The 54,564-nt window shown below is 74.0% G+C and carries 54 protein-coding genes and 1 pseudogene (2 of these 55 only partly in view); 24 read left to right on the top strand and 31 right to left on the bottom strand.

All coding sequences use genetic code 11. The features are described from left to right. Positions 1-45, bottom strand: the 5' portion of a protein-coding gene (locus IE287_RS28995; RefSeq protein ID WP_189852184.1) for a hypothetical protein. The gene continues 780 nt to the left of window position 1, outside the view; 45 of the gene's 825 nt are visible here — the first part of the coding sequence; its start codon is at positions 43-45; its stop codon lies off the left edge, out of view. Positions 46-127: 82 nt separating this feature from the next. Between IE287_RS28995 and IE287_RS28990 the strand changes: the two genes are divergently transcribed. Next, the gene (locus IE287_RS28990) at positions 128-913 is read left to right on the top strand and encodes an SDR family oxidoreductase (protein WP_189852183.1); all 786 of its coding nucleotides are present in this window, start codon (positions 128-130) and stop codon (positions 911-913) included. 102 nt (positions 914-1,015) lie between these two features. Here IE287_RS28990 and IE287_RS28985 read toward each other — a convergent pair whose 3' ends face one another. Beyond that, positions 1,016-2,110 (bottom strand): ADP-ribosylglycohydrolase family protein, encoded by a 1,095-nt coding sequence (locus IE287_RS28985; protein ID WP_189852182.1) that lies wholly within the window; start codon positions 2,108-2,110, stop codon positions 1,016-1,018. A 169-nt stretch (positions 2,111-2,279) separates the two neighbouring features. Here IE287_RS28985 and IE287_RS28980 point away from each other — a divergent pair, with 169 nt between their 5' ends. Beyond that, a complete protein-coding gene (locus tag IE287_RS28980) occupies positions 2,280-3,353 on the top strand; it encodes a tyrosine-protein phosphatase (RefSeq protein WP_189852181.1) in 1,074 nt (357 codons plus the stop codon). A gap of 22 nt (positions 3,354-3,375) precedes the next feature. Here the strand turns inward: IE287_RS28980 and IE287_RS28975 are convergent, their stop codons facing one another. Further along, entirely contained in the window at positions 3,376-6,054 is a 2,679-nt protein-coding gene (locus IE287_RS28975; protein ID WP_268255001.1) for a bifunctional FO biosynthesis protein CofGH, read from the bottom strand. 63 nt (positions 6,055-6,117) lie between these two features. Next, positions 6,118-6,951 (bottom strand): TIGR03619 family F420-dependent LLM class oxidoreductase, encoded by an 834-nt coding sequence (locus IE287_RS28970; RefSeq protein ID WP_189852180.1) that lies wholly within the window; start codon positions 6,949-6,951, stop codon positions 6,118-6,120. Between the two features lie 317 nt (positions 6,952-7,268). On the opposite strand from IE287_RS28970, the gene IE287_RS28965 reads away from it, so the two are divergent. After that, positions 7,269-8,042, top strand: coding sequence for a GNAT family N-acetyltransferase (locus IE287_RS28965; RefSeq protein WP_373307918.1), 774 nt, complete (start codon positions 7,269-7,271; stop codon positions 8,040-8,042). Here the strand turns inward: IE287_RS28965 and IE287_RS28960 are convergent. Continuing rightward, complete coding sequence (locus IE287_RS28960; RefSeq protein ID WP_189852178.1) at positions 8,017-8,478, bottom strand: GNAT family N-acetyltransferase; 462 nt, start codon at positions 8,476-8,478, stop codon at positions 8,017-8,019. The genes IE287_RS28965 and IE287_RS28960 overlap by 26 nt on opposite strands. A 59-nt stretch (positions 8,479-8,537) precedes the next feature. Between IE287_RS28960 and IE287_RS28955 the strand changes: the two genes are divergently transcribed. Continuing rightward, positions 8,538-8,753 carry a hypothetical protein gene (locus IE287_RS28955; protein WP_189852177.1) on the top strand — a complete coding sequence of 72 codons (216 nt, stop codon included), beginning with the start codon at positions 8,538-8,540 and terminating at the stop codon, positions 8,751-8,753. Positions 8,754-8,874: 121 nt separating this feature from the next. Here the strand turns inward: IE287_RS28955 and IE287_RS28950 are convergent, their stop codons facing one another. The 6 genes from IE287_RS28950 to IE287_RS28925 form a co-directional block, all read right to left on the bottom strand. Then, entirely contained in the window at positions 8,875-10,440 is a 1,566-nt protein-coding gene (locus tag IE287_RS28950; protein ID WP_189852176.1) for an APC family permease, read from the bottom strand. A gap of 292 nt (positions 10,441-10,732) precedes the next feature. Continuing rightward, the gene (locus tag IE287_RS28945; RefSeq protein WP_189852175.1) at positions 10,733-12,190 is read right to left on the bottom strand and encodes an aldehyde dehydrogenase family protein; all 1,458 of its coding nucleotides are present in this window, start codon (positions 12,188-12,190) and stop codon (positions 10,733-10,735) included. Then, on the bottom strand, positions 12,187-13,926 hold the full coding sequence (locus tag IE287_RS28940) for an N-acyl-D-amino-acid deacylase family protein (RefSeq protein WP_189852174.1): 1,740 nt from the start codon (positions 13,924-13,926) through the stop codon (positions 12,187-12,189). Before IE287_RS28940 ends, IE287_RS28945 begins: the two co-directional genes overlap by 4 nt. Before the next feature lie 180 nt (positions 13,927-14,106). Beyond that, a complete protein-coding gene (locus IE287_RS28935) occupies positions 14,107-15,231 on the bottom strand; it encodes an LLM class flavin-dependent oxidoreductase (protein WP_189852173.1) in 1,125 nt (374 codons plus the stop codon). Between the two features lie 80 nt (positions 15,232-15,311). Beyond that, entirely contained in the window at positions 15,312-16,094 is a 783-nt protein-coding gene (locus tag IE287_RS28930) for an SDR family NAD(P)-dependent oxidoreductase (RefSeq protein ID WP_189852172.1), read from the bottom strand. Between the two features lie 11 nt (positions 16,095-16,105). Further along, positions 16,106-17,023, bottom strand: a complete 918-nt coding sequence (locus IE287_RS28925; protein WP_189852171.1) for a TIGR03619 family F420-dependent LLM class oxidoreductase — start codon at positions 17,021-17,023, stop codon at positions 16,106-16,108. Positions 17,024-17,069: 46 nt separating this feature from the next. Here IE287_RS28925 and IE287_RS28920 point away from each other — a divergent pair, with 46 nt between their 5' ends. After that, positions 17,070-17,231, top strand: coding sequence for a hypothetical protein (locus IE287_RS28920; protein WP_189852170.1), 162 nt, complete (start codon positions 17,070-17,072; stop codon positions 17,229-17,231). Then, a pseudogene (locus tag IE287_RS38805) lies at positions 17,228-17,617 on the top strand (DNA-binding protein); the annotation flags it as partial. The gene IE287_RS28920 and the pseudogene IE287_RS38805, both read left to right, overlap by 4 nt. A 27-nt stretch (positions 17,618-17,644) precedes the next feature. Here the strand turns inward: IE287_RS38805 and IE287_RS28915 are convergent. Further along, complete coding sequence (locus IE287_RS28915) at positions 17,645-18,871, bottom strand: amidohydrolase family protein (RefSeq protein ID WP_189852169.1); 1,227 nt, start codon at positions 18,869-18,871, stop codon at positions 17,645-17,647. A 155-nt stretch (positions 18,872-19,026) separates the two neighbouring features. On the opposite strand from IE287_RS28915, the gene afsR reads away from it, so the two are divergent. The 3 genes from afsR to IE287_RS39195 all read left to right on the top strand — a co-directional run bounded on the left by afsR (position 19,027) and on the right by IE287_RS39195 (position 23,088). Then, complete coding sequence (gene afsR, locus IE287_RS28910) at positions 19,027-22,212, top strand: SARP-family global regulator AfsR (RefSeq protein WP_229883796.1); 3,186 nt, start codon at positions 19,027-19,029, stop codon at positions 22,210-22,212. A gap of 229 nt (positions 22,213-22,441) precedes the next feature. Continuing rightward, entirely contained in the window at positions 22,442-22,651 is a 210-nt protein-coding gene (locus tag IE287_RS28905; protein WP_189852168.1) for a hypothetical protein, read from the top strand. A 305-nt stretch (positions 22,652-22,956) separates the two neighbouring features. Continuing rightward, the gene (locus IE287_RS39195; protein WP_268255000.1) at positions 22,957-23,088 is read left to right on the top strand and encodes a hypothetical protein; all 132 of its coding nucleotides are present in this window, start codon (positions 22,957-22,959) and stop codon (positions 23,086-23,088) included. Between the two features lie 42 nt (positions 23,089-23,130). Here the strand turns inward: IE287_RS39195 and IE287_RS28900 are convergent, their stop codons facing one another. Beyond that, positions 23,131-23,805: an LppU/SCO3897 family protein gene (locus tag IE287_RS28900; protein ID WP_189852167.1), complete on the bottom strand. Its 675-nt coding sequence runs from the start codon at positions 23,803-23,805 to the stop codon at positions 23,131-23,133. A gap of 126 nt (positions 23,806-23,931) precedes the next feature. Further along, positions 23,932-25,482, bottom strand: a complete 1,551-nt coding sequence (locus tag IE287_RS28895; RefSeq protein WP_189852166.1) for a FadD3 family acyl-CoA ligase — start codon at positions 25,480-25,482, stop codon at positions 23,932-23,934. 101 nt (positions 25,483-25,583) lie between these two features. Here IE287_RS28895 and IE287_RS28890 point away from each other — a divergent pair, with 101 nt between their 5' ends. The 3 genes from IE287_RS28890 to IE287_RS28880 are packed head-to-tail and all read left to right on the top strand — an operon-like array spanning position 25,584 to position 27,953. Further along, the gene (locus IE287_RS28890; protein WP_189852165.1) at positions 25,584-26,726 is read left to right on the top strand and encodes a lipid-transfer protein; all 1,143 of its coding nucleotides are present in this window, start codon (positions 25,584-25,586) and stop codon (positions 26,724-26,726) included. Between the two features lie 13 nt (positions 26,727-26,739). Next, complete coding sequence (locus IE287_RS28885; protein ID WP_189852164.1) at positions 26,740-27,171, top strand: Zn-ribbon domain-containing OB-fold protein; 432 nt, start codon at positions 26,740-26,742, stop codon at positions 27,169-27,171. Then, positions 27,168-27,953 (top strand): enoyl-CoA hydratase/isomerase family protein, encoded by a 786-nt coding sequence (locus IE287_RS28880; RefSeq protein WP_189852163.1) that lies wholly within the window; start codon positions 27,168-27,170, stop codon positions 27,951-27,953. The genes IE287_RS28885 and IE287_RS28880 overlap by 4 nt, the downstream gene beginning before the upstream one ends. 27 nt (positions 27,954-27,980) lie before the next feature. Here the strand turns inward: IE287_RS28880 and IE287_RS28875 are convergent, their stop codons facing one another. Then, positions 27,981-28,541 carry a hypothetical protein gene (locus tag IE287_RS28875; RefSeq protein WP_308436891.1) on the bottom strand — a complete coding sequence of 187 codons (561 nt, stop codon included), beginning with the start codon at positions 28,539-28,541 and terminating at the stop codon, positions 27,981-27,983. Between the two features lie 135 nt (positions 28,542-28,676). On the opposite strand from IE287_RS28875, the gene IE287_RS28870 reads away from it, so the two are divergent. Then, positions 28,677-29,306, top strand: a complete 630-nt coding sequence (locus IE287_RS28870; RefSeq protein WP_229883795.1) for a hypothetical protein — start codon at positions 28,677-28,679, stop codon at positions 29,304-29,306. A 54-nt stretch (positions 29,307-29,360) separates the two neighbouring features. On the opposite strand, the gene afsK is transcribed toward IE287_RS28870, so the two are convergent. Then, positions 29,361-31,724, bottom strand: coding sequence for a protein serine/threonine kinase AfsK (gene afsK, locus IE287_RS28865; protein WP_189852162.1), 2,364 nt, complete (start codon positions 31,722-31,724; stop codon positions 29,361-29,363). A 124-nt stretch (positions 31,725-31,848) separates the two neighbouring features. Beyond that, entirely contained in the window at positions 31,849-32,739 is an 891-nt protein-coding gene (locus tag IE287_RS28860) for a VOC family protein (RefSeq protein ID WP_189852161.1), read from the bottom strand. Between the two features lie 381 nt (positions 32,740-33,120). Between IE287_RS28860 and IE287_RS28855 the strand changes: the two genes are divergently transcribed. After that, complete coding sequence (locus IE287_RS28855) at positions 33,121-33,768, top strand: TetR family transcriptional regulator (RefSeq protein ID WP_189852160.1); 648 nt, start codon at positions 33,121-33,123, stop codon at positions 33,766-33,768. Between the two features lie 195 nt (positions 33,769-33,963). Here IE287_RS28855 and IE287_RS28850 read toward each other — a convergent pair whose 3' ends face one another. Together IE287_RS28850 and IE287_RS28845 are read right to left on the bottom strand one after the other, a co-directional pair. Next, on the bottom strand, positions 33,964-34,437 hold the full coding sequence (locus tag IE287_RS28850; protein WP_189852159.1) for a nitroreductase/quinone reductase family protein: 474 nt from the start codon (positions 34,435-34,437) through the stop codon (positions 33,964-33,966). Next, a complete protein-coding gene (locus IE287_RS28845) occupies positions 34,437-35,654 on the bottom strand; it encodes an acyl-CoA dehydrogenase family protein (protein ID WP_189852158.1) in 1,218 nt (405 codons plus the stop codon). The genes IE287_RS28850 and IE287_RS28845 overlap by 1 nt, the downstream gene beginning before the upstream one ends. A gap of 106 nt (positions 35,655-35,760) precedes the next feature. On the opposite strand from IE287_RS28845, the gene IE287_RS28840 reads away from it, so the two are divergent. Both IE287_RS28840 and IE287_RS28835 read left to right on the top strand, forming a co-directional pair. Further along, positions 35,761-36,942 (top strand): thiolase C-terminal domain-containing protein, encoded by a 1,182-nt coding sequence (locus IE287_RS28840; protein WP_189852157.1) that lies wholly within the window; start codon positions 35,761-35,763, stop codon positions 36,940-36,942. Between the two features lie 62 nt (positions 36,943-37,004). Continuing rightward, positions 37,005-37,658, top strand: a complete 654-nt coding sequence (locus IE287_RS28835; protein ID WP_189852156.1) for a pyridoxine/pyridoxamine 5'-phosphate oxidase — start codon at positions 37,005-37,007, stop codon at positions 37,656-37,658. Positions 37,659-37,730: 72 nt separating this feature from the next. On the opposite strand, the gene IE287_RS28830 is transcribed toward IE287_RS28835, so the two are convergent. The 5 genes from IE287_RS28830 to IE287_RS28810 all read right to left on the bottom strand — a co-directional run bounded on the left by IE287_RS28830 (position 37,731) and on the right by IE287_RS28810 (position 43,659). After that, positions 37,731-39,590: an AMP-dependent synthetase/ligase gene (locus tag IE287_RS28830; RefSeq protein ID WP_189852155.1), complete on the bottom strand. Its 1,860-nt coding sequence runs from the start codon at positions 39,588-39,590 to the stop codon at positions 37,731-37,733. A gap of 239 nt (positions 39,591-39,829) precedes the next feature. Continuing rightward, a complete protein-coding gene (locus IE287_RS28825; protein ID WP_189852154.1) occupies positions 39,830-40,495 on the bottom strand; it encodes a TetR/AcrR family transcriptional regulator in 666 nt (221 codons plus the stop codon). A 90-nt stretch (positions 40,496-40,585) separates the two neighbouring features. Beyond that, complete coding sequence (locus IE287_RS28820; RefSeq protein ID WP_229883794.1) at positions 40,586-41,926, bottom strand: dicarboxylate/amino acid:cation symporter; 1,341 nt, start codon at positions 41,924-41,926, stop codon at positions 40,586-40,588. Positions 41,927-42,346: 420 nt separating this feature from the next. Then, a complete protein-coding gene (locus tag IE287_RS28815; RefSeq protein ID WP_189852152.1) occupies positions 42,347-43,114 on the bottom strand; it encodes a GntR family transcriptional regulator in 768 nt (255 codons plus the stop codon). Beyond that, entirely contained in the window at positions 43,114-43,659 is a 546-nt protein-coding gene (locus IE287_RS28810; RefSeq protein ID WP_189852151.1) for a GntR family transcriptional regulator, read from the bottom strand. The genes IE287_RS28815 and IE287_RS28810 overlap by 1 nt, the downstream gene beginning before the upstream one ends. A 119-nt stretch (positions 43,660-43,778) precedes the next feature. Between IE287_RS28810 and IE287_RS28805 the strand changes: the two genes are divergently transcribed. Then, positions 43,779-43,925: a hypothetical protein gene (locus IE287_RS28805; protein WP_189852150.1), complete on the top strand. Its 147-nt coding sequence runs from the start codon at positions 43,779-43,781 to the stop codon at positions 43,923-43,925. Positions 43,926-44,174: 249 nt separating this feature from the next. On the opposite strand, the gene IE287_RS28800 is transcribed toward IE287_RS28805, so the two are convergent. Beyond that, positions 44,175-44,441, bottom strand: coding sequence for a DUF4229 domain-containing protein (locus IE287_RS28800; protein ID WP_189852149.1), 267 nt, complete (start codon positions 44,439-44,441; stop codon positions 44,175-44,177). 213 nt (positions 44,442-44,654) lie between these two features. Between IE287_RS28800 and IE287_RS28795 the strand changes: the two genes are divergently transcribed. Beyond that, the gene (locus IE287_RS28795) at positions 44,655-45,188 is read left to right on the top strand and encodes a GNAT family N-acetyltransferase (RefSeq protein WP_189852148.1); all 534 of its coding nucleotides are present in this window, start codon (positions 44,655-44,657) and stop codon (positions 45,186-45,188) included. A 110-nt stretch (positions 45,189-45,298) separates the two neighbouring features. Next, entirely contained in the window at positions 45,299-46,174 is an 876-nt protein-coding gene (locus IE287_RS28790; protein WP_189852147.1) for an AraC family transcriptional regulator, read from the top strand. 49 nt (positions 46,175-46,223) lie between these two features. On the opposite strand, the gene mqnE is transcribed toward IE287_RS28790, so the two are convergent. Then, entirely contained in the window at positions 46,224-47,387 is a 1,164-nt protein-coding gene (gene mqnE, locus IE287_RS28785; protein WP_189852146.1) for an aminofutalosine synthase MqnE, read from the bottom strand. 90 nt (positions 47,388-47,477) lie between these two features. Then, complete coding sequence (locus tag IE287_RS28780; protein WP_030495192.1) at positions 47,478-47,933, bottom strand: Lrp/AsnC family transcriptional regulator; 456 nt, start codon at positions 47,931-47,933, stop codon at positions 47,478-47,480. Positions 47,934-48,057: 124 nt separating this feature from the next. Between IE287_RS28780 and IE287_RS39190 the strand changes: the two genes are divergently transcribed. After that, positions 48,058-48,183: a hypothetical protein gene (locus tag IE287_RS39190; protein WP_268255003.1), complete on the top strand. Its 126-nt coding sequence runs from the start codon at positions 48,058-48,060 to the stop codon at positions 48,181-48,183. Here IE287_RS39190 and IE287_RS28775 read toward each other — a convergent pair. From IE287_RS28775 to IE287_RS28765, 3 genes are all read right to left on the bottom strand, one after another. Further along, positions 48,180-48,872 (bottom strand): UbiX family flavin prenyltransferase, encoded by a 693-nt coding sequence (locus IE287_RS28775; RefSeq protein ID WP_189852145.1) that lies wholly within the window; start codon positions 48,870-48,872, stop codon positions 48,180-48,182. The two genes, IE287_RS39190 and IE287_RS28775, sit on opposite strands and share 4 nt — an antisense overlap. 267 nt (positions 48,873-49,139) lie before the next feature. Beyond that, positions 49,140-50,042: a menaquinone biosynthesis prenyltransferase MqnP gene (mqnP, locus tag IE287_RS28770; RefSeq protein ID WP_189852144.1), complete on the bottom strand. Its 903-nt coding sequence runs from the start codon at positions 50,040-50,042 to the stop codon at positions 49,140-49,142. Further along, entirely contained in the window at positions 50,039-51,490 is a 1,452-nt protein-coding gene (locus IE287_RS28765; RefSeq protein WP_189852143.1) for a menaquinone biosynthesis decarboxylase, read from the bottom strand. The genes mqnP and IE287_RS28765 overlap by 4 nt, the downstream gene beginning before the upstream one ends. Before the next feature lie 90 nt (positions 51,491-51,580). Between IE287_RS28765 and IE287_RS28760 the strand changes: the two genes are divergently transcribed. From IE287_RS28760 to IE287_RS28750, 3 genes are read left to right on the top strand one after another with little or no spacing between them, the layout of a single operon-like run. Beyond that, positions 51,581-51,967: a PLD nuclease N-terminal domain-containing protein gene (locus IE287_RS28760; RefSeq protein ID WP_189852142.1), complete on the top strand. Its 387-nt coding sequence runs from the start codon at positions 51,581-51,583 to the stop codon at positions 51,965-51,967. After that, positions 51,964-52,137, top strand: a complete 174-nt coding sequence (locus IE287_RS28755) for a hypothetical protein (protein ID WP_189852141.1) — start codon at positions 51,964-51,966, stop codon at positions 52,135-52,137. The genes IE287_RS28760 and IE287_RS28755 overlap by 4 nt, the downstream gene beginning before the upstream one ends. Continuing rightward, positions 52,137-53,009, top strand: a complete 873-nt coding sequence (locus IE287_RS28750; RefSeq protein WP_189852140.1) for a LysR family transcriptional regulator — start codon at positions 52,137-52,139, stop codon at positions 53,007-53,009. Before IE287_RS28755 ends, IE287_RS28750 begins: the two co-directional genes overlap by 1 nt. Here IE287_RS28750 and IE287_RS28745 read toward each other — a convergent pair. Continuing rightward, positions 52,921-53,841, bottom strand: coding sequence for a DMT family transporter (locus IE287_RS28745; protein WP_189852139.1), 921 nt, complete (start codon positions 53,839-53,841; stop codon positions 52,921-52,923). The genes IE287_RS28750 and IE287_RS28745 overlap by 89 nt on opposite strands. Positions 53,842-54,009: 168 nt before the next feature. Between IE287_RS28745 and IE287_RS28740 the strand changes: the two genes are divergently transcribed. Beyond that, positions 54,010-54,564, top strand: partial view of a flavodoxin family protein gene (locus IE287_RS28740; RefSeq protein WP_189852138.1) — the 5' portion only. It continues 66 nt past the right edge of the window; the window shows 555 of its 621 coding nt (coding positions 1-555); the start codon lies at positions 54,010-54,012; the stop codon falls past the right edge of the window.

The raw sequence follows: 54,564 nt of genomic DNA, 5'->3' as shown, positions 1-54,564 counted from the left end.
CGGCCCGGTGGCGGCCAGTTCCCCGTACGCGTCGGCGTCGCTCATCGCCGTCTCCCTTCCCTGTGCGGCTCGGGGCACCTACTCTGACGGACCGTCAGATCAGTGACCAGAGGCGGGAGACACCCGGATGCTGCTCCAGGGGAAGACGGTCGTCGTGTCGGGCGTCGGGACCGGACTCGGTCACCGGGTCGCGGAGGCGGTGGTGCGCGACGGGGGCAACGCGGTCCTCGGCGCCCGCACCGGGGCCAGCCTCGCCAGGACCGCCGCCGCGATCGACCCGGCGGGCGGGCGCACCGCCCTCCTCGCCACCGACATCACCGACGAGACGCAGTGCGAGGCGCTCGCCGCGCTCGCCGTCGCGCGCTTCGGCGGCATCGACGCGGTCGTGCACGTCGCCGCCTGGGACGCGTACTTCGGCGGGCTCGCCGACGCCGACTTCGCGACCTGGCAGGCCGTCTTCGACGTCAACCTCTTCGGCACGCTGCGGATGACGCGGGCGTGCCTGCCGGCGCTGCGGGCGGGCGGGGGCGGGTCCGTCGTCCTCATCGGCACGCAGTCGGCCGTCGCCGCGCCGACGCAGGTCCAGCAGGCCGCGTACGCCGCGTCCAAGGGGGCGCTGACCTCGGCGATGTACTCGCTGGCGCGGGAGCTCGGACCCGACCGGATCCGGGTCAACACGGTGCTGCCGGGGTGGATGTGGGGGCCGCCGGTCGAGGCGTTCGTGCACTTCACGGCCCAGACGGAGGGCGTGGAGGAGGCGGAGGTCCTCGCCCGCCTCACCTCGCGCATGGCGCTGCCGGAGCTGGCCACGGACGGCGACGTCGCCGACGCGGTCGCCTTCCTCGCGTCGCCCCGCGCGCGGGCGATCACGGGGCAGTCGCTGCTGGTGAACGCGGGCGAGCTGATGCGGTGACACCGCGCCCGCCGGGACGGGGCACCGGGCGGAACGGGGCGCCCGGCGCGGCCCGGGCCCGGGTGGGGCCGGGGGCGCGGCGGGGTCGGGGACCCGGCGGGGTCAGGGCGTGGGGTAGCGGGCGTGCCAGGTGGGGGTGTGGAGGGCGGTGGCCTGGGTGAGTTCCATCGCGAAGTCGTCGGAGAGTTCGAGGATCGCGCCGCGGCCCTCCAGCGCCGCCAGCCAGGCCGGCGGCAGGGCCGTCTCGCCGTGCTGGGCGCCGAGGAGCGCGCCGGCGACGGCGGCGGTGACGGCGGACGGGCCGTCGTGGTTGGCGGCGAGGCGCAGCCCGTGGCGGACGTCCTCGCCGACGAGGGCGCAGTAGACGGCGGCGGCCAGCTGTCCCTCCGCGCGGTCCTCGTCCGCCCCGAGGGCGGTGACGCGGTCCGCGTCCGGGACGCCCTCGCGTACGGCTCCGAGGGCGCGGGTGAGCGCCTCGGTGACCGGCTCGTGGCCGGGGCGGGCGGCCAGCAGCCCCAGGGCCGTGCCGACGGCGGCCTCGACGGAGGCGCCGCGGGCCGCGCCGTGGACGGTGACGGCGAGGGCGCCGGCGGCGAGCGTGGCGGACGGGGCGCCGTGCGTCTGCGCGGCGCACTCGACGGCCAGCTGGCAGACGAGCGCCGGCTCCCAGCCGACGAGGAGGCCGAGCGGCGCGGAGCGGGCGAGCGCGCCGGAGTCGGCGGCGTCGGGGTTCTTGGGCCGGTCCGGGGTGCCGAGCCGCTCGTCGCCGAGGCCGGTGAGGCAGGCGCGGGGCGGCCGGCGGCGGGCGTAGAGCCACTCCTGGCGGCCGAGCCAGCCGTTGTCGCGGCGCCGTTCGTCGGGGCCCCAGTCGCGCTGGGTGGCGGCCCACCGCAGATGGGCGCGGTGGATCTCGGTGGGCGGGTGCCAGACGCCGCCGTCGCGGCGCACGTGGGCGCGGATGAGGCCGTCGACGGTGAAGAGGCCCATCTGGGTGGCGGCGGTGACGGGAAGGGTTCCGTCGGGGGGTTCCGCGAGGCCCGCCGCGCCGTGCTCCGCGCGGATCTCCTCCAGCGTCCGCTCGTGCACGCCCGCGCCGAAAGCGTCGCCGACGGCCGCGCCGAGCAGGCAGCCGCGGACGCGCGAGCGGAAGTCCTGTTGTTCGGTGCGGCCCCACACGGCCGCGGCAGTGGTGGTCACGACGTGCCCTCCCCCGTCCGAGGTCCCGCTCTCTCACCGGTCTCCGCAGCACTGTAATCGACCGGGTGCGGTCGTTCGGGGGGCGGAGTCTTATGTGATCGGACGCCCTTCAGGCCGCTTTTGACCGTAGTTCACCCGAGGTTCGCCGTTGGCCTGAACCATCCGCCGCATGACCCCCGTGACACGAGTCAAGTGCTCCTCCGCCGCGCTCGCCGCCGCCCTCCTCCTGGGCCTCGCCGCGCCGGCCGCCTCCGCGCACGCCCCCGGCCGCTCCCCCGCGCGCGACGGGCACCGGATCCCCTTCACCGCCGCGACCGTCACCGACCACGCCGACGGCACCTCCACCGTCGCCTGGACCGCGCCCGGCGCCCGTACCGTCACCGTCCGCTCCGAGGGACGCACGGTCGCGCGCGGCGGCGCGTCGGGATCGGTCACCGTCCCGACCGGGGCGGCCGCCGACCGCCACTGGTTCGACCTGGTCCCCGACCGCGGCACCCCGCTCCGCCTGGCCGACCGGCTGATCCGGCTCCAGGGCACGGTCAACTTCCGCGACGCGGGCGGCTACCGCACCCGCGACGGGCAGTGGGTGCGGATGGGCGAGGTCTACCGCTCCGACGCGCTCGACCGGCTGACCGACGCGGACCTCGCCAAGCTGAGGCGCCTCGGCGTCCGGACCGTCCTCGACCTGCGCATGGAGTCCGAGCGCGCGGCCGCCCCCGACCGCGTCCCGGCCGGCGCGACCCACGTCGTCGCCGACGTCCTGGCCGGCAGCGGCACCTTCACCGCGATGCCGGAATCCCCGGCGGAGGCCGAGGCGATGATGGTGGAGGGCAACCGCTTCATGGTGGGCGGTGCCACGGCGAAGGCCGCGTACGCCACCGTCCTCGACGAGATCGCGGACGGCGACGGCGTCCTCTTCCACTGCACCGCCGGCAAGGACCGCACCGGCTGGGCCGAGGCAGCGCTCCTCACCGCCCTCGGCGTCCCCGAGGAGACGGTCATGGCCGACTACCTCGCCAGCGGCACCTACCGCGCCGCCGCCGACGAGGCCGTCCTGTCCCACCTCCCGCCCGACCGGGCCGCCGTCTACAAGCCGCTCCTGGACGTCCGCCCGCAGTACCTCAACGCCTCCTTCGACCGGGTCGGGGAGGAGTTCGGCTCCTTCCGCGCCTACCTGCGCAAGGGCGTCGACCTCGACGCCCACGAGCTGAGGACGCTCCAGCGCCGCCTGCTCGTGGGCTGAGGCCCGCGCCGGCAGGCGCCCGTCAGCCCTCGATCACCGGCAGCAGTTCCGGCAGGTGGCCGTCCGAGGCGCGGGCGGCGGCCTGGCGCTCGGCCGGGACCTCGCCGTAGAGGGTGGTGCGGGGGCGGGAGGGCCGGCCGGCCGCCTCGGCGATCGCCTCCAGGTCGCGGATGGAGCGGTACGAGCCGTAACTGGACCCCGCCATGCGGGAGATGGTCTCCTCCATCAGCGTGCCGCCGAGGTCGTTCGCCCCGGAGCGCAGCATCTGCGCCGCGCCCTCCGCGCCCAGCTTCACCCAGCTGGTCTGGATGTTGGGGATGTGCGGGTGGAGGAGGAGCCGGGCCATCGCCGTCACCGCGCGGTTGTCGCGGACCGTCGGGCCGGGCCGGGCGATGCCGGCGAGGTAGACGGGCGCGTTGGTGTGGATGAAGGGGAGCGTGACGAACTCCGTGAAGCCGCCGGTCCGCTGCTGGATCGAGGCGAGCGTGCGGAGGTGGCCCAGCCAGTGCCGGGGCTGGTCCACGTGCCCGTACATCATGGTCGAGCTCGACCGGATGCCCAGCTCGTGCGCGGTGGTGATCACCTCGATCCAGGTGGCGGCGGGCAGCTTGCCCTTGGTCAGCACCCAGCGCACCTCGTCGTCGAGGATCTCGGCGGCCGTGCCGGGGATCGAGTCGAGCCCGGCCTCCTTCGCGGCGGTCAGCCACTCGCGGATCGACAGGCCGGTGCGGGTGGCGCCGTTGACGACCTCCATCGGCGAGAAGGCGTGCACGTGCATGCCGGGGACGCGCTCCTTCACCGCCCGGGCGATGTCGAAGTAGGCGGTGCCGGGCAGGTCGGGGTGGATGCCGCCCTGCATGCAGACCTCCACCGCGCCGACGTCCCACGCCTGCCGGGCGCGGTCGGCGACCTGGTCGAGGGAGAGGGTGTAGGCGTCGGCGTCGGTGCGCCGCTGGGCGAAGGCGCAGAAGCGGCAGCCGGTGTAGCAGACGTTGGTGAAATTGATGTTCCGGGTGACGATGTACGTCACCTCGTCGCCGGAGACGGACCGGCGCACGTCGTCCGCGACCGCGCAGAGCGCGTCGAGCGCGGGGCCGTCCGCGTGCAGGAGGGCCAGGGCCTGCGGGTCGGTGAGCTTCGTCGGGTCGTCGGCGGCGACCCGGAGGGCCTCGCGGACGTCGGCGTCGATCCGCTCGGGGACCATGCCGGGCGCGGCGGCCTCCCGCAGCGCCTCCCAGTCGCCGTACACCTCGTCGAAGTCGTCGCGCCGGTCGCTCGTCCGGCCCTCGGTGTCGATGGCCGTGTGCAGGTCGGTGCGGCCGGTGGGGACGAAGGCCTCGTCCGGCTCCTGCCAGGGCAGGCCGCGGACCACCGCGTCCGGGTCGGCGAGGCCCGTCCGCGGGTCGGCGAGCGCGCGCACGTGCGGCATGATCCGGGGGTCCAGCCACGGTTCGCCTCGCTTGACGAACTCCGGGTAGACGCACAGCCGTTCACGCAGCTCGAAGCCGGCGGCGGCGGAGCGCTCGGCGAGCTCGTCGATCCGGGGCCAGGGGCGCTCCGGGTTGACGTGGTCGATGGTGAGCGGGGAGACGCCGCCCCAGTCGTCGATGCCGGCCTCGATCAGCCGTTCGTACTCGGCGTCCACCAGGTTCGGCGGCGCCTGGAGGCAGGCGGAGGGACCCATGACGAGGCGGGCGACGGCCACCGCCGCGACCAGGTCGTCGAGTTCGGCGTCGGGCATCGAGCGCATCGCCGTGTCCGGCTTGGCCCGGAAGTTCTGGATGATCAGTTCCTGGATCCCGTGGTAGGCCCGGGCGACGCGGCGGAGCGCGAACAGCGACTCGGCCCGCTCCTCGTACGTCTCGCCGATGCCGAGCAGCAGGCCCGAGGTGAAGGGGACCGACGAGCGGCCCGCGTCCTCCAGGACCCGCAGCCGGAGGGCCGGCTCCTTGTCCGGCGAGCCGTGGTGCGGGCCGCCGGGCTCGGACCACAGCCGGGTGGCGGTCGTCTCCAGCATCATGCCCATCGACGGGGCGACCGGCTTCAGCCGCTGGAAGTCGGTCCAGGACAGGACGCCCGGGTTGAGGTGGGGCAGCAGCCCGGTCTCCTCCAGGATCCGCACCGACATCGCCCGCACGTAGGCGAGGGTGTCGTCGTAGCCGTGCGCGTCCAGCCACTCGCGCGCCTCCGGCCACCGGTCCTCCGGCTTGTCGCCGAGGGTGATCAGCGCTTCCTTGCAGCCGAGTTCGGCACCGCGCCGGGCGATGTCCAGGACCTCGTCCGGGGACATGAACATGCCGTGCCCCTCGCGCCGCAGCTTCCCCGGCACGGTGACGAAGGTGCAGTAGTGGCACTTGTCCCGGCAGAGCCGGGTGAGGGGTATGAAGACGCTCTTCGAGTACGTGATCACCCCCGGCCGCCCGGCGGCGTCGAGCCCGGCGTCCCGCACCCGCCCCGCGACCGCCACCAGCTCCGCCAGGTCCTCGCCCCGCGCCCGCAGCAGCACCGCCGCCTCGGCGACGTCGAGCGCCACCCCGTCCCTGGCCCTCCGCAGCGCCCGGCGCATCGCGTTCCCGGTCGGGGGGACGGGGTGCCCGTCCGCCTGCCGGCCGGCCCCGTGATCGCTCTGCCGGCCGGCTCCGCGATCGCTCCGGCGATCGCTCCGGGGGTCGGTCTGGTGGTCGGTCTGGTGGTCCGTCATGCACCGAGCATACGAGCGGGACCGGCACCCCGGCGCGGGTCCCCGGAGCTTGTCACGGGCTCGTCATGCCACGTACGCGGCGTACGCGTCGAGGACCCGCAGGACCTCGGCCTCGCCGGCCGGGGGCAGCTGGAGGACGGTCTCCCGGCAGCCGAGCTCCGCGTAGTGGGCGAGCTTGCCGGGGGTGGGGAGGACGGCGTACGGCACGATCTGGAGCTCCTTCGGGTCGCGGCCGGCCTCCTCCCAGGCGGCGCGGAGCACCGGCAGGGAGTCCGTGAGGCCGCGGCCGCCGATCGGCATCCAGCCGTCCGCCTGCTCGGCGATCGCCGCGAACAGCTTCGGCCCCGCGGCCCCGCCGAGGAGGATCCGGGGCGCGCCGCCGACGGGCTTCGGCCAGGCCTCCGAGGCCCGCACCGAGTACCCGAAGCCGCCGGTGTACGCCGTGGGCTCGGGCGCCCACAGGGCCCGCATGAGCGCGAGGCGGTCGCGCACGAGCTCCCGGCGGGTGGCCCAGGCGACGCCGTGGTCGGCGGCCTCCTCGCGGTTCCAGCCGTAGCCGACCCCGAGGGTGAGGCGGCCGCCGGAGAGGTGGTCCAGGGTCGCGACCTGCTTGGCCAGCGCGATCGGGTCGTGCTGGGCGGGCAGCGTGATGCCGGTGCCGAGCGCGAGCCGTTCGGTGACGGCGGCGGCCTGCGCGAGGGCCACGTAGGGGTCCAGGGTCCGGCCGTACTCGCGCGCGGCCGGCCCGCCGGCCGGGTGCTCGGTCTCCCGGGAGACGGGGATGTGGGTGTGCTCGGGCAGGTACAGCCCGGCGAAGCCGCGCGCCTCCAGCTCACGGGCGAGCCGCACGGGCGGGATGGTCTCGTCGGTCAGGAAGATCGTGGTCGAGATCCGCATGACGGCACGGTAGGGACTCGGGCCGCGGATTCCGAGGGGTACGACACCGTTCGGCGGCGCGGCGCGGCGGGGCGGGGTCCGGGCGCGGGGCGAGGCGCCGGCGCACGGCGAGATCCGGGGGCACGGGGCGGTCCGGGGACACGACGGGGGCCGGGGACACGACGGGGGCCGGGAGCACGGGGCGGTCCGGGGGCACGACGGGAGCCGGGGCACGGGGCGGGTCCGGGGCCGTGGGGCGGGCCCGCGGGGGCGGGGCGGGCCCGGGCCGTGGCGAAATGCGGGTGCCCTCCCGCCCCGCCGCCCCTACCGTGACGCGCGTGCTGAACCGAATCGAGTCGTACTACGACGCCGTGCCCCGCTCCTCCGCCCGCGCGGAGGACTTCGGACCGCTGACCTTCTTCGTGCGGGAGGGGGCCGACGGCTGGCCCTTCTACGCGCGACCGGCCCTCGGGCGCCCGGACGGGGCGACGGCGGCGGACGTGGAGCGGGTGCGGGCGCGGCAGCGGGAACTGGGGCTGCCGGAGGCCTTCGAGTGGGTGGCGGAGACGACGCCGGGGCTGCGGGCGGCCGTGGAGGCGAGCGGGCTCGTGGTGCACGAACACCCGCTGATGGTCCTGGAGGGCGAGCCGCTCGCCGTACCGGAGCCGGAGGGCGCGCGGGTGCTCGCCCTGGCCGCGGACGATCCGCGGCTCGCGGCGGCCGTGGCCGCCCCGTACGCGGCCTTCGGCGCGACGCCGGGCCCGGCCGACGTGGAGCGGGTCGCCGCCCGGATCGGAGCCGGTCTGACGGTCCTCGTGGCGGGCTTCGAGGAGACCGGCGGACCGGGCGGGAGCGGCGGGGCGGCGCTGGCGGGCGGGCAGGTGCAGCCCGTCGGGGACGTGGCGGAGGTCGTGGGCGTCGGCACCCGGCCGGAGGCCCGCCGCCGCGGCCTGGGCCTCGCGGTGACCGCCGCGCTGGTCGCGGAGGCCCGGGCGCGCGGGGTCGGCACCGTCTTCCTGACGGCCTCGGACGCGGCGGTGGAGCGTCTCTACGCCCGTCTCGGCTTCCGCACGGTCGCCACCGCGCTCATCGCGGAGGCGCCGGCTCCCTGACCATGCGGACGTCCACCGGATCCTCGGACTCGACGGCGAAGCCGGCCCGCTCGTAGAGCCGGCGGGCCGCGCTCCCCCGCAGGACGGCGAGGCGGACGGGGGCGCCGGCCGCGTCGGCGCGGTCCAGCAGGTGCCGCAGGACGGCGGTGCCGAGCCCCCGGCCCTGGAGGGCGGGGTCCAGGTAGAAGTGCTCCAGGTGGAGGCCGCCGGCGGGGTCGGGGCGGAGGGTGACGCATCCCGCCAGGGCGCCGCCGGTCTCGACGATCGAGGTGTACGCGGCCGAGAAGCCGTCCCGGAACCGCTGCCGGACCCGCTCCTCGTCGTACCGTCCGAGCCGCTCCAGGTCCTCGCGCATGACGACCGCCCGCAGCTCGGCGACGACCTCGACGTCCTCCGGCCGTCCGGCCCGCAGCGACCAGCCGCTCTCCGTGTCCATGGGCGTGAGCGTAGGGAGCGGTTCGTAACCGGCCGCGCCCGCCCCCCGTTGGAGCGGGCATGAAGAAGCTCCTCACCGCAGCCGCCCTGACCGCCTTCGCCGCCACGGGCGCGCTCGCCTCCGCGGCCACCGCGACGGCCGACACGGGCGGCCTGAACCTCCCCTCGGTCGTCCCCCTGAGCGGCGTCCTGGCCCCGAAGCCGAAGCCCGCCGCGGCGCCGGAGGCACCGGCCGCCGGCAAGGCGGTGGAGGGGCTCCTGCCCGGCCGTCACTGACCCCGGGCACGGCGCCCGCCGGTCACCGGCTCCGGGCATGACGAAGGCGGCGGTACCCCCCACGGGACCGCCGCCTTCGCGTTCTGGGTGACTCAGGTGTGCGTGCGGGCCGGTGGCCGGTTCAGTCGGCGACCACCAAGGACGGCGTCTCCTTCGTCAGGACCTCGCCCCGGAAGAAGGCGGGGCTGCGGCGCTGCATGACCAGCATGATGAGCGCGCCGAGGACGAGGAGGCCGACGGCGATGACGAAGACGGAGCCGACGCCGAAGACGGCGGAGCCGGAGCCGTAGGCCGGGTCCCACATGTCGTAGAGGGTCTTGCCGAAGACCGCCGTGAGCATGAGGCCGCCGAGGGCCGGCATGAGGCCCTTGAAGGCGAAGTCGCGGAAGGAGCGGAAGAGCTCGGCGCGGAAGTACCAGACGCAGGCGAAGGCCGTGATGCCGTAGTAGAAGCAGATCATGAGGCCGAGGGCGTAGATGGTGTCGACCAGGACGTGCTCGCTGACCAGGGTCATCACGGTGTAGAAGGCGCCGGTGGCGACACCCGCGACGACCGTGGCCTTGCCCGGGGTCTTGAAGACCGGGTGGACCTTGGTGAAGGACTTCGGCAGCGCTTCGTAGGTGGACATGGCGAGGACCGTGCGGGCGACCGGGATGAAGGTGGTCTGGAGGCTCGCGGCGGCCGAGGCCAGGACGGCGACGAAGAGGAGGACGCCGAGGACGGGGCCCATGACCGGGCCGGCGAGGGCGGCGAAGACGTTGTCGGAGGTCTCCGGGTTGGCGAGGCCGAGGCCCTGGTCGCCGGAGCCGACGGCCATCTGGGCGGCGATGCCGGTGGCGAGGTAGGAGCCGACCAGGACGACCATCGCGATGAGCGCGGCGCGGCCGGGGGTCTTGTCGCTGCCGACGGTCTCCTCGTTGGTCGCCATGCAGGCGTCCCAGCCCCAGTACATGAAGATCGAGAGGGAGAGTCCGGCGGTGAAGGCCGCGAAGGACTGGACCGCGAAGGGGTTCATCCAGGACCAGGAGAAGTCGACCGAGGTCTCGAAGGAGCCGGCCTTGGAGAGGGCCAGGGCGACGAAGACGGCGAGGACGACGAGCTGGAGGCCGACGAGGGCGTACTGGACGCCCTTGGTGGCCGTCATGCCGCGGTAGCTGATCGCGGTGGCGGTGGCGATGAGGGCGAGGCAGGTGAGGATGTGGACGGCCTTGTTGTCGTCCAGGGCGGCGATCGAGTCGCTGCCGGTGATCTCGCCCGCGAGGAGCCAGAAGTACGAGGTGGCGACGCCGGCCAGGTTGGAGAGCACGATGATCGTGGCGATCACCAGGCCCCAGCCGCACATCCAGCCGATCTTGGGGCCGAAGGCCTTCACGGTCCAGGTGAAGGAGGTGCCGCAGTCCGGCATGGCCTTGTTGAGCTCCCGGTACGCGAAGGCGACGAGGAGCATCGGGAGGAAGCCCGCGAGGAAGACGGCGGGCATCTGGAGCCCGACCTCGCCGGCGGTGGAGCCGAGGGTGGAGGTCAGGCAGTAGACGGGGGCGACGGTGGATATGCCGATGACCGCGTTGCCGAGGAGGCCGACGGAGTTGCCGCCGAGGCCCTTCCTGCGCATGTCCTGCGTGTCACCCGGGGCGTCGACACCCCTTACCGCGTCTCCGGCCTGGGGCCGCACGTCCACCTGAGTCATGAACAGGACGTTAAGTGCTGCGGTTTCCTTATCCGGAAGATCGACCTCCGCTCAGGTGATCGATCATCGCCTTGCATTGCGAGGTCAGATCGGGCCACTCGCCAATGATTGAAAGATCGACCACCCGGAGATACCGACCAACTGGTAGGTCGGCCGCCGCATGTCCGATATGCGGGAACCGCAGCCGAGGCCGAAATGTCCGTTTCTAAATTTTCCCGAGGAATTTTCCCGGGCGTCGGCCGGACGGCCGGAACCCTTGGGGCGACCGGGTTCCGGCCTTTGTACCGACCGGTCAGCCCGGCCAGACGACCGCCTGCGTCTCGCTGTAGGCGTGGAGGGCGTAGGAGCCCACGTCCCGGCCCACCCCGCTCTTCTTGAAGCCGCCGAACGGGGCCTCCATGTTCCGGCCGATCGTGTTGATCCCGACCCCGCCGGCCCGCAGCCGCGCCGCGACCCGGAAGGCACGGGCCACGTCCCCGGACCAGACGTAGTCGATCAGGCCGTAGTCGCTGTCGTTGGCGAGCGCGACCCCCTCCTCCTCGTCGTCGAAGGGCACCACCACGACGACCGGGCCGAAGATCTCCTCCCGGACGACCCGCATGTCGTTGGTGCAGTCGGCGAGCAGCGTGGGCGCCACGTAGAAGCCCCGCTCCAGGCCGGGGCGGGCCCCTCCGGCGACGACCCGCGCGCCCTCCTTCCGGCCGAGCTCGACGTGGGCCTCCACCCGGTCGCGGTGGGCGGCCGAGATCACCGGGCCCACCACCGTGCCCCGGGCGGCCGGGTCCCCCACCGTCAGGTGGGCGGTGTACGCGGCCAGCCTGCCGACCAGTTCGTCGTGGACGCCCCGCTGGACGAGGACCCGGGTCGGGGCGGTGCAGATCTGCCCGCTGTAGAAGGAGAAGGTCGTCCCGATGCCCCTCACGGCGGAGTCCAGGTCGGCGTCGTCGAAGACGAGCGCGGCCCCCTTCCCGCCCAGCTCCATCAGCTGCCGCTTCACCGCCCGGCCGCAGACCTCGCCGATGGCCTGGCCGACGGCGGTGGAGCCGGTGAAGGAGACCATGTCGACGTCCGGGGAGTCGACGGCCGCCTCGCCCACGGCGGGCGCGGAGCCGGTGACCAGGTTGACCACCCCGGCCGGGACGCCGGCCTCCTCCAGGGCGCGGACCATGGCGAAGACCGAGAGCGGGTCCTGCGGGGCCGGTTTCACCACGACCGTGTTGCCCATGGCGAGCGCGGGCGCGATCTTGCCGGCCGGGTTGGCCCAGGGGTTGTTGTACGAGGTGATGCAGGTGACGACGCCGACCGGGCGGCGCACCGCGACCGCCCCGAAGACGCCCGCCGCGCCCATCGGCCCGGCCTCGTTGATCTGCGGCGGCAGCGGCTGCTCGACCGGCTCCAGGGCCCCCTTCGCGTACCGCCGGAAGCGCGAGGAGCCCACGGCGACCTGCATGCCGCGCGCGGTGGCGGTGGTGGCGCCGGTCTCGGCGCGGGCGAGGGCGGTGTGCGCGTCGGCGTCGCGGGCCATGATCGTCGCGGCCCGGTCGAGGATCGCGGCCCGCTCCTCGGGCTTCGTCCGGGACCAGCCCGCGAAGGCCTCGCGGGCGGCGGCCGCCGCCTCGTGCACCTGGGCGCGGGAGGCCTCGGGGGCGAGTCCGACGACCTCCTCGGTGGCCGGGTTCACCACCTCGTAGTGGCCTCCGTCGGGTTCGGTCCAGACGCCGCCGACGTACAGCCGCTCCGTGGGGGTCATCGGGTGCTCACCGTCCTCGTGTCACGGCCCGAGCGCAGGACGCGCCCGGGTGTCGCCCCGGTCACCTCGTCGTCCCTGACCGTCTCCACCCCGTTGACCCGGACGGAGACGATGCCGACCGCCCGGGAGTCCAGGCGCGGGCTGTCGCCGGGCAGGTCGTGGACGAGGGTCGCCGGGCCGGCGTCGATCCGCTCCGGGTCGAAGAGGACCAGGTCGGCGTGGAAGCCCTCGGCGATCCGGCCGCGCTCGCGGAGCCCGAAGAGCCGGGCCGGGTCGTCGCTGAGCATCCGCACGGCCCGCTCCAGCGGCACCAGCCTCCGGCCCCGCAGGCAGTCGCCGAGGAAGCGGGTGGTGTAGGGGGCTCCGCACATGCGGTCCAGGTGGGCGCCGGCGTCGGAGCCGCCGAGCAGGACGTCCTCGTGCTGCCAGGTCTCGGCGCGCAGCGCCCAGGAGGCCGGGTCGTTGTCGGTGGGCATCGGCCACAGGACGGTCCTGAGGTCGTCGTTGGCGCAGATCTCGACGAGGCACTGGAAGGGGTCCTGGCCGCGCTCGGCGGCGATGTCCCGCACGACCCGGCCGGTCAGGCCCTCGTTCTCGCGGCTGTAGGTGTCGCCGATGACGTACCGGTCGAAGCGGGCGAGGCGGCGGAAGACCCCGGCCTCCCGGGAGTCGGCGCGGCGGAGCATCTCGGCCCGGACCTCCGGGTCGCGGAGCCTGGCGATCCGTTCGGGGAGGGGGAGGCCCAGGACCTCGCCCCAGCCGGGGATGAGGTTGAGGGCGCAGAAGGTGCCGAGGGACATGTTCATCGGGGTGAGGATCGGCATGGTGAGGGCGACGATCCGGCCGCCGGACTTGCGGGCCCGCTCGGAGGCGGTGAGCTGGCGGGGGACGCGTTCGGGGACGGCGGCGTCGATGGTGAGGACGTTCCAGTTGAGCGGGCGTCCGGCCGCGGCCGACATCTCGACGAAGAGGTCGATCTCGGCGTCGGAGAACTGGTCGAGGCAGCCGGCGAGGATCGCCTCGATCTGGGTGCCCTCGTGCTCGCCGACCGCCTTCGAGAGGGCGATCAGCTCGGCGGGGCCCGCGTGCCGGGAGGCGACGGGGGCGCCGTCGCCGTCGGAGTGGGTGGCGGACTGGGTGGTGGACAGGCCCCAGGCGCCGGCCTCCATGGCCTCCTTGAGGAGGGCGGTCATCGCCGCGAGCTGTCCGGGGGTGGGCTGTCCGCCGACGGCGTCCTCGCCCATCACGTACCGGCGCAGGGCGCAGTGGCCGACCATGAAGCCGGCGTTGACGGCGATCCGCCCCTCCAGGGCGTCGAGGTACTCGCCGAAGGAGGACCAGCTCCAGTCGACGCCCTCCTCCAGGGCGGCCAGGGCCATGCCCTCGACCTTGGACATCATGCGGCGGGTGTAGTCGGCGTCCTCGGGCCGGTCCGGGTGGAGCGGGGCGAGGGTGAAGCCGCAGTTGCCGCCGGCGACGGTGGTGACGCCGTGGTTCATGGAGGGGGTGGCGTAGGGGTCCCAGAAGAGCTGGGCGTCGTAGTGGGTGTGCGGGTCGACGAAGCCGGGGGCGAGGACGAGTCCGGTGGCGTCCTCGGTGGTGCGGGCCTCCTCGGCGACGGTGCCGGGTTCGGCGACGACGGCGATGCGGCCGTCGCGGATCCCGACGTCGGCGGTGCGGGCGGGGGCGCCGGTGCCGTCCACGACGGTGGCGCCCGTGATGAGGTGGTCGAGCATGGCGATCCCTTTCTGCACGGCTGCACGGCTGCACGGGGGTGTATGGCGGGGGACGCGGGTGTGCCCCGGTCCGGAGGCCGCCGCGGAAGGGCCTCCGGCCGGGGCCGGTACGGGGCGGCGGTCCGGGAAGACGCCGCCCCGGACCCGCTGTGCGGGCCTCCTGGCGGGGCCCGGACGGGCCTAGGAGCCGGCCGCCTGGCGGAAGCGGGTGGTGCGGTGGACCGGGTCGGTGTCGATCCGGGGGATCACGTGCTCGCCGATCAGCTTGATCGTGTTCATCGTGTCCTCGTAGGAGATCCCGATCGGGAGGCCGAAGGAGAGCTGGTCGGCGCCGGCCCGCTCCCAGCGGCGGCACTGGGCGAGCACCTCGGACGGGTCGCCGCAGATCATCAGCTCCTCGGCGATGAGGAGTTCGATGATCTCGGCGGAGTACTCGGGGAGCAGCTCGGGCCACTCGGGGACGCCCTCGGGCCGGGGGAAGGTGTCGTGGTAGCGGAAGAGGAGCGACTGGAGGTAGTTGAGGCCGCCGCCGACGGCGATCTCGACGGCCTTCTCGTGGGTCTCGGCGCAGATCGCGGTGGAGGTGACCATGACGTTGTCGTTGACGAAGTCGCCGACGGCCTTGGCCTCCTTGATCGCGTTCTTGTAGGACTCGACGACCCACTCCATGTCGGAGACCTTCTGGACGCTGAAGCCGAGGACGCCGAGGCCCATCTTCCCGGCCATGGCGTACGAGGAGGGGGAGCCGGCCGCGTACCACATGGCGGGGTGGGAGCTGCCGTACGGCTTGGGGAGGATCTTGCGGGGCGGCAGGGACCAGTGCTTGCCCTGGAAGCCGGCGTACTCCTCCTGGAGCCACATCTTGGGGAACTCGGCGATGGTCTCCTCCCAGAGTTCCTTGGTGTGGTTCATGTCGGTGATGCCCGGGAAGAAGCCGAGGATCTCGTGGGAGCCGGCGCCGCGGCCGGAGCCGAACTCGAAGCGGCCCTCGGAGAGGTGGTCGAGCATGGCGACCTTCTCCGCGACCTTCACCGGGTGGTTGACCGGGGCGAGCGGGTTGAAGATGCCGGAGCCGAGGTGGATGCGCTCGGTGGCGTGGGCGAGGTAACCCAGGTAGACGTCGTTGGCCGAGAGGTGCGAGTACTCCTCCAGGAAGTGGTGCTCGGAGGCCCAGGCGTACTTGAAGTTCGACTTGTCCGCCTGGACGACGTACTCGGTCTCCTCCATGAGGGCCTTGTGCTCGGCTTCGGGATCGGTCTCGGCGCGCTTGCCGACGTATCCCTGTACGAAGATCCCGAATTCCACGGAAGTCACCGTCCTCGTGAGTTTCTGACGTGCCGTCAGATTCTTGGATGCACTGCGCCGTGTCAATACCTGACGAGCCGTCAGCTCTCGTCGGGGGCGGCTCGGAAGAGGGAGGCGCCGGCCAGCCAGCCGCCGTCGACGACGAAGGGCTGCCCCGTCACGTACGAGGAGTCGTCCGAGGTCAGGAAGAGGGCGAGGGCCGCCACCTCCTCCGGGCGGCCGATCCGCCCGAGCGGCACGAGCCTGCGGTACAGCTCGCCGGTGGCGGCCGGGTCCACCCCCTCCGGATTGCTCATCGCGGTGTCGATCGCCCCCGGGCAGACCGCGTTCACCCGGATCCCCTTCGGCGCCAGCTCCAGGGCCGCCACCCGGGTCAGCCCGACCACCGCGTGCTTGGAGGCCGCGTAGGCGCCGACCCCCGCCATCCCGGTCAGCCCGGTGTACGAGGCGGTGTTGACGATCGTGCCGCCGCCGGCCGCCGCGATCTCGGGCGCGACCGCCCTGATGCCCAGGAAGCAGCCGGTCTGGTTGACCGAGACGATCGCCCGGAACTCCTCCAGCGGGGTGGCGAGCAGCTCGTTGAAGCGGAGGATGCCGGCGTTGTTCACCAGCCCGTCGACCTTCCCGAACCGCTCCTTGGCGAACGCCACCGCGGCCGCCCACTCCTCCTCGCGGGTCACGTCCAGGTGGACGTAGGCGGCCCGCTCCTCCCCCAGCTCCTTAGCGAGCGCCTCCCCGGGGCCGTCCAGCACGTCCGCGAGGACCACCCGCGCCCCCTCGGCGGCGAAGAGCCGCGCCTCCTGCTCGCCCTGCCCGCGGGCCGCCCCCGTGACGATCGCGACCCGCCCGTCCAGCTTGCCCATGCCCACACTCCCTACAGATGCGGGGCGACCTCCGACCCGAAGGCCGCCATCTGGTCGATGAGTTCGGTACGGCTCCGGCTGCGGAAGCGCACCTGGATCTGGCCGACGCCCAGCTCCCCGTACTCCCGCAGCGAGGCCGCCAGCTCCTGCGGAGCGCCGCTCAGCGTGCGCCGCCCGACCTCCCAGCCGGGGGCGCCGACGTACAGCGGCTCGGCGATCGCGCCGAAGACGAAGGGCTCCGCGAGCCCGGCCTCCTCGCGCAGCCGCCGGATCCGCCCGATCCGCTCGGCCAGCACGGGCCGGGGGTCGCCCTGCGGCAGCCAGCCGTCGCCCTTGAGCGCGGCCCGCCGCACCGCCGCCGGGGAGGAGCCGCCCACCCAGACCGGGATCCGCTCCTGCGCGGGCCGGGGCCGCTGCCCCAGGTCCTTGAAGGCGAACCGCCGCCCCAGGTGCTCCGGGTACTCCTCAGGGCCGAGCGCGGCCCGCAGCGCGTCGATCGTCTCGTCCAGGACCCCGCCGCGGCCCGGGAAGTCCGCCCCGACCGCCTCGAACTCCTCCTGCACGTGCCCGGCGCCCACCCCGAGGACCAGCCGGCCGCCGGAGAGGTGGTCGACGGTCGCGTACGCCTTGGCGGTGACCAGCGGGTGCCGCAGCCCGACGACGGCGACGTGCGAGAGCAGCCGGACCCGCTCGGTGGCGGCGGCCAGGAAGGCGAGCGTGGCGACCGGGTCGTACCAGACGGTGCTCATGGCGGCGGCGAGCCGGCGCGGGATGGCCACGTGGTCGCAGCTCGCGAGGTAGTCGAAGCCGTGCGCGTCGGCGGTCCGCGCGACGGCGAGCAGGTCGGCGGGCCCGGCGTCGGCCTCCCAGGGCTCGGCGTAGATCACGGACTGGGACTGGACCGGCAGCTGCATGCCGTAGACCACCATGGGGACCCCCTCCATCTGACGCTGCGTCAGTTATGGCGCCGGGGCCATGCTGGACCCTGACGGGCCGTCAGGCAAGGGGGTGCGGGCGCGGCTGCGTGAACTGATCGAGGACGCCGAGGCGGAGATCGGCCCTGCCGATGCCGCCGCCGTCGAGGCGAAGCGCGCCCTCCTCCGCCGTGGGGCCGCGAAGGCGGCGGACGCCGCGTGAGCGGGACCCTCGTCCTGGACCGCGAGGGCCTTTCGCTGCTCGTGCGGCGCTCCGCCGACCTCCTCGAACGGCCGGGGGCGGCCGAGGCCGGGGACATCCGGGTCGTCACCGGCTCCGTCACTCCGGTGGAGGCCCGGGATCCCCGGGTGCCCCAGGCCCGCTTCGACTACGCCGTGTCGCGGCTGAACGTCATCCCGCCGAGCGAGGCGATCGCCCGCTCGGCCTGCGCACTGCCGGCGGACGCCGGACTGCACGGCCACAAGTACGCCCTGGACGCCCTCGTGGCCGCGACCGCGCCGGCGTCTCCGGCCCCGGTGACGGTCCTGACCTCGGATCCGGAAGACCTGACAGTGCTCTGCGGGCCCGGTGTCCGGGTGGTCGAGGTCCGAGCGGACCGCCGCCCGCCCCGCGCCTCAGGGCCGCCAGAGGCCCTCCGGACTCAGGCCCAGCAGGTCGATGGCGTTGCCGCGCACGATCCGGTCGACGACGTCCGGGGCCAGGTGGCCCATCTGCGCCTCGCCGACCTCCTTCGACTTCGGCCAGGTCGAGTCGGAGTGCGGGTAGTCCGTCTCGTACAGGACGTTCCCGGCGCCGATCGCGTCGAGGTTGCGCAGCCCGAAGGCGTCGTCGAAGAAGCAGCCGAAGACGTGCCCGGCGAAGAGCTCCGACGGCGGGCGGGTGACCTTGTCGGCGACCCCGCCCCAGGCGCGGTTCTCCTCCCAGACCACGTCCGCCCGCTCCAGGATGTACGGGATCCAGCCGATCTGGCCCTCCGCGTACATGATCCGCAGGTTCGGGAAGCGCTCGAACTTGCCGCTCATCAGCCAGTCGACCATCGAGAAGCAGCAGTTGGCGAAGGTGATCGTGGAGCCGACCGCCGGCGGGGCGTCCGCCGAGGTGGACGGCATCCGGCTGGACGAGCCGATGTGCATCGCGACGACCGTGCCGGTCTCGTCGCAGGCCCGGAGGAAGGGGTCCCAGTGGTCGGTGTGGACCGAGGGCAGCCCCAGGTGCGGCGGGATCTCGGAGAAGGCGACGGCGCGGACCCCCCGGGCGGCGTTCCGCCGCACCTCGGCGGCGGCCAGTTCGGGGTCCCAGAGCGGGACGAGGGTGAGCGGGATCAGGCGGCCGCGCGCCTCGGGCCCGCACCACTCCTCGACCATCCAGTCGTTGTAGGCGCGCACGCAGAGCAGGCCCAGCTCGCGGTCGGAGGCCTCGGTGAAGGTCTGGCCGCAGAAGCGCGGGAAGGTCGGGAAGCAGAGCGCCGACTGGACGTGGTTGACGTCCATGTCGGCGAGCCGGTCGGGGACGGAGAAGGAGCCCGGCCGCATCTGCTCGTAGGTGATGACTTCGAGGCGTATCTCGTCGCGGTCGTAGCCGACGGCCGTGTCGAGCCTGGTCAGCGGCCGGTGCAGGTCCTCGTAGACCCACCAGTCGCCGATCGGGCCGTCGTCGCCGGGGACCCCCATGACGGGCGCGAACCTGCCGCCGAGGAAGGTCATCTCCTTCAGCGGGGCGCGGACGATCCGGGGGCCCGTGTCGCGGTACCGGGACGGGAGCCGGTCCCGCCAGACGTGCGGGGGCTCCACGGTGTGGTCGTCCACCGAGATGATCCTGGGGAAGCTCTCCTGGGTCTCCATGCCCTTCACGGTAGCGTCGATCTGACGAACCGTCAGCTATCGGGACGGCCGGGTCCGGTCACAGCTCTCCCACAACGGCGCCCCTATGCTGACGGGCTCCGTCCGGACAAGGCAGACTGTCCGGGGCGATACCACCGGTAGGGGCAGGGGGAGCCATGGGGCAGGACAACGGACCGCGCGTCCCGACGCAGGGCCCCGGCGGGGACGGGGCCGGGAAGCAGTTCGGCGTGCCCCGGCAGCGGCCGGGACAGGCGGGCACGCGGACGACGGCGGGCCCGGCGGCCGGCCGGGCCGACGACCGGGCGACCGCGGAAGCCCGGCCCGAGCCGCCGACCGCCGCTGCCGGGGCCACCGGAACCGCTGCCGACGAGAGCGGGACCGCCGCCGACGCCGCCTCCGCCTCCGGCACCCCCCGTGCGAGCGGCACCGCCCCCGGCACGGCCGCAGCCCCCACCGGGCTCCGGTTCGGGGTGCTCGGGCCCGTGCGGGCCTGGCGGGACGGGGAGGCCCTGGCCACCGGCTCGCCGCAGCAGCGGGCCCTGCTCGCCGCGCTGCTCCTGCGCGGCGGCCGCACCGCCACCGCGGCCGAGCTCATCGACGCGCTGTGGGGCGAGGAACCCCCCTCGCAGGCGCTCGCCGCGCTCCGCACCTACGCCTCCCGGCTCCGCAAGGTCCTCGGCGCCGAGGTGCTGGTCAGCGAGTCCGGCGGCTACGCCCTGCGCACCACCGCGCTCGACCTCACCCGCGCCCAGGAGCTCGGCGCCGAGGCCGAGAAGCTGCGGGCCGGCGGCGACCGCACCGCCGCCCGGGCCCGGCTCGCCGAGGCCCTCGACCTGTGGGACGGCGAGGTCCTCGCCTCCGTCCCCGGGCCGTACGCCGACGCCCAGCGGACCCGCCTGGAGGAGTGGCGGCTCACCCTCCTGGAGACCCGCGTCGACGTCGACCTGGAGATCGGCGCGCACGCCGAGGCCGTCTCCGAACTGACCGCGCTCACCGCCGCGCACCCGCTGCGCGAACGGCTGCGCGAGCTGCTGATGCTCGCGCTCTACCGGAGCGGCCGGCAGGCGGAGGCGCTCGCCGTCTACGCCGACACCCGCCGGCTCCTCGCCGACGAGCTCGGCGTCGACCCCACCCCCGAACTCTCCCGCCTCCAGCAGCGCATCCTCCAGGGCGACGCCGAGCTGGCCCGCCCCGTCGAGGAGTCCGCCCCGGCCGCGGCCACGGTCTCCCGGCCCGCCCAGCTCCCGGCGACCGTCGCCGACTTCACCGGCCGGGCCGCCTTCGTCCGGGAGCTGGGCGCCCGCCTGGCGACCGCCGAGGGCTCCGTCATGGCGGTCTCCGCGCTCGCCGGGATCGGCGGCGTCGGCAAGACCACGCTCGCCGTCCACGTGGCCCACGAGGCCCGCCCGCACTTCCCCGACGGCCAGCTGTACGTCGACCTCCAGGGGGCCGGCGCCCGCGCCGCGTCGCCCGAGACCGTCCTCGGCTCCTTCCTCCGCGCCCTCGGCACCCCCGACTCGGCCATCCCCGACTCCCTGGAGGACCGGGCCGCCCTCTACCGCTCCACCCTCGACGGCCGCCGCGTCCTGATCCTGCTCGACAACGCGCGCGACGCCGCCCAGATCCGCCCCCTGCTGCCCGGCACCGCGGGCTGCGCGGCGCTCGTCACCAGCCGCATCCGCATGGTCGACCTCGCCGGCGCGCACCTGGTCGACCTCGACGTGATGTCCCCCGAGGAGGCCCTCCAGCTCTTCACCCGGATCGTCGGCGAGGAGCGGGTGCGGGCCGAGCGGGAGGCGGCCCTCGACGTCGTCGCCGCCTGCGGCTTCCTCCCCCTCGCCCTCCGCATCGCCGCCTCGCGGCTCGCCGCCCGCCGCACCTGGACGGTCTCCGTCCTGGCCGCGAAGCTGGCCGACGAGCGCCGCCGCCTCGACGAGCTCCAGGCGGGCGACCTCGCGGTCAAGGCCACCTTCGAGCTCGGCTACGGCCAGCTGGAGCCGGCCCAGGCCCGCGCCTTCCGCCTGCTGGGCCTCGCCGACGGCCCCGACATCTCCCTGGCCGCCGCGGCGGCCGTCCTCGACCTCCCCCTGTGGGACGCCGAGGACCTCCTGGAGGCCCTCGTCGACACCTCCCTCCTGGAGTCGGCGGCCCCCGGCCGCTACCGCTACCACGACCTGGTCCGCCTCTACGCCCGCGCCTGCGCCGACCGCGACGAGCACCCCCCGGCCGAGAAGGGCGCGGCCCTCTCGCGCCTCCTCGACTTCTACCTGTCGACCGCCGCCCGGGTGTACGCCATCGAGCGCCCCGGCGACCGGCTCGTCGACCACCTGGAACCCACCGAGTACGACGGCCTCTCCTTCACCGACCGCCACGACGCCCAGGACTGGCTCTACGCCGAGTCCCACTGCCTCCTCGCCTGCGTCCGCCAGTCCGCCGCCGCGCCGGCCACCCTGCGCCGCGCGGTCGACCTGCTGTGGGCGTCGCTGGACCTCGGCGAGTCCGGCGCCAACTCGCGGGAGTTCGAGGCGACGGGCGCCGTCGTCCGGGACGCCGCCCGCGCCCTCCGGGACGACCGGGCCGAGGGCCGCGCCCTGATGGTCCTCGCCGGAGTGCACCACACCGCCGGCCGCTTCCAGGAGGCCGACCGCGACGCCGAGCTGGCGCTCCCCTGCGCGGAGCGGGCCGGCGACCCCGTGCCGGCCTGCTGGTCCGCCAACGCCCGGGGCATCATCGCGCTCTACCAGAACCGCTTCGCCGAGGGGGAGCAGTACCTCACCCAGGCCATCGAGCGGTTCCGGCAGATCGGCGACGAGCCCGGCGAGGCCAGCGCCCTGTGCAACCTCTCCCGCATGCACCTCGCCATGGGCCGCACGTCGAGCGCCATCGAACTGTCCCTGCGCGGCACCGAGATATACGACTGCATGGGACACGCCCTGCGCGGCGCCAACGGAAGGTACGCGCTGGGCCTGGCGCTCACCCAGGACAACCAGCTCGCCGCGGCGGGCGAACGCCTGCGGGAGGCCCTCGCCGTCTTCGCCGACAGCCGCCAGCGCCTGTGGGAGGGGATGACGCTCTTCCGGCTCTCCGAGGTCGACCTCGCCGCCCACCGGTACGCCCAGGGGGCGTCCAACGCCGAGATGGCGCTCACCGTCCTCCGGGGCATCGGGGGCGAATGGCGGCGGGCCAACGTGCTGACCGTCCTCGGCCGCGCCCTCTACCGCCTCGGACAGACCGGGCGCGCGGAGGCGTGCTGGCAGGAGGCGCTGGGCGTCTTCGACTCCCTCGGGGCCGCGGAGGCGGAGCAGGTACGGGCGCTGCTCGCGCCGGCCAAGGCGGCCTAGGGGCCGCTCGGAACCGTCGCCGCCAGCGCGTTCATCGTTCGTTTATCGCCACCCGGCATGCTCTTACTCACCGCAGGCCGCCGCGTCGGGGGGCAGGCGGACTGTGAAGGTGCCGGGAATCCTGGGGGTTAGGGTGATCGGCCGCGAGGGATTCGGCCAGTCGGTCCACGGGGGAACGATTGGCCGAATCCCCTCACACCTCTTATCTCACACGCAGGAGTTGACGAGCATGACCGATCCGCTGAAGCAGGACCCGATCATCAAGCCCCTGGACATGCACGCCACCTCGACGCCCGCCGTCGACGCCATCACCGACAAGATCACGGGCCCGGGCGACGCGGACATCACCACCAAGGACATGCACGCCACCTCGGAGCCGGCCGTCGACGCCATCACCGAGAAGGTCGTCGGCGACGGCCACGAGGCTCCGGCCCCGTAACCACTCCCCACGGGGATGACGGCGCCGGCGGCGACTTCGGGGGAGCCGCCGGTGCCACCCACAGGGGGTCCGCTCGACGGGGGAACAGCACGGTCCCGGGGGACTCCGGACGGAACCAGGGGGGATTCGTCCGGCAGGGGCCGCGCGACGCGATCGGACCGCCGACGGAAGGGGCCGGGCAGCCGCCCGGCCCCTTCCGCACGTTCCGGCCACCTGACGAAGTAGGACGTTCCACTTCGCGGGCGGGAAATCCCGCCCGCGAGGATCGGTCCGCCCGATCACCACCCGTTCCGGAGGAGTCATCCATGCGCGGCACCCAGCGCCTCATCGCCCTCGCGGCCGTCGCCGTCGCCCTCGCCCTCGGCACGGCCGCGCCCGCTTCCGCGGACATGCACATCACCGGTACGGCCGCCTCCGGCGACCTGCGCGCGGACTGACCGGCGGGACGCCCGCCGGCCCCGGCACCCGGCACCCGGTGCCTAGCCCCGGGCGTAGGAGCCGAGGCCGACGAGGCAGTAGACGTACTCGCTGATCGTGGTGCCGTTCATGGTGTAGCGGTGCGAGAAGGCGTACTGCGTCTTGGGGTTGGCGTTGCACCTGTTCATGTCGGAGGTGAAGGGGAAGGTCTGGATGACCTTGTAGTGGGCGTCCGAGGCCGAGCAGGGGACCTCCTCGACGCCGCTGACGGACTGCGCGGTCTCGGAGTCCGGCAGGGTGCCGTTGAGGCAGGTGCCCTTCTCGTACGGGTCGGGCTCCTCCTCGGTGGGGGTGGCGGCGGGGTCGGTGGGCAGGTCGAGGTCGAGGCTCGGGAAGGGCGAGACCGAGAAGGTGGGCACGGGGCCGGGGCCCCGGGAGCCGGCGTCGTCCTTGTCGTTGGCGTCGAGGAGGTACGCGCCGCCGATGATCCCGCCGATGACGAGGAGCGGGACGAGGCAGCCCGCGACGCCGGATCTGCGCCGCGGCGGGGCCTGGCCGCCCGCGACGGTGATGCGCAGGAGGACGGTCGCGCCGGCGAGCGAGACCGGGATGACGTCGCCGTGACGGCAGGGCGGGACGTGGAGCCGAGTGGGGCCGCCGGGCAGGGTGACCGGGATGACGACGCCGGTGGCGGCCTGCTGCGGGGTGAGCGTGAGGGGGAACTCCTGCGTGGACACCTGGTGCTCCTCGGTTCGGAGGGTGGGGACGGGGTGCGGGGGGCGTGCCCTTATGACGTGTACACGCTGCCCTCCGGTTTCACCCCGTGAGCGGTCGGCTCCGCGTCCGGACGGGCCACCGGCCCCTCAACCCCGCTTCCTCAGCTCCCCCTTGACCACCTTCCCGCTCGCGTTCCTCGGCAGCTCCGTGACGAACTCGACCTGCCGGGGCACCTTGTAGTTCGCCATCTCCCGCCGCGACCAGGCGATCAGGTCGTCCGCGGTGACCCGGGCACCGGGCCGCCGGACGGCGAAGGCCTTGCCGACCTCGCCGAGCCGGGCGTCGGGGACGCCGACGACGGCGACGTCGGCGATGTCCGGGTGGAGGCCCAGGAGCTGCTCGATCTCGGCCGGGTAGGCGTTGAAGCCGCCGACGATGAACATGTCCTTGAGGCGGTCGGTGATCCGCAGGTTGCCCGCCTCGTCGAGGACGCCGACGTCGCCGGTGCGCAGCCAGCCGTCGGGGTCGATCGCGGCGGCCGTCGCCGCCTCGTCCTCGAAGTAGCCGCGCATCACGTTGTGCCCCCTGACCAGCACCTCGCCCGAGCCGGAGAGGCGGACCTCGGTGCCCTGGACGGCCCGGCCGGAGGTGGTGGCGATCGTCTCGTCCGGGTCGTCGCGGCGGCACATGGTGACCAGGCCGCTCGCCTCGGAGAGGCCGTAGGCGGTGAGGACGGTGCCGACGCCCAGTTCGGAGCGGAGGCGCTCGACGAGGAGCAGCGGGACGACGGCGGCGCCGGTGACGACCAGGCGGAGGCTGGTGAGGTCGTGGGCGGCGCGGGCCGGGTGGTCGAGGAGCGACTGGTGGAGGGTGGGCGGGCCGGGCAGCACGCTGATCCGCTCGGCGGCGATGTTGGCGAGGACGGTGTCGACGGTGAAGACGGGCTGCGGGACGATCACCGCGCCGCGCATCAGGCAGGCGAGGACGCCCGCCTTGTAGCCGAAGGTGTGGAAGAAGGGGTTCACCACCAGGTAGCGGTCGCCCTCGGCGAGGCCGGCGAGGGCGGCCCACTCCTCGTAGCAGCGCAGGGTCTGGGCGTGGCCGATGACGGCGCCCTTGGGGCGGCCGGTGGTGCCGGAGGTGTAGACGATGTCGGAGGGGTCGTCGGGGTCGATGGCGTCGGCGCGGGCCCGGACGCGGGCGGCGGGGACCCGGTCGCCCTCGGCGAGGAAGGCCTTCCAGGTGGTCCACTCGGCCTCGTCGGGCGCGGTGTCGCCGAGGACGACGACCCGCTCCAGGTGGGGCAGGGGCACGCCGGCGCGGCGCAGCGAGGCGACGTAGGAGGTGCCGAGGAAGGTGCCGGTGACGAAGAGGAGGCGGGCGCGGGAGCGGGCCAGGACGTCGGCGGCCTCGGTGCCCTTGAAGCGGGTGTTGAGCGGGACGAGGACGGCGCCGGCGGTGACGGCGCCGAGGGCGGCGACGATCCAGTCGAGGCTGTTGGGCGCCCAGATCGCGACCCGGTCCCCGGCCCGTACGCCGGTGGCGAGGCAGGCGGCGGCGGACCGCTCGACGCGGGCGGCGAGCTCGGCGTACGAGATCCGGTGGCGGCCCTCGGCGACGGCCTCGCGCGCGCCGTACCGCTCCCCCGCCGCCCGCACGAGTCCGGGGATCGTGCCCCACTCCAGGTCACCGCGCATCTGATGCCTCCACCGTTCCCGTGTCGCACCGTAGCTGACTATCCGTCAGATTAGTTGTAGCCTGACGCGCTGTCAGCAGTGCTGCCCCATGAGGAGGTTCGGTGCTCAAGGACGCCACCGCCATCGTCGGCATAGGACAGACCGCCTTCGCGAAACGACTCCCGGAGACCGAGAAGGCCCTCGCCTGCCGGGCCGTCCTCGCCGCCCTCGACGACGCGGGCATCGCCCCGTCCGAGGTCGACGCCTTCGCCTCGTACACCATGGAGGAGACCGACGAGGTCGAGGTCGCCAAGGCCATCGGCGCCGGCGACGTCACCTTCTTCTCCAAGGTCGGGTACGGCGGCGGCGGCTCCTGCGCCACCGTCGGCCACCTCGCCGCCGCCATCGCCACCGGCCAGGCGAGCGTCGGCGTCGCCTGGCGCTCCCGCAAGCGCGGCTCCGGCCCCCGCCCCTGGAAGAACACCGCCGTCCAGCTCCCCACCCCCGGCCAGTGGACCCGCCCCTACGGGCTGCTCCGCCCCGCCGACGAGATCGGCATGCTCGCCCGCCGCTACATGCACGAGTACGGCGCCACCCGCGACCACCTCTTCAACGTCGCCCTGGCCTGCCGCAACCGCGCCAACCAGAACCCGGACGCGATCATGTACGAGCGCCCGCTGACCCGGGAGATGTACATGACCTCCCGCTGGATCAGCGAACCCCTCTGCCTCTTCGACAACTGCCTGGAGACCGACGGCGCCCTCGCCTGCGTCGTCGTCTCCGCCGAGCGGGCCCGCGACTGCCGCCAGAAGCCCGTCTACGTCCACTCCGCCGCCCAGGGCCTGCCCGCCCAGCACCACGGCATGGTCAACTACTGGAACGACGACCCGCTCTCCGGCCCCGCCTGGACCGCCGCACGCCACCTGTGGAAGACCGCCGACTTCGGCCCCCAGGACGTCGACGTCGCCCAGATCTACGACGCCTTCACCCCGCTCGTCCCGCTCTCCCTGGAGGGATACGGCTTCTGCGGGCGCGGCGAGGGTGCCGCCTTCACCGAGGGAGGCGCCCTCGAACTCGGCGGCCGGCTCCCCCTCAACACCGGCGGCGGCGGCCTCTCCGAGGCCTACGTGCACGGCTTCAACCTCATCAACGAGGGCGTGAAGCAGCTCCGCGGCACCTCCACCGCCCAGGTCCCCGACGCCGCCACCTGCCTGGTCACCGCCGGCGAGGGCGTCCCCACCTCCGCCGTCCTGCTGCGCGCCTGAGGAGCTGATCACCGTGCTGAACCCCGTCATCGACGAAGACGGCGCCCCCTTCTGGGAGTACACCGCCCGCGGCGAACTCCGCGTCCAGGCCTGCGCCGAGCGCGACTGCGGCGAGCTCCGCTTCCCGCCCCGCCCCTGCTGCCCGCACTGCGGGTCCTTCGCCTCCGAGTGGCGGCTCATGTCCGGCCGCGGCCGGATCTGGTCCTACGTGCTGCCGCACCCGCCGCTCCTCCCCGACTACGCCGAGCAGGCCCCCTACAACGCGGTCCTCGTCGAGCTCGCCGACGCGCCCCGCATCCGCCTCGCCGGGAACGTCGTCACCGCCCCCGACGCCCGCCTGGACTCGGTCGACCCCTCCCGGCTCCGCATCGGCGCCCCCGTCCGCGTCGCCTTCACCGAGATCGACGGCCTCGCCGTCCCGCGCTGGATCCTGGAGCGCGGGTGAACGCCTCCGGGATCTCCGTGGAGCGCGACAGGGAGACCGGCGTCGCCGTCGTCACCCTCGACCGGCCCGAACGGCTCAACGCGATCACCCTCGCCATGGCCGCCGGACTCGGCGCGCTCTGGCGGGGGTTCCGCTACGAGGACGACATCCGCGCGATCGTCGTCACCGGCGCCGGCGGGCGGGCCTTCTGCACCGGCATCGACCGCGACGACGCCGGCCGGGTGCCGCAGCCCTCCTCCCCGTACACCGTCGACGACCCGCTGGTCGCGATCGGCCCCAAGGCCAACGACCTGTGGAAACCGGTGATCGCGGCCGTGGAGGGCATGGCCTGCGGCGGGGCCTTCTACCTGCTCGGCGAGGCCGAGTTCCTGGTCGCCGGCGAGACCGCCGTCTTCTTCGACCCGCACACCACCTACGGCATGGTCAGCGCCTTCGAGACCATCCACATGGCCCAGCGGATGCCCTTCGGCGAGATCGCCCGGATGGCCCTCATGGGCTCGGCCGAGCGGATCTCCGCCCGCAGGGCCCACGAGATCGGCCTGGTCAGCGAGGTGACCGAGGCCGGCGGGGCGGTGGCCGCCGCGCGGGAGGCGGCGGCCGTCATCGCCGCCTGCCCCACCGGGGCCGTGCAGGGCACCGTACGCGCCCTGTGGACGGCCAAGGAGGCCGTCAGGTCCCAGGCGCTCGCCCAGGCCCCGCACCTGGTGACGCTCGGCAACCTGCCGGCGGACCGGCAGGCCGAGCTGTTCGCGCGCCGCCGGGCGGGGCACCGGACGCGCTAGCCCGAAGCCCCGCTTCCCGGACGGGGGCTAGTACGCGGTCACCTCGTCGACCCGGACCTCGCACTTCTTCACCTGGTCCACCAGCCGGGGGTTCGCCATCCTCACCTCGAAGTCCTTCTCCACCCCGTCCTCCACCCGCAGGGTCGTCGTGGTCGTGTCGACCACGGAGCCGCCGCCGTTCCTGAACTCCAGGGTCACCCGGTAGAGCTCGGTGGTGTCGTACCGGGCGTCACTGGTGATCCGCACCGTCGCGGTGGTGTCCGCCGGGCGGGCCGGCCGGCCCTTGCGCTTCTTCTGCCCGGGCTCCACGCAGTCGACGACGGTCACGGTGCCGGTCGCCGTGGCGGAGGCCGTGGGCGTCGGCTCGGCGGTGTACTCACCGCCGCTGCCGCCGCTCGAACCGGACCCCTCGTAGTCGTCGTTGTCCTTCTTCGAGCTGGAGCAGCCGCCTCCGTCGCCGCTGCTCTTGCTCCTGCTCTTGCCGCCGCCGCCGCTGCCGCCGCTGGTGCTCGTCTGGAAGCCTGTCAGCGCCAGCACCACCACCGTCAGCGTCGCCGCCATCTTCAGCCGGGTCCGTACCACGGTCACCGTCTCCCCGTCCGTCTGGTCATGTGCGCGCCACACCCTAGCGGGGTCCGCGTCCCGCATGGCGGGGCCCGGCCACCGGGCGTAGCGTCGACAGCGAGGGAGCCGGACCGCGAAGCCCCCGGAGGAGGCCGATCGATGATCCGCAATGTGGTCGGCTCGGTCCTGGCCCTCGCCGGAGCGACGGCCGCCGTCTGGAGCCCCTTCCGTGCCTGGTACGACGGCCGTCACGGCAGCGACTATCCGATCGGGGAGCTCTTCACCGGCATCACCGGCGACGGCACCGGCGTCCTCGGGTCGATCCTGCTCCCCTTCGCCCTCGCCGCCGTCGTCACCCTCGTCGGGGTGGTCCTGCGCTCGCGGCTGCTCGTCGCCGCCGCCGGGGTGATCGTCCTCGGCTTCACGGTCCTGTGGATGGTCCGCGTCGGACAGGCCGAGGGCAGCCTGGTGGTCTCCGGGGACGGCCGCGGCCTCGGCGACGGCGTCGCCAACGCCTTCGGCGGCGGAGTCCTGCTCCTGCTCGGCGCGCTCGTCATGTCGGGCCGGCCGAGGCACCACCGCCTGGAGCGGTCCGCGCCGCCGCCCGCGCACCCGACGCACGACGACGCCCCGCCCGCCGGGGAGCCGTACGGGACCGGGGAGCCGTACCGGGCCGCCGGGGACCCGTACGACACCGAGACCCGGTCCATGCCCTACGCCGCCCCGGGCCGCTTCGACGTTCCGGTCGAGCCGCCGCGGCCGCACGACGGCCGCGACGAACGGCCCTAGGGCCTGTCGGATCCCGCCGGACTCGCACCGACCGGCGGGATCCGCAGGCTCGGCCTAGGCCGAGCCCCGGCCGGTGGCCGTGCCCTTCGCCGCGTCGAGCGCGTACACGCAGCGGTCCTTGCTGCACGCGTACACGACCCCGCCCTTCGCCACCGGCGAGCCGGTGATCTCGCCGCCCGTGGCGAGCTTCCAGCGGAGCTGCCCGCCGGTCGCGTCCAGGGTGTAGAGGACGTGGTCCGCGGAACCGAAGTGGACCCGCCCGTCGGCGACGACCGGGGCGCCCACCAGCTCGGCGCCGGCCGCGAACCGCCACCGGGGGGTGCCGGTCACCGCGTCCAGGGTGTACAGCGCGCTGCCGCTGCCGACGTGCACGTTGCCGTCCGCGACGAGCACCGGCTCGGACGACTGGCGCTGCTCGGTCGCGATCCGCCAGCGGTCCTGGCCGGTGGTGGCGTCGAGGGCGTACACCGTGCCGAGGTGGTCGGCGAGGTACACGCCTCCGCCGGTCACCGCGGGACCGGGCGCGAAGGCCGGCGGCGAGACGAAGACGGCGGGCGCCTCGAAGTGCCAGCGGACGTGCCCGGCTGCGATGTCGATCGACAGCACCCGGGTGCCGGCCGAGACGTACACGCAGCCGTCCTCGGCCGGGGCGACCCGGACCGGCACGTGCCCGCAGGAGGCCGCGTCGCCGATCGGGTACGACCAGCGCTCGGTGCCCGTCCGGGCGTCGAGGGCCTGGAGCCGGGCCTCCCGCCACACGTACACCGTGTCGCCGTGGATCGCCGGGCCCGCCTCCGGGGTCTCGAAGTCCGTCTGGCAGCCGGTGACCTCCCACAGCTTGGCGCCGTTGGAGGCCTCCCAGCCCTGGACCCCGCCGCCCCGGGTACCGGTGACCACGGTGCCCCGGTCCACCCGGAGGGAGTACACCCAGGCATCGGTGCGCAGTCGCCAGCGCTCGCCGCCGTCGGCGGCGTCCAGCGCGTACAGCGTCGGCCCGTCCGAGGCGTGGATCCGGCCGCCGGACACCGCCATCGACCAGGCGACGTCGCGGGTCTTGAACTGGCGCCGGCCGGAGCCGGTGTCCAGCGCGTGCACCTCGAAGGAGGTCACGTAGAGCAGGTCGCCGTCGACGACCGGCGTCCCCCACACGTCGTTGGACATGCGGAAGCGCCACGGCCGCCACGGACCGGCCTCCGGTGCCGTCTGCGGCTGCGCCTGCTGCGGCACGGGCGCGGCCGCCGGCGCGGGCTCGCCGCCGGGCGGCCGCACCCAGCCGGTGGCGTGCGGGTCGGTGGCCTGGCCGAGGGCGAGGGCCGCCCGGGTGTCGGCGACCCGGGGCCCGGGGCCGATCGGCACGGTGGCGCCGCCGAGGCGCACCGGACCGCCGGACGGCGCCGCCGGGCCCGCGTGCCGGCCGCCCGCGTGGGCCGGCTCGGGCGCCCGCGGGTCGCCGGACCAGCCGTCGGGGGCCCGCGCCGGGCGCGGCGGCATCGGCGGCGGGGTCACCGGCGGCGGCGGGGCCGGACGGCCGCCCCGCCGGGTCTCGATCATGGTGACGGCGCTCTCCGGCAGCCACGCGGAGGCGGTGCCGCTGTCGTCGCTGCCCGGCCCGAAGAGGTGCGGGGCGAGCATGGCCTGGAGGTCGGCCGGGGTGGGCCGCTGGGCCACGTCCATCTGCATGCAGGCGTCGATGAGCGGCCGCAGCTCGTCGGGCAGGCCCTCCAGGTCCGGCCCGTCCCGGAGCAGCATGAAGACGGTCTCGACCGGGTTGGCGCCGTGGAAGGGCGCGTGGCCGGTGGCGGCGAAGACCAGCATGGAGCCGAGCGAGAAGACGTCGCTGGCGCCGGTGACGCTGCGCGAGTCGCGGGCCTGCTCGGGCGACATGTAGGCCGGGGTGCCCACCGCGACGTTGGTCATCGTCAGGCGGGTGTTGGAGACGCCGGACGCGATGCCGAAGTCGATCACGCGGGGGCCGTCCTCGACCACCAGGACGTTCGACGGCTTGAGGTCGCGGTGGACGAGTCCGGCGCCGTGGATGGACTGGAGCGCCTCGGCGACGCCGGCGGCGAGCCAGCGGACGGCCTGGGCCGGGAGCGGCCCGCACTCGTTCACTATCTCTTCCAGCGAGGGCGCCGGGACGTAGGCGGTCGCCAGCCACGGCACGGCGGCGCGCGGGTCGGCGTCGACGACGGCGGCCGTGTAGAACCCGGACACCGCCCGGGCGGCCTCGACCTCCCGGGTGAAGCGGACCCGGAACAGCTGGTCCTCCGCGAGCTCCGTGCGCACGGTCTTGATCGCCACGCGCCGGCCGGACGCCGAGCGCGCGAGATAGACCAGACCCATGCCGCCCGCGCCGAGCCGGCCCAGCACCTCGAAGGGCCCGATGCGTCTCGGGTCGTGCTGCGTCAGCTGTTCCACTTGCCTGCCACCTCCCCGTACGGGCCATGACGGTACGGCCCTGGGGCTGATTCTTCCTGTCCGGAGCCCTGGTTGCGAACCCGGGGGCGGATCGGGGTGTCACAGGTCATACCGAGCGGAACGCTCACGCGTCGGCGGGGGGCTCCGAGAGGGTGGAGACGGGGGGCGCGGGGACGGCGAGGGGGACGGTGTCGGTGGAGAGGGCGGCGGGTTCGGCGGCGGCCGCGAGGGGTCCGGCGGGGACGGGCTCGGCGAGGACGGCGAAGCGGGCGCCCTGGTTGTCGTGGAGGACGGCGATCCGGCCGTAGGGGGTGTCGGCGGGGGGTTCGGCGATCCGGCCGCCGAGGCGGACGGTGGTGGCGCAGGCCTCGTCGCAGTCGCGGACGGCGAAGTAGACGAGGACGTGGCCGGGCATCTCGGCGGGGAAGGCGTCGGTGATGACGGCGCGGCCGCCGAAGGCGGTGTCGTCGCCGGTGCGGGAGCCGGGCGGGGACCAGACGCGGTAGTCGAAGCCGGGCTCCTTGCCCTCCTCCGCGGGGTCGGCCTGGCGGCCGAGCCAGCCGAAGACGGAGGCGTAGAAGGTGTCCACCGGGCCGGGGCGGCGGGTGTAGACCTCCATCCAGCAGAAGGAGCCGGGTTCGTTGATCACCTCGAAGCCGTCGTCCTCGCCGGACTGGCGCAGGCCCAGGACGGCGCCGCCCGGGTCGGCGGCGAGGGCGAGGACGCCGAAGGGGCCGACGGGGTACGGCTCCATGACCATCTGCCCGCCGGCGGCCTTGACGCGGGCGGCGACGGTGCCGGCGTCCTTGGTGGCGAGGTAGACGGTCCAGGTGGTGGGCATGCGGCCGTCCCGCTTGGGCAGGAGCCCGGCGACCCGGCGGCCGTCGAGGAGGGCCTCGTCGCGGTCCTCGTCGAAGGTCCAGCCGAAGAGCTCGCCGTAGAAGCGCTTGCCCGCCTCCAGGTCGGGGAGCTGCGCGTCCACCCAGCAGGGGGTGCCCTCTGTGTATACGGCCATGGCTCCACGCTAGGGCGGCGGGGGCGGGGGCGCGCTCCGGTGTGCGCCGTCCGGGGAGCCGGTCGGGAGCGCCGGTCGGGCCGGGGCGGGAACCCGGTCGGGCCGGGGCCGGGGGCAGGTCGGGCCGGGGCGGGAACCCGGTCGGGCCGGGGCCGGGGGCAGGTCGGGGCAGGGCGGGTTCCCGGTGGGCGCGGTTGTCCACCGAAGTTGTCCACAGCCTGTTCATAAGGTGGGGCGGTACGGGAAGGGGGGTCGGGCCCGGTGGCGGGATCCGGTCACCGCGACCCGCCGAGGAGACCCCCGCCGACCTCGGGGAACGGGGTGCACCCCATTTGCAGTCGGCCGAATCGCGCGCTGATCCCCCCTCGGTAAGCTGACGGCATGACAGGACAAGTACGCACCGTCGACGGCCGCGTGGCCGGACGACGCGGCCAGGCGACGCGGCAGAAGCTGCTCGACTGCCTCGGTGAGATGCTCAGCTCCTCGCCGTACCGGGACGTCAAGGTGATCGACGTGGCCCGGAAGGCGGGTACTTCACCCGCGACGTTCTATCAGTACTTCCCGGACGTCGAGGGCGCCGTCCTGGAGCTCGCGGAGGAAATGGCGAAGGAGGGCGCCGGGTTGACCGAGCTGGTCTCCGGCCGCTCCTGGGTCGGCAAGGCGGCCTGGCAGACCTCCGAGGAACTCGTCGACGGCTTCCTCGACTTCTGGCGGAGGCACGACGCGATCCTGCGGGTCGTGGACCTCGGGGCCGCCGAGGGCGACAAGCGGTTCTACAAGATCCGCATGAAGATCCTGAACTCGGTCACCAACTCCCTGACGGACGCGGTGAAGGAGCTCCAGGCCAAGGGCAAGGTCGACAAGGAGGTCAGCGCGGCCGCGATGGCGGGTTCGCTCGTGGCGATGCTGGCCTCGGTCGCCGGCCACCAGAAGGGCTTCACCACCTGGGGCGTGAAGCAGGCCGAACTCAAGCCGAACCTCGCCCTGCTGGTGCATCTGGGCATCACCGGCAAGAAGCCGGTCAGATAGTCCGGGGCCCCTCCCGGGCGGGCCGCCCGGAGCCCGCTCCTCCCCCGTCCTGTCGTCGACGCCGACGCCGGTCGCCGCCCCCTCGCGGGGCGGGACCGCCGTCGGCGTCGTCGTGTCCGGGGGTCCCGTGGCGTGCGCAGGCCCCGCCGCGGCCGGGACTCCCGCCGCGTTCGGGCTCCCGGCGCGGCCGGGTCCTCACCGCCGGGTGAGGCGGAAGAGCCGGATCTCGCGGTCCACCCGGGCCTGGTAGGAGGCGTACGGCGGCCAGAAGACGAGGGCGGCCGCCCAGGCGGCCGCCCGCTCCTCGCCCGTCAGCCGTTCGGCCCGGACGGGGACGGTCTCACCCTTCCAGCTGATCTCGGCGTCCGGATGGGCGAGCAGGTTGGCGGTCCAGGCGGGGTGCCCGGGGCGGCCGAAGTTGGAGCCGACGAGCAGCCAGGTCCCCCGGTCGGGCTCCGGCATGCAGGCGAGCGGGGTGGTCCGCTCCCGCCCGCTCCTGGCCCCCTTGGCGGTGAGCACGACGCCGGGCAGCATCCGGGCGCTGAGCAGCACCCTTCCCCCGCTGAGCCGGTGCACGGCCTTGTCGAGGGCGGGGATGACGTGGGGCGCCACCCTGGCGAAGGTCCGGGTCGAGGAGACCTTCTGGACGAACCTCACTCCGATGGGCATCAGGCGGCCGCCTCTCCGAGGAGTCCGGTGCGCTCCGCGGCGCGGGCCCGGAGGCGTGCGGCGGGCCCGAAGAGGAGCTCGTCGGCGGCGGCGCGCCGGAAGTACAGGTGGGCTTCGTGCTCGGGGGCGGCGCCGGTGCCGCCGTGCAGCCGGACGGCCTCGCCCGCGGCGGCGCGGAGGGCTTCGAGGGCCTGGGCGAGGGCGAACGGGCCGCTCTCGGGGCCGGGTCCCGGCTCGCGCGCGGCGCAGTAGGTCAGCGCGCGGGCGGCCTCGACCTGGACGTGCAGGTCGGCGAGGCGGTGCCGGGCGGCCCGGAGGGCTCCGGCGGGGCGGCCGGAGCGTTCGCGGGCGGCGACGTCGCCGAGGGTGCGTTCGAGGGCGCCGCGGGCGGCCCCGGTGGCCTCGGCGGCGAGCAGGACGGCGGCGGTGCGGCCGGCGGCGGCGAGGGCGCGGGTGATGTCGGCGGGGTCGTCGGGGTCCTCGCCGAGGAGCGTCGCCGGCACGTCGCGGAGCTGGACGCCGGCCGGGGAGCGGGTGGGGTCGAGGCCGGTGCGGCGGGTGCGGACGAGTGCGGGGCCGGCGTCCTCCGGGCGGACGAGGTAGAGCAGGGTGCGGCTGCGGGCGAAGCCGCCGGTGTGGGCGGCGACGAGGAGGAGTCCGGCGCTGTGCCCGTCGAGGACCTGTTCGGCCTCGCCGTAGAGGAGCCGGCCGTCGCCGTCGGGGGCGGGCCGGGCCTGGACCCCGCCGGCCCGGCCGTCGCCGGACCAGGCTCCGGTGGTGTTGTCGCCGGTGAGGCCGAGGGCGTGGGCGAGGGAGCCGCCGGGGGCGGCGAGCGCGCAGGTGAGGCTGCCGTCGGCGATGCGGGGCAGGAGTTCGGCGCGCTGGGCGGGGGTGCCGAGGGCGGCGACGAGCGGGGCGGCGAGGACGCTGGTGGCGAGGAGCGGGGAGGCGGCGAGGGCGCGGCCGGTCTCCTCGCAGACGAGGGCGAGGGCGGGGGTGCCGCGGCCGGCGCCTCCGTACTCCTCGGGGAGGGCGAGGCCGGGGAGGCCCAGCTCGCCGGACATGCGGGCCCACAGGGCGGGGTCGTAGCCCTCGGTGGGGGCGGTGCGGGCGGCCGGGCGGCCGGCGTGCCGGTCGAGCAGGTCCCGCAGGGTGCGGCGGATCTCCCGCTGTTCCTCGGTGAGCGCGGCGGGGTCCGCGCCTTCGGCGGTGTCCATGGGGCTCCCTCCGTATCTGACGGTCCGTCATGCTAGGTCTCCGGAGGGGCGGTTGCCCAGAGCGACGCGGGTCCCGATCGAACGGATCTGATGTACCGTCAGATCCATGACCGCCATCGGCACCACCTCACGCAGCAGCCGGGGCCGCCGCCGGGTCGCCGTCGCCGGCGTCGCCCTCTCCGACTGCGGCCGGGTCGACGAGGCCACCCCCCACGCGCTGCACGCCCAGGCCGCCCGCCGCGCCCTCGCCGACAGCGGCCTCGACCGCTCCCTCGTCGACGGACTCGCCTCCGCCGGGCTCGGCACCCTCGCCCCGGTCGAGGTCGCCGAATACCTGGGCCTGCGCCCCACCTGGGTGGACTCCACCGCCGTCGGCGGCGCCACCTGGGAGGTCATGGCCGCCCACGCGGCCGACGCCATCGCCGCCGGGCACGCCAAGGCGGTCCTGCTCGTCTACGGCTCCACCGCGCGCGCCGACGTCAAGGCCCGCCGCCGCACCTCCAACCTCTCCTTCGGCGCCCGCGGCCCGCTCCAGTTCGAGGTGCCGTACGGGCACACCCTGGTCGCCAAGTACGCGATGGCCGCCCGCCGCCACATGCACCGGTACGGCACCACCCCGGAGCAGCTCGCCGAGGTCGCCGTCCGGGCGCGGGCGCACGCGGCCCTGAACCCCGAGGCCATGTTCCGGGAGCCGGTCACCGTCGACGAGGTCCTCTCCGGCCCGATGATCGCCGACCCCTTCACCAAGCTGCACTGCTGCATCCGCAGCGACGGCGGCTGCGCGGTGCTGCTGGTCGCCGAGGAGTACGTCCCCGACACCGCGAAGGCGCCCGTCTGGGTGCTCGGCACCGGCGAGCACGTCTCGCACACCACGATGTCCGAGTGGGAGGACTTCACCGTCTCCCCCGCGGCCGTCAGCGGCCGGCTCGCCTTCGAGCGGGCCGGGGTCACCCCCGACGACATCGACGTCGCCGAGATCTACGACGCCTTCACCTACATGACGCTGGTGACCCTGGAGGACCTCGGCTTCTGCGCCAAGGGCGAGGGCGGGGCCTACTTCGCCGGGAAGGACGCGGTGCCGGTCAACACCGACGGCGGCGGGCTCTCCGCCTGCCACCCCGGCATGCGCGGCCTCTTCCTCCTCGTCGAGGCCGTCCGCCAGCTCCGCGGCGAGGCCCCCGGCCTCCAGGTCCGCCGCCCCGACGGCACCCTCCCCCGCCTGGCCCTCGCCTCCGGCACGGGCGGCTGGTTCTGCTCCTCGGGCACGGTGGTCCTCGGCCGCGACTGAGCCGTGGGGGCGCGGCCGGACGCGGCGCCCCGCGCCGGGCCCGGCCCGCCTACGCTCGCCGCATGAGCGACTTCCACCACGTCCTGCGCTCGCTGCGCGTCTGGGACACCGCACTGCCCTCCTTCGACCCGGCGTCCGCGCCGCCCGAGCCCCTCCCGCTCTTCCACGAGTGGTTCACGGCCGCCGCGGCCGCCGGGCAGCCGGAGCCGCACACGCTCTCCCTCGCCACGGCCGGCGCGGACGGCCGGCCCGACGTCCGCACGGTGATGCTGCACGACGCCGACGCCCGGGGCTGGCACTTCGCCTCGCACGCCACCAGCGCGAAGGGCCGCCAGCTCGCCGCCCGCCCCGAGGCCGCGCTCGGCTTCTACTGGCCGGTCCAGGGCCGCCAGGTCCGGGTCAGGGGCCACGTCACGACCGCGCCCCCCGAGGAGGCGTACGCGGACCTCCACGCCCGCACCACGGGCGCCCTCGCCGCCGCCCTCACCGGCCGCCAGAGCGAGCTCCTGGACTCCCCGGAGACCCTCGCGGCGGCGAGCGACGCGGCCTGGCACCGCGCCGAGACCGAGCCGGACGCGGACGCCCCGACCTGGACGCTGTACCTGGTGGAACCGGTCGAGGTCGAGTTCTTCCAGGGCGACGCCCGCCGCCGCCACCTCCGGCTGCGCTACCGCCGCACGGCCGGGGGCTGGACCCGCGAACTCCTCTGGCCGTAGCGCCGGGTACGCGGCCGTCCCTTCCGGATCCCGCCCGGCCCCCGCAGCCCGGCGGGCTCCGGAGGGGACGTCCTAGTCGGCGCAGTCGGCGTGCTCCCCGTACATCGACTCGATCTCCCGCGCGAAGTCCCTGACCACGGCCCGCCGTTTGAGCTTCAGCGACGGCGTGAGGTGGCCCGAGGCCTCGGAGAACTCGGTGGTGAGCACCCGGAAGGCGCGGATCGACTCGGCCCGCGAGACCAGTCGGTTGGCGTCGTCCACCGCCTTCTGCACCACCGCGAGGAGCTCCTCGTCCCGGGTCAGCTCCCACAGCGCCAGGTGGTCCTTCCGCCGCATCCGCCGCCAGTGGGCGAGGCCCTCGTGGTCCAGGGTGATCAGCGCGGTGACGTACGGCCGGTCGTCGCCGACCACGACGCACTGGGCGACCAGCGGATGGGCGCGCAGCCAGTCCTCCAGCGGGGCGGGGGCGACGTTCTTCCCCGCGGAGGTGACGAGGAGGTCCTTCTTGCGGCCGGTGATGGTGAGGTAGCCGTCGTCGTCGAGGGAGCCGAGGTCGCCGGTGGGGAACCAGCCCCCGTCGGTGTACGGGACGGCGGTGCCGCGCTGCGCGTCCCAGTAGCCGGCGAAGACGTGCGGGCCGCGCAGCCACACCTCGCCGTCGGCGGCGATCCGCACCCCCGTGCCGGGCAGCGGCAGGCCCACCGTGCCGGTGCGCGGGGCGAGCGGCGGGGTGACCGTGGACGCGGCCGTGGTCTCCGTCAGGCCGTACCCCTCGAAGACCTCGACGCCCGCGCCCCGGAAGAACTCCGCGAGCCCCACGCCCAGCGGCGAACCGCCGCAGATCACGTACCGCACCCGGCCGCCCAGGGCCGCCCGGATCCGCCGGTAGACCAGCGGGTCGTAGAGGGCGCGCGCGGCCCGCACCGAGAGGGTGGGCGCGTCGGTCCGCCCGAAGCGGCGGGCGGCGCGCGCGGCCCGGTCGAAGGCGGCGCCCTTCCCGGCGCGTTCGGCGGTGGCCCGGGCCCGGTCGTGGACCTTCTCCATCACGTACGGGATGGCGAGGAGGAAGGTCGGACGGAAGCCGGCCAGGTCGTCGAGGAGCGCGTCGCCCTCCACCGTCGGCGCGTGCCCGACCCGTACCCGCGCGCGGACGCAGCCGACGGCCACCATCCGGCCGAAGACGTGCGAGAGCGGCAGGAAGAGCAGGGTGGACGGCGGTTCGCCGCCCTCGGGGGCGAAGACGGGGTGGAGGAGCCTGACCGCGTTGTCGACCTCGGCGAAGAAGTTGGCGTGGGTGAGGGCGCAGCCCTTGGGGCGGCCGGTGGTGCCCGAGGTGTAGACGAGGGTGGCGAGGGCGTCCGGGGTGAGCAGCCCCCGCCGGGCGGTCACCGTCTCGTCGGGGACCCGGGCCCCCGCCCTGCGGAGCTGGTCGACCGCTCCGGAGTCGAGGACCCACAGGTGGCCGAGCCCGGGCAGCCGGCCGCGCTCGGCGGAGACGAGCCGGCCCTGTCCGGCGTCCTCGACGACGCAGGCGACGGCGCCGGAGTCCTGGAGGATCCAGCGGGTCTGGAAGGCGGAGGAGGTGGGGTAGACGGGGACGGTGACGAGTCCGGCGGCCCAGGCGGCGAAGTCGAGCAGGGTCCACTCGTAGGTCGTCCGGGCCATCAGGGCGAGCCGGTCGCCGGGACGGAGCCCGTGGGCGACGAGGCCCTTGGCGACGGCGTGCACCTCGGCGGCGAAGCGGGCGGCGGTGACGTCCCGCCAGGTCCCCTCCCCGTCCTTCCGGGAGAAGACGACGGCGTCCGGTGCCTGGCGGGCGTTGTCGTACGGCAGGTCGGCGAGCGAGCCGCGGTCCACCCGGGGCACGAGGGCGGGGGCGGAGACCTCCCGGACCCGTCCGTCGACTCGGATGAGGGCGAGGTCGGTCGACACGGGCGGCTCCTCGGTTCTGCGCGATGGACGAGAGGTCGTGCGTCGTGGAGCAGAAGTGCGGAGGTGCGTGGTGGAGCGGCGGTACGGCCGTACGGAGACGGCGCGGACGTGCGGACGTGCGGACGTGCGGACGTGCGGAAACGAAGCGGAAGCACGGCGGCACGGAGACGGAGCGGAAGCGCGGCCGTACGGAGGCGGAGCGCCGTTGACTAGCCGGTAACCTTACTGCGGGGTAAGGCTCATCGGGGAGACCAGCGCTCGTTTTTCATGAGGTTTCCGAGCCCGGACCAGGCGAAGTTCATCAGCGTGGCCGCCGCCTCCCGCGCCGACACCCCGGGCGTCTCGTTGGCCCAGGTCGCCAGCGACTCCGCCGACCCCACCAGGGCCTGCGCCAGCGCGGCCACGTCCCGCTCGCCGATCGCGGCCCCGCCGTGGGCCGACCGCGCCGCCTCGCCGATCAGCCCGGTCACGAAGCCGGCGATCTCCTCCCGCATCCGGGCGGCCTCGGTCGCGAACGGCTCGCCCTGCGTCCGGGCGTGCCGGCTGAGCACCGCCCAGGCGTCCGGGTGGTCGGCGGCGTGCCCGAAGAAGGCCAGCAGACCCGCCCACAGCCGTTCGTCCGGCGGCGCGGACACGTCGGCCACGACCTCGGCGACCGCGTCGAGCAGCGCCTGCGCCTCCCGCCGGATGCAGGCGGTGAAGAGCTCCTCCTTGGAGTTCAGGTACAGGTAGACCAGCGGCTTCGACACCCCGGCCAGCTCGGCGATCTCGTCCATCGACGCCGCCTGGTACCCGTGCCGGGCGAAGCAGGCCACGGCGGCGTCCATCATCTGCCGCTCGCGCACGGCCCGCGGCAGCCTCTTGGTCCCCGCCACGTCTCTCTCCGCCCTCGCCGTCCCGACCATGATCGTCAGAGGTGTCCGCAGAAGCCTACGTGCCCCCCGCCCGGACGGGGGCGAGGGGCACGAAGGCGTACGGAGGTGTACGGGAAGGGGTCAGGCCGCGGCCACGACCGCCTTCTCCGGCTCGGTCTCGCGGCCCTCCGCGGGGTCGTCGATCGGGGACGCCGAGGCGTTCTCGTAGGCCGTGTGGTCGAGGATCTTCTCGCGGGCGGAGACGATCACCGGGACGAGCGCCTGGCCGGCGACGTTGGTGGCGGTCCGGATCATGTCGAGGATCGGGTCGATCGCCATGAGCAGGCCGACGCCCTCCAGCGGGAGGCCGAGGGTGGACAGGGTCAGCGTCAGCATGACCGTCGCGCCGGTCAGACCGGCGGTGGCCGCCGAGCCGATCACCGAGACGAAGGCGATGAGCAGGTACTCCTTGACGCCGAGCTGGACGTCGAAGATCTGCGCGATGAAGATCGCGGCGAGCGCCGGGTAGATCGCGGCGCAGCCGTCCATCTTGGTGGTGGCGCCGAACGGGACGGCGAAGGAGGCGTACTCCTTCGGGACGCCGAGGCGCTCGGTGACCTTCTGGGTGACCGGCATGGTGCCGACCGAGGAGCGGGAGACGAAGGCCAGCTGGATGGCGGGCCAGGCGCCCTTGAAGAACTGGAGCGGGTTGACCTTGGCGACGGTCGCGAGCAGCAGCGGGTAGACGCCGAAGAGGACCAGGGCGCAGCCGATGTAGACGTCGGCGGTGAAGGTCGCGTACTTGCCGAGGAGGTCCCAGCCGTAGTTGACGATCGCCTTGCCGATGAGGCCGGCGGTGCCGATCGGGGCGAGGCGGATGACCCACCACAGGGCCTTCTGGAGCAGCTCCAGGATCGACTCGGAGAGGGAGAGGATCGGCTGGGCCTTCTCGCCGAGCTGGAGGGCGGCGATGCCGGCGACGGCCGCCATGAAGACGATCTGGAGGACGTTCAGCTCGGTGAAGGGCGTGATGACGTCCGTCGGGATGATGCCGGTGAGGAAGTCGATCCAGCTGCCCTGGCCCTCGGGCGCCTTGCCGTCGGCCGGGGTGAGGCCGGTGCCGGAGCCGGGGTTGGTGAGCAGGCCGATCGTGATGCCGATGGCGACCGCGACGAGCGAGGTGATCATGAACCAGAGGAGGGTCTGGGCGGCGAGGCGGGCCGCGTTGTTGACCTTCCGCAGGTTGGTGATCGAGACGAGGATCGCGAAGAAGACGAGCGGGGCGACGGCCAGCTTGAGCAGCTGGACGAAGATGCCGCCGACCTGGATCAGCGTCTCCTTCAGCCAGGCCACGTCCTGGCTGCGGGCGATCCAGCCGAGCAGGACGCCGAGCACGAGGCCGGCGACGATCTGGGCCCAGAAGGGGACCTTCGGTATCCGGGACGAGGGCTTGGCCTCGGTGGCGGACGCGGACGCGGACACGGACACACTCCACAGGGGGTCGTATCGGGGGGAGACCCGAGGGATACGGGGACGGGGGTGCGGCACTCTCGCGCGCTCTCGCGCGGGGGGCCGCTGCATGCTGCCGGGGAGACCGGGGCCTCAGGACTCGCGGCGACGACAGGCCGCGGACATACAGCGGCAGAGATCGACGTGCAGGCGCGCCACGAGCGGGATGCCCGGGACGTGAAGGAGGCGCACTGCGGTCGTCATGGCCGATACGTTAACACTTGAACTTTGAGAACCTCAAAGCTGTTCTTTGAGATCGATAACTGGCCACCCGTGCCCGAAACGCAGAACACCCCTGGTGGGAGCCGTGAAGCTCCCACCAGGGGTGCGCGATCTGTGAGGAACCTTACGCGCTCCTTACACAACTCCCCCACGCCCGAGAGCCGGAGGGGGCTACGTGACGGGCAGCCGGTAGCGCATCCGGTACCGGTGCGCCGCCTTCGTCATCAGCGTGGCCTCGATCGGCCGTCCTCCGTCCGAGCGGACCACCCGGAAGGCGACGAGGACCGGCATGTCCTTCGGGAGCTCCAGCGCCACGACCTCCTCCTCCGTCGGAATCTCGGACGACAGCTCGTCCACGAACTCGCGCGGAGGAAAGCCCATCGAGCCGAGGAGCGCCGGCGTGCCGCCCCGGATCCGCCGCGCCTCCAGCACCGCCGTGCCCTCGACCAGGCTCAGCGGGTAGTACGACCGCACGAGTTCGGTCGGCTCCTCGTCCAGGAGCAGGAGCTGCCTGCGGAGCACGGCCCGCTCGCCGTCCTCCAGCCGCAGCGCCTCCGCCACTTCCACCGGCGGAACGACGACCTCGACGCCGAGGAGCCGGACGCGCCCGGCCTGCCGCCGCTTCGCGGCCTCGGACAGCCACGGATACGCCTCGCCCGGCCCGGCCGGTCTCATGTAGGCGATCGGCTCGACGGATTCCTGCGCGTGGTGCCTCACGTACACGCCCTTGCCGGGCAGTCCTTCGAGGAGCCCCTCGGCCTTCAGCATCTGGAGCGCCTTCTGGACGGTCGTGTTGGCCACACCGCCGTACTGCTCCATCAGCTCGGCCGTCGAGCCGAGCTTGCTCCCCGGCGGGAGGTCGCCACGGGTGATCCTCCGCCGGAGCTCCGCCGCGATCTTCTGGTGCGGCGACCTGGGGTCCTCGAACTCCTTCGCCATCACGCGCCCCGCCCTCCGAGCCGGTACGTGAGGTGCCTGCCGGCCGGCATGGTCATCAGGGCCGCCTCCACCGGGGTCGCGTCGGCGGTCTTCGTCAGCCTGAGCAGACGGAGGACGGCGCTCCCCTCGGCGAGCCCCAGGTGCCCGCGCTCCTCCTCGCCGGCCAGGCCGGCACTCACGTCCTCGACGACCTCGGCACCGGCGTACCCCAGCTCCTTGAGCAGGGTGACGGCCCCGCCGGGCACCTTGCGGGGCTCCGCCAGGGGCGTGCCTCCGGCCACCGAGAGGGGGAAGTAGGAGTCGGCCAGCTCCACGGGCCGGTCGTCCAGCAGGATCAGCCGGCGCCTGACCACCGCCCGCTCGCCGACGGACAGCCCCAGGGCCACGCGAACGGCCTCGGGAGCCTCCGCCTCCCCCGCGTGGAGCAGCCGCTGACCGCCTCGGCGCCCGCGACGGGCGGCCTCCTCGGTCCACGCGTCGCTCCGGCCGGGCTCACGCGGGGCCAGGTACGGCGCGGTCTCACTGATCCACGCATCGCCCGACATGCTCTTCCCTCCAGCCGGCTCACTGTTGCCAGCGACCCTGCTTCCCCGCCCTCCCGGACGGACCGGAAGCATCCTTAAGCCCTTGCCGCTCAAAGCGGTTTACGCTTAAGGATCTGGTCATGGAGACGACGGATCCCGACGGACCACAGCATGGCGCGTCCGTCCCACCGTCGGGCCTGGGCCCCGCCCTCCGCGCCCGACCCGAGGCCGGGTGGCGGGAGTTCCTGGACCGCTGGTTCGAAGACTGGGAGGAGTCCCGGCAGTGAGCGAGACGTCCCGCGAAGGCCCGGAGCGCCACCCGCTCCTCCAGCGGACGGTCCGCGACATCGCGAACGGCGGCGAAGGGGTGCTGACGGCGGTCACGCACGAGCGGCACGGGGGGCGACTTCTCCGCATCGCGCACCTCCGGCCCGCCGTCGGTGCCGCCTGGACCACGGCGGCCGACAACATCGGCCCCACCCCGCGCCGTGACGCACCCGCCGGCGAGGCGCAGGCGCCGGGGGCGCCGGGGGCTCCTAGAGGGCGTCCTCGCGGGTGCGGTTCTCGTGGAGGCGGCCCTTGGCGCGGTCGACCTTCTCGACGATGTCGGCGCTGAGGTCGTCGCGCTGCTTGCGCAGGAGGACGAAGCTCAGGGGGGCCGAGACCACGATGGAGAGGAGCAGGACCCACAGGAGGTTGGAGTCACCGAGGCCGCGCGGGAGCGCGCCGAGGGCGACGAGGCCCCACAGGGCGAGGAAGCACCCGGCGAAGATGCCGAGCCGCATCAGCGAGTAGCGGAGCATGACCCACTCTTTCGTTCCGAGGTTCCGAATTTTCCCCATACGGGACGAGCGCCCCCCAGTGAAGCACGGGGAGGGGGGCCCGCCGGACGCGGGGTCGGGGACCGGGGCGTCCGCGCCGGTGGCGGGCGGGGCCGGGTCCGCCGGGCGCGGGGCGCGCGTCCGAGGGGCGGAACACCCTTGAGCCCAGGGAGGGGTAATAGATACAGTGGACCTATGACCCTTACTTTCGAGGCCGACCCGGCCGTGGACCCGGCCCTGACCGAGGGCATCCTCAGCCTCTGGGCGGACGTCTCCAACGCGGGCGGCGCCGTCGGCTTCGTCCCGCCCGTCACCCCGGAGGAGATCCGCCCCTCCCTCCTCAAACACCTCACCGGCATGGCCCAGGGCACCCACCGCCTCCTGGTCGGCCGGGACGAGGACGGCGAGGTCGCCGCCACCGCCTTCTTCAGCTTCAACAGCCACCGCCTGATGACCCACTGGGTGTGGCTGTACACGGTGATGGTCCACCCGAGGCACCAGGGCAAGGGGTACGGCCTCGACCTCATGGCGGCCGTCGAGCACACCGCCCGCACCGCCCCCGGCTTCGAGGCGGTCGAGGCCATCCGCCTCGGCGTGCGCGGCGGCACCGGCGTCGACTCCTTCTACGCCAAGGCCGGCTACAAGGAGGTCGGGCGCGTCCCCGACGCCATCCGCGTGGCCCCCGGCGACGACCGCGACGACATCACCATGCTGCTGCCCCTGACCTGACCGCACCGATCGCACCGCTCGCACCCGACCGGACCGGGCACCGATGGTCGGGTCCCGCGCCGCGCCGCTTTCCTACGGTGGGGACATCAGGAAACAGGAAGGACACCACCGTGCTGGAGGGCCTGAACCGGGCGCTGGACCACATCGAGGAGCGCCTCGACGGCGACCTCGACCCGGCCGAGCTGGCCCGGATCGCCACGACGTCCGAGTACCACTTCCGGCGGCTCTTCTCCGCCCTCGCGGGGATGCCGCTGTCGGAGTACGTGCGCCGCCGGCGGCTCACCGTCGCCGGCGGCGAGGTGCTCGCGGGGGAGCGGACGCTCCTGGAGATCGCGGTCCGCCACGGCTACGGCTCCGGCGAGGCGTTCGCCCGCGCGTTCCGCGCGGTCCACGGCATCGGCCCCGGCGAGGCCCGCCGCACCGGCGCCGCGCTCACCGCCCAGCCGCGCATGTCCTTCCGGCTCGTCGTCGAAGGGAACAGCAGCATGAGGTACCGCACCGTGGCCAGGGACGCCTTCCGGATCGTGGGCGACCGGGCCAGGGTCCCGCTCGTCCACGAGGGGGAGAACCCGGCGATCGCCGCCCAGATCCGCGGGCTCGGCCGGGAGACCCTCGACCGGCTCGCCGGCCTGTCGGCCGGGGCGCCCGCCGGGCTGGTCTCGGCCGTCGTCCACCTCTCGGACGACCGCGAGGAGGGCGCCGAGCTCGACCACTGGTACGGCGTGACCGCCGCGCCCGACGCCGACCCCGGGGGTTTCGACGCGCTCGACCTGCCGGCCGGCACCTGGGCCGTCTTCGAGAGCGAGGGCCCCTATCCGCAGGCGCTCCAGCACCTGTGGCGGGACGTCTTCACCGAGTGGTTCCCGTCCAACCCGTACGAGAGCCGCCCCGGCCCGGAGATCCTCTCGGTCCGGCCGGCGGAGGACTGGAGCACCGCCGCGGCGGAGCTGTGGATCCCGGTGGAGCACACCCGGGCGCGCGCGTGAGGAAGGCCCGGCGGGGGATCCCCCGCCGGGCCTCTCGTCGCCCGGGGCGTCAGACGCGCATCGCCTGCGGCGTCTCGCGCCGGTCCGCGTCCGGGCCCGGGTACTCGCGGATGATCTCGTACCGGGTGTTCCGCTCGACCGGCCGGAAGCCCGCGTCGCGGATCAGCTCCAGCAGGTCCTCGCGGGTGAGCTTGTTCGGCGTGCCGTAGTTGTCGGCGTCGTGCGTGATCTTGTACTCGACCACCGAGCCGTCCATGTCGTCGGCGCCGTGCTGGAGGGCGAGCTGGGCGGTCTGGACGCCGTGCATGACCCAGAAGACCTTGACGTGCGGCACGTTGTCGAAGAGGAGCCGGGAGACCGCGAAGGTCTTCAGGGCCTCGGCGCCGGTCGCCATGGTGGTGCGGGCCTGGAGCCTGTTGCGGACCTTGCCGTCCTTCATGTCCACGAAGTCGTGCTGGTAGCGCAGCGGGATGAAGACCTGGAAGCCGCCGGTCTCGTCCTGGAGCTCCCGCAGCCGCAGCACGTGGTCGACGCGGTGGCGCGGCTCCTCGATGTGCCCGTACAGCATCGTCGAGGGGGTCTTCAGGCCCTTCTCGTGGGCGAGCCGGTGGATCCGGGACCAGTCCTCCCAGTGGGTGCGGTGGTCCACGATGTGCTGCCGGACCTCCCAGTCGAAGATCTCGGCGCCGCCGCCGGTCAGCGACTCCAGGCCGGCCTCGATCAGCTCGTCGAGGATCTCGGAGGCGGACAGGCCCGAGATGGTCTCGAAGTGGTGGATCTCGGTGGCGGTGAAGGCCTTGAGGGAGACGTTCGGCAGCGCCTTCTTCAGCTCGGAGAGCGAGCGCGGGTAGTACCGCCACGGCAGGTTGGGGTGGAGGCCGTTGACGATGTGCAGCTCGGTGAGGTTCTCGCTCTCCATCGCCTTGGCGAGGCGGACGGCCTCCTCGATGCGCATCGTGTACGCGTCCTTCTCGCCCGGCTTGCGCTGGAAGGAGCAGTAGGCGCAGGAGGCGGTGCAGACGTTGGTCATGTTCAGATGCCGGTTGACATTGAAGTGGACCACGTCACCGTTCTTGCGGGTCCTGACCTCGTGGGCCAGCCCGCCGAGCCAGGCCAGGTCGTCGGAGTCGTAGAGGGCGATGCCGTCCTCACGGCTCAGCCGCTCCCCGGCGAGCACCTTCTGCTCCAGCTCCCGCTTGAGCCCCGCGTCCATCTCCGGCCGCCTCCCATATCTCCGAAATCAGGCTCCACCCACCGTACTCCCCGCCCTTCCGGCGGCGGGTACCCCCACCGCCGCCACGCGTCAGCCCTCCTCGGGCAGGTCCCCGACCCGGTTCTCCCACTTGGTGGAGAGCACGATCGTGGTGCGCGTGCGGGAGACGCCCTTCGTCCCGCTGAGCCGGCGGATGGTCTTCTCCAGGCCGTCGACGTCGCTGGCGCGGACCTTGAGCATGAAGGAGTCGTCGCCGGCGATGAACCAGCAGTCCTCGATCTCGGCGAGGTCCTTCAGCCGGCGGGCCACGTCCTCGTGGTCGGCGGCGTCGGAGAGGGAGATGCCGATGAGGGCGGTGACGCCGAGCCCGAGGGAGGCGGCGTCCACGGTGGCGCGGTAGCCGGTGATGACCCCGGCCGCCTCCAGGCGGTTGATGCGGTCGGTGACGGAGGGGCCGGAGAGCCCGACGAGCCGGCCCAGCTCGGCATAGGAGGCGCGGCCGTTCTCGCGCAGGGCCTGGATGAGCTGCCTGTCCACGGCGTCCATAGGTATACGACCTTCCATTGTCCAGCGATACCGCAAGTTTAGGTGTAGAATCTAAGGCATGCAGGGCCGTCACCCTGCGAATCTTTCAGCAGATCAAAGACGATCTTTCAGGAGTGAAGACACCGTGTACACGATCGAGATGGCCTACGCCCGTATGCGCGAGCTGCAGGACCTGGCCAACCGCTCGCGTGCCCACCAGCCCACCGCCGCCTCGAAGCGCGCCCGCAAGAAGGCCGCCAAGAAGCGCTAACCGGCACGGGGAGCCCCCGGAGATCCTCCTCCGAGCTCTCCCCGCCACCGGCGGTACAGCTCGTGCGGCACCCCTGCCGCGTCGAGCACCCGCCCCGCGACGAAGTCCACCAGATCCTGGATGTGCGTCGCCCCCGCGTAGAACGCCGGAGAGGCGGGCAGCACCACGGCGCCCGCCTCGTCCAGCGCCACCATCTGCTTCAGCGTCTGCCCGCTCAGCGGGGTCTCCCGCACCGCGACCACCAGCGGACGCCGCTCCTTGAGCGTCACGCTCGCCACCCGCTGCAACAGGTCCTTCGACAGGCCGAGCGCCACTCCCGCCACCGCGGCGGTCGAGGCCGGCACGATCAGCATCCCCTTCGCCGGGTACGACCCCGAGGACGGCCCCGCCGCCAGGTCGCCCGCCGCCCAGTACCGCACGTCGCTCACGTCCACGTCGCCGTACGCGTCCGGTTTCCCGTCCGCGCCCCGCGCCAGCCACGCCGCCAGGTCCTCGCGCCAGTGCGCGTCCCGGAAGGCGTTCCCCGTCTCGTCCAGCAGGGTCAGCCGCGAGGCCCGCGACACCACCAGGTCGACGCTCTCCCCCGCGGCGAGCAACCCCCTGAGCACGGCGGCGGCATAGGGCGTCCCCGACGCCCCGGACACCCCGACCACCCAGGGGCGACGCTGCTTGCTGTTGTTCGGCTCCACGCCGCCGAGCCTATCCGGCGGGACCTGCCGGGCGGTCGGTAAGGTGCCCCCGGCGTCCGCCGGACGGGGCGCGCGCGACACGCAGGGGGCCGCGACGACCTGGACCGGGCCCGCCGGCGGGCTCGGGATCCGGCTCTTCCCCCCGCCGGGGGGGCATCACGGCCGGCGCCTCCGGCCCGGGCTCCGGTCTCTTCGGCCCGCCGGTGACCCGGGGCTCCGCGGACCGGCGCCCGCCGGAGGCGGTCGCCGGCCCGGTGCCCGCCGCTCTCAGGGGGTGAGCCCGCGGACCAGCAGGTCGAGCAGGGCGCAGAGGAAGAGGGAGATCCCGATGAAGCCGTTGGTCGTGAAGAACGCCCTGTTGAGCCGGGAGAGGTCGTGCGGCTTCACGATCGAGTGCTCGTAGCAGAAGGCCGCCGCCACGATCACCAGACCGGCCCAGAAGAAGACCCCCGCGTCCGTCGCGAGCGCGTACCAGACCAGCAGGCCGGTGGTGACGACCGCCGAGGCGCGGGCGCCCCACAGCGCCGCCGGGATGCCGAAGCGGGCCGGCACCGACATCACGCCGTGCGCCCGGTCCGCCTGCACGTCCTGGCAGGCGAAGATCAGGTCGAAGCCGCCGATCCAGATGCCGACCGCGAGGCCCAGGATCACCGCGTCCCAGGACCACTCCCCGCTCACCGCGAGCCAGGCCCCGATCGGGCCGATCGCCTGGGCGAGTCCCAGGATCGCGTGCGGGAAGTTCGTGAACCGCTTGCCGTAGGGGTAGACGACCATCGGGATGACGGCCAGCGGCGCGAGCGCCAGGCAGAGCGGGTTCAGCAGCGCGGCCGCGCCGAGGAAGACGACGACCGCGATCCCGGCCCCGGTCCACGCCGAGCGCACCGACACCGCGCCCGTGACCAGCTCCCGGTTGGCCGTGCGCGGATTACGCGCGTCGATCTCCCGGTCGATGATCCGGTTGCAGGCCATCGCGAAGGTCCGCAGGCCCACCATGCAGACGGTGACGAGGAAGAGCGTCCACCAGTGGATCTCCCCGTCCAGCCGGAACATCGCGGTGAGCGAGGCGATGTAGGCGAAGGGCAGCGCGAAGACCGAGTGCTCGATCATCACGAGCCGCAGGAAAGCCTTGGTGCGCCCCGGCCGGGCGCCCGGGACCGCGGCCGTGGTCACAGCCCGTACTCCTTCCAGCGGCGGTCCACCAGGGCCGCCGTCGCCGGATCCGACTCCACCATGTCCGGCCAGCCGCCGTCCCGGGTGTAGCCCTCCTCCGGCAGCTTCTTCGTGGCGTCGATGCCCGCCTTGCCGCCCCAGAACTGCTGGTACGAGGCGTGGTCCAGGTGGTCGACCGGGCCCTCGACGACCGTCAGGTCGCGGGCGTAGTCGGTGTTGCCGAGGGCCCGCCAGGAGACCTCGTGCAGGTCGTGCACGTCGCAGTCCTTGTCGACCACGATGATCAGCTTGGTCAGCGACATCATGTGCGCGCCCCAGATGGCGTGCATGACCTTCTGCGCGTGCTTCGGGTACTTCTTGTCGATCGAGACGATCGCGCAGTTGTGGAAGCCGCCCGACTCCGGCAGGTGGTAGTCGACGATGTCCGGCACGATGATCTTGAGGAGCGGCAGGAAGAAGCGCTCCGTCGCCCGGCCCAGCGGCCCGTCCTCGGTCGGCGGCCGGCCGACCACGATCGACTGGAGCAGCGGGCGCTTGCGCAGGGTGATGCAGTCGACCTTCAGCGCGGGGAACGGTTCCTGCGGGGTGTAGAAGCCGGTGTGGTCGCCGAAGGGGCCCTCCGGCAGCATCTCGCCCGGCTCCAGCCAGCCCTCGACGACGACCTCGGCGTGGGCCGGGACCTGGAGCGGGACGGTCTTGCAGTCGACCATCTCGATCCGCTTGCCCTGCACGAAGCCGGCGAAGAGGTACTCGTCGATGTCGCCGGGGAGCGGGGCGGTGGAGGCGTACGTGACGGCCGGCGGGCAGCCGAAGGCGATGGCGACCGGCAGCCGCTCGCCGCGCTCGGCCGCGACCGCGTAGTGGTTCCGGCTGTCCTTGTGGATCTGCCAGTGCATGCCGATGGTGCGCTTGTCGTGGCGCTGGAGCCGGTAGAGCCCCAGGTTCCGCACGCCGGTCTCCGGGTGCTTGGTGTGGGTGAGGCCCAGGTTGAAGAAGGAGCCGCCGTCCTTGGGCCAGGTGAAGAGCGCGGGCAGCAGGTCGAGGTCGACGTCGTCGCCGGTCAGGACCACCTCCTGCACGGGGGCGTCCTTCACCTTCCTCGGCGGCACGTGGACCATCGAGCCCAGCTTGCCGAAGGCCTCCCGGACCCCGACGAAGCCGTGCGGCAGCTCGGGCTTGAGCAGCCCGCCGATCTTCTCGCTGATCTCCCCGTACGACTTCAGGCCGAGCGCCTTGAGGAGCCGCCGGTCCGTGCCGAACACGTTCATCGCGAGCGGCATGGAGGAGCCCTTCACGTTCTCGAAGAGAAGCGCGGGCCCTCCTGCCTTGTTCACCCGGTCGACGATCTCCCCGACCTCCAGGTACGGGTCGACTTCGGCCTTGATGCGCTTGAGGTCGCCTTCACGCTCCAGAGCCCTGAGCAGCGAGCGGAGATCGTCGTAAGCCATACGGGCAAGTATCGGTCACCGGCTACGCTGGACGTGTCACCGGGGCCGACTCGACGCGCCCCCGCCACCGTTTCCAGGGGGCTGTTCCACATGCTCAGGGCGCTGATGATCATCCTGCCGCTGGCACTGACGATCTATGCCTTCATCGACTGTCTGAACACCCCGGAGGACGAGACCAAGCACCTGCCCAAGGTGGTCTGGGTCATCGTCATCCTGCTGTTCTGGGTGGTCGGGCCGGTGGTGTGGCTCTTCGCCGGCAAGACCCGGCGGACCACCGCCCGCGGCGACCGGGGCGGCTGGGTGGCGCCCGACGACAACCCCGAGTTCCTCAAGTCGCTCGGCGGGGAGCGGGCGCAGGAGCGCAAGCAGCGGGACGAGGCCCCCTTCGACGACGGGGAGGCCGACCCGCGCCCCCGCGAGGACGACCTGAAGAAGCGCGAGGGCCGGGACGAGGGCGGCGAGGAGAAGGACGCGTGAGGCCACCGCACCGCCCCGCGGGCACCCCCCGCCCGACCGTCCCGACCACCCCCGCGCCCGCCGCACCGGCCGCCTCCGCGAGGGCCGCCGGGCCCGCCGCCGTCCGGACCGCCGCGCCCGCCGCCTGCGTCCGGACCGCCCCCGCCGCCGTCCCCTCCCCGGCCGCCTGATGGAGCTGCGGCTCCTCGCCACCTTCGAGAAGGTCGCCGAGGTGCTCTCCTTCACCCGCGCCGCCGCCGAGCTCGGCTACGCCCAGTCCAGCGTGACCTCGCAGGTCCGGGCCCTGGAGACCTCCCTCGGCACCGAGCTGTTCGAGCGGCTCGGCGGCCGCATCCGGCTCACCGAGGCCGGTGGGCGGCTGCTGCCGTACGCGCGCCGCATGGCCGAGCTGGCCGAGGAGGCCCGGGCCGCCGTCGCCGCCGGGGAGCCCGCCGGGACGGTCACCGTCGGCACGATGGAGTCCCTCACCACCTACCGGCTCCCACCGCTCCTGGAGTACCTCCACCACCGCCACCCGGCCGTCCGGCTCGCCCTGCGCCCCACCCTCGGCGACGCGACCCGGCAGGCGCTGCGGCAGGGCACCTATGACGTCGGCTTCCTGATGGAGGCCGGGACCGCGCACGAGGGCCTGGAGTCGGAGGTCCTCGGGCCCGAGCCGCTGGCCCTGGTCGCCGCCCCCGGCCACCCGCTCGCGGGCCGCGCCGGGCCGACCGCCGCGGACCTCGCCGGCGCCGGGCTGATCGGCACCGAGCCGGGCTGCGCCTACCGCGACCTCTTCGAGGCGGAGCTGGCCGGCTCCGGGGCGGAGTTCCTGGAGTTCGGCACCATCGAGGCGAGCAAGCGGGCGGTCGCCTCCGGCCTCGGGATCGCCCTGCTGCCCCGGGTCGCCGTCCGCGAGGAGCTGGCCTCCGGGGAGCTGGTGGCGCTGGACTGGGAGGCGCCGTTCACGCTCTTCACGCAGCTCGCGTGGCGGCGGGGGAAGCGGCTTCCGGCGCACGTGCGGCTGTTCGTGGAGCAGGCGCGGCGGTTCGCGCGAGAGTGACCTTCAGGCTCGCGAGGACGATCAGCGGGACGCCCAGCGCCTGCACGAGCCCGATGTGGTGCCCGTACACCGCCCAGTCGACGAGCATCGCGACCGCCGGGTAGGTGAAGGCGAGCACGGCGATCTTCGGGGTCGGCAGCTTGGCGTAGGCCGCGTACATGAGGACGTACATCAGCCCGGTGTGGATCAGGCCGAGGCCGGCCAGCCACCCCCACCCGGCGCCGAGCCCGGAGACCGCGCCGAGGTCGGTGAAGGGCAGCAGCAGCGGCACCCCGGCGGCCACCTGCACGAGGGCGATCAGGTGCGGGCGCACGCCGGTGATCCGCTTGGTCACGAAGGTGGCCAGCGCGTACAGGACGGCGGCGGCCAGCGCGTACCCGAGCCCGGCGAGGGAGGCGGTGTCGCCCGGCCGCACCCCGGAGACGAGGACGAGCCCGGCGAAGGCGACCGCGAGCCAGCCCAGCTTCCCGGCCGGGATCCGCTCCCGCAGCAGGAGCGCCCCCAGCAGCACGAGGAAGAACGGCTGCGTGTGGTAGACGACCGTGGCCAGCGAGATCGAGGTGGCGGCGTACGCCTCGAAGAGGAAGACCCAGTTGAAGACGATGAACACCCCGCCGAGGACGGCGAGTCCGAGCGTCCGCGCGGTGAAGCCGTGGCCGGTGAGGAAGCCCCGCGCCAGGCTGTAGAGGCCGAGCGCGACCGCCCCGAAGAGGCACCGGAAGAACACCACCTCGAAGGGCGACGCCCCGGACTCGACGACGAAGACGCCGAGGGTGCCGGAGAGCACCATGGCGAGGGTCAGTTCGACGGTTCCCCTGGTCTCGTTTCTCATGCCGGCGACGCTACGGAGCGCGGGCGGGCCCGGTCCACGGGCCACCGGGGCGTCCTGCCGATGCGGCCCATCGGAAGATTCGATGGGCGTGAGCGGAATACCCGCGCACGAGGGGTAGTTGGCACGGGGGCAGGCCCGCCCGCGCACGTCCACGAACCAGGAGCATCCATGTCACTCGACGCGACCCCCGGACCGGACCGCTCGTTCCTCTTCGTCCTCGGCAGCTCCCGCTCCGACGGCAACTCGGAGATCCTGGCCCGCGAGGCCGCCGCGCACCTGCCGGCCGGGGTCCGGCAGCGCTGGGTGGACCTGAACGGCCTGGCCCTGCCCGACTTCCAGGACGGCCGGCACGAGACCGACGGCCACCGGGCCCACGAGGTCGAGGAGGAGCTGCTGCGGGCCACGGTGGAGGCCACCGACGTCGTCATCGTCTCGCCCCTCTACTGGTACAGCCTCTCCGCGCAGACCAAGCGCTACCTCGACTACTGGTCGGGCTGGCTGAACGTGCCGGACTCGGACTTCAAGGAGCGCATGGCGGGCGGCACCCTGTGGGGCGTGACGGCCATGGCCGACGACGACCACGCCGTCGCGGACGGCCTCGTGACCGGCCTGAGCCTCTCGGCGGCCTACCTGCGGATGCGGTTCGGCGGCGTCCTCACCGGCACGGGCTCCCGCCCGGGCCGGGTCCGCGCCGACACGGGCGCGATGGCCGGCGCCCGGACC

This window comes from Streptomyces omiyaensis (genome assembly GCF_014650895.1).
Taxonomy (GTDB): domain Bacteria; phylum Actinomycetota; class Actinomycetes; order Streptomycetales; family Streptomycetaceae; genus Streptomyces; species Streptomyces omiyaensis.
The sequence above is the reverse complement of the archived record's forward strand: the minus strand, read 5'-3'. Positions and strand labels throughout refer to the sequence as shown.

What these genes read in the sequence shown, in the direction of transcription:
- IE287_RS28990 (WP_189852183.1), top strand. Translation starts at nt 128, where the DNA reads ATGCTGCTCCAGGGGAAGACGGTCGTCGTGTCGGGCGTCGGGACCGGA.
- IE287_RS28980 (WP_189852181.1), top strand. Translation starts at nt 2,280, where the DNA reads ATGACCCCCGTGACACGAGTCAAGTGCTCCTCCGCCGCGCTCGCCGCC.
- IE287_RS28975 (WP_268255001.1), bottom strand. Translation starts at nt 6,054, where the DNA reads ATGACGGACCACCAGACCGACCACCAGACCGACCCCCGGAGCGATCGC.
- IE287_RS28970 (WP_189852180.1), bottom strand. Translation starts at nt 6,951, where the DNA reads ATGCGGATCTCGACCACGATCTTCCTGACCGACGAGACCATCCCGCCC.
- IE287_RS28960 (WP_189852178.1), bottom strand. Translation starts at nt 8,478, where the DNA reads ATGGACACGGAGAGCGGCTGGTCGCTGCGGGCCGGACGGCCGGAGGAC.
- IE287_RS28955 (WP_189852177.1), top strand. Translation starts at nt 8,538, where the DNA reads ATGAAGAAGCTCCTCACCGCAGCCGCCCTGACCGCCTTCGCCGCCACG.
- IE287_RS28950 (WP_189852176.1), bottom strand. Translation starts at nt 10,440, where the DNA reads ATGACTCAGGTGGACGTGCGGCCCCAGGCCGGAGACGCGGTAAGGGGT.
- IE287_RS28945 (WP_189852175.1), bottom strand. Translation starts at nt 12,190, where the DNA reads ATGACCCCCACGGAGCGGCTGTACGTCGGCGGCGTCTGGACCGAACCC.
- IE287_RS28940 (WP_189852174.1), bottom strand. Translation starts at nt 13,926, where the DNA reads ATGCTCGACCACCTCATCACGGGCGCCACCGTCGTGGACGGCACCGGC.
- IE287_RS28930 (WP_189852172.1), bottom strand. Translation starts at nt 16,094, where the DNA reads ATGGGCAAGCTGGACGGGCGGGTCGCGATCGTCACGGGGGCGGCCCGC.
- IE287_RS28925 (WP_189852171.1), bottom strand. Translation starts at nt 17,023, where the DNA reads ATGGTGGTCTACGGCATGCAGCTGCCGGTCCAGTCCCAGTCCGTGATC.
- IE287_RS28920 (WP_189852170.1), top strand. Translation starts at nt 17,070, where the DNA reads ATGCTGGACCCTGACGGGCCGTCAGGCAAGGGGGTGCGGGCGCGGCTG.
- IE287_RS28915 (WP_189852169.1), bottom strand. Translation starts at nt 18,871, where the DNA reads ATGGAGACCCAGGAGAGCTTCCCCAGGATCATCTCGGTGGACGACCAC.
- afsR (WP_229883796.1), top strand. Translation starts at nt 19,027, where the DNA reads ATGGGGCAGGACAACGGACCGCGCGTCCCGACGCAGGGCCCCGGCGGG.
- IE287_RS28905 (WP_189852168.1), top strand. Translation starts at nt 22,442, where the DNA reads ATGACCGATCCGCTGAAGCAGGACCCGATCATCAAGCCCCTGGACATG.
- IE287_RS39195 (WP_268255000.1), top strand. Translation starts at nt 22,957, where the DNA reads ATGCGCGGCACCCAGCGCCTCATCGCCCTCGCGGCCGTCGCCGTCGCC.
- IE287_RS28895 (WP_189852166.1), bottom strand. Translation starts at nt 25,482, where the DNA reads ATGCGCGGTGACCTGGAGTGGGGCACGATCCCCGGACTCGTGCGGGCG.
- IE287_RS28870 (WP_229883795.1), top strand. Translation starts at nt 28,677, where the DNA reads ATGATCCGCAATGTGGTCGGCTCGGTCCTGGCCCTCGCCGGAGCGACG.
- IE287_RS28860 (WP_189852161.1), bottom strand. Translation starts at nt 32,739, where the DNA reads ATGGCCGTATACACAGAGGGCACCCCCTGCTGGGTGGACGCGCAGCTC.
- IE287_RS28855 (WP_189852160.1), top strand. Translation starts at nt 33,121, where the DNA reads ATGACAGGACAAGTACGCACCGTCGACGGCCGCGTGGCCGGACGACGC.
- IE287_RS28850 (WP_189852159.1), bottom strand. Translation starts at nt 34,437, where the DNA reads ATGCCCATCGGAGTGAGGTTCGTCCAGAAGGTCTCCTCGACCCGGACC.
- IE287_RS28845 (WP_189852158.1), bottom strand. Translation starts at nt 35,654, where the DNA reads ATGGACACCGCCGAAGGCGCGGACCCCGCCGCGCTCACCGAGGAACAG.
- IE287_RS28840 (WP_189852157.1), top strand. Translation starts at nt 35,761, where the DNA reads ATGACCGCCATCGGCACCACCTCACGCAGCAGCCGGGGCCGCCGCCGG.
- IE287_RS28835 (WP_189852156.1), top strand. Translation starts at nt 37,005, where the DNA reads ATGAGCGACTTCCACCACGTCCTGCGCTCGCTGCGCGTCTGGGACACC.
- IE287_RS28825 (WP_189852154.1), bottom strand. Translation starts at nt 40,495, where the DNA reads ATGGTCGGGACGGCGAGGGCGGAGAGAGACGTGGCGGGGACCAAGAGG.
- IE287_RS28815 (WP_189852152.1), bottom strand. Translation starts at nt 43,114, where the DNA reads ATGGCGAAGGAGTTCGAGGACCCCAGGTCGCCGCACCAGAAGATCGCG.
- IE287_RS28810 (WP_189852151.1), bottom strand. Translation starts at nt 43,659, where the DNA reads ATGTCGGGCGATGCGTGGATCAGTGAGACCGCGCCGTACCTGGCCCCG.
- IE287_RS28805 (WP_189852150.1), top strand. Translation starts at nt 43,779, where the DNA reads ATGGAGACGACGGATCCCGACGGACCACAGCATGGCGCGTCCGTCCCA.
- IE287_RS28800 (WP_189852149.1), bottom strand. Translation starts at nt 44,441, where the DNA reads ATGCTCCGCTACTCGCTGATGCGGCTCGGCATCTTCGCCGGGTGCTTC.
- IE287_RS28795 (WP_189852148.1), top strand. Translation starts at nt 44,655, where the DNA reads ATGACCCTTACTTTCGAGGCCGACCCGGCCGTGGACCCGGCCCTGACC.
- mqnE (WP_189852146.1), bottom strand. Translation starts at nt 47,387, where the DNA reads ATGGACGCGGGGCTCAAGCGGGAGCTGGAGCAGAAGGTGCTCGCCGGG.
- IE287_RS28780 (WP_030495192.1), bottom strand. Translation starts at nt 47,933, where the DNA reads ATGGACGCCGTGGACAGGCAGCTCATCCAGGCCCTGCGCGAGAACGGC.
- IE287_RS28765 (WP_189852143.1), bottom strand. Translation starts at nt 51,490, where the DNA reads ATGGCTTACGACGATCTCCGCTCGCTGCTCAGGGCTCTGGAGCGTGAA.
- IE287_RS28760 (WP_189852142.1), top strand. Translation starts at nt 51,581, where the DNA reads ATGCTCAGGGCGCTGATGATCATCCTGCCGCTGGCACTGACGATCTAT.
- IE287_RS28750 (WP_189852140.1), top strand. Translation starts at nt 52,137, where the DNA reads ATGGAGCTGCGGCTCCTCGCCACCTTCGAGAAGGTCGCCGAGGTGCTC.
- IE287_RS28745 (WP_189852139.1), bottom strand. Translation starts at nt 53,841, where the DNA reads ATGAGAAACGAGACCAGGGGAACCGTCGAACTGACCCTCGCCATGGTG.